The following is a 57,671-nucleotide window of genomic DNA, read 5'->3' as shown; positions in this document are numbered from 1 at the left end:
ACTTCGCAGACGTTGATCTCCAGAAATTTCAGAAAAACAGAAGGTTTGTATCAATACCAATTCATTCGGGGCAAGGAAAGTGATGCTCTACTTGAACGCAATGTCCAATGGCAGAATACCGAAGGAAGTTCTACGAGTATCCAGCAAAATTTCAATGGCAGCTTCCAGATCGGAAATGTTAAGAATAAAATTTTGATCGGGGTAGATTACCTGAACCAGACCTTACGGAATAATAATTCACCTATTGTTGTGTTTGATACCATCAATGCGTTGGATTTAGAAAAAGGTTATTTGCCCATTTCCAATCAACTGGCCTCGCAAAAAATACAACTGTCTACAAGACCACTACAACGTAACTATTCCTCAAGTAACATCTATGGCGCTTATATATCCGATGTACTGTCTCTGACAGATCGTCTAACAACTATTTTGAGCTTACGATTGGATCATTACAATAGCCGTGGTCAATTGAATTTAAATACAAATGTTAGGGAGGCTAATTTTAAGCAAACGGCGCTTTCGCCAAAATTTGGAGTTGTATATCAGGTTCTTAAAGATAAATTGTCGGCTTATGGTAATTACATGAATAGCTTTAGCTATGTGCCACCAATACCAGAGAATCCTGAAGGGCAAAGGGAGATGAAGCCGCAACTGGCCAATCAATGGGAAGCTGGGATCAAAACCAATTTCTGGAATAACCGTTTTAATTTTACGGCATCTTATTACGATATCGTCGTGAATAATATGACTCGTTTGGCTGCCAATGATGGTCCTAAAATAACAATTCAGGATGGGAAACAACGCAGCAAGGGTATCGAGTTGGAACTGATTACCAATCCGATAAGAGGTTTGAATATCCTTACGGGCTATACTTATAATGATAGTAGATTCCAACGGGCAGATTCTACGGTAGAGGGGCGACGTCCTGCTTCTGCGGGTCCGGCACAAGTTTTTAACTCCTGGTTCAGCTATGTTTTACAGACTCCAAAACTACAGGGACTGGGTTTTGGATTTGGTGTTAATCATGTTGGAAAACAGGTTTCTGCTGATAATTCTACAACAGGAAAATTTGTTTTCCCATCCTATACTTTGATCAATGCTTCGATCTCTCTCGAACGTGATTTCTATCGTTTTGGTGTAAAGATGAATAACATCAGTAATGCACATTATTTTTCTGGGCAGGGGGTAGTTGTCGCCCAAATGCCACGGAATTTTGCTGCCGAATTGAGTCTCAAATTCTAACATAATTGCGGTGAAAAATATCATGTAAAGAATGGTGGGAATAGGCAAACAAAAAAGCAGGCGCTTCTAGTGCCTGCTTCATTATATAAAGAGCTGCTAGCATTAATAAATGCTCCTAGCATATGTTTTAAGCTGCTTTTGTAGCGATTTACGTGCCATATGGATACGCGTTTTCACGGTTCCTTCGGGGATTTGCAAGTGTTCGGCAATTTCATAATATTTAAATCCTTCCAAGAATAGAGCAAAAGCATTGTAATAATCCTTCGGTAGATTATTTAGTGCAAGCTGAATATCCGATGCTACAAAGTTATTTTCGCAACGATTGCGGGTCGTCTCATTGACATAACCGGTGCTTATATATTCATTACGGTAATTCTCCAATCTTTTATTGCGAGTATATTGATTAATATAGGTATTTTTCATAATAATGTATAACCATGACATGAGTTTAGGATGCTTTATAAACTTCTCTATAGAAGATAATGATCTGACCATAGTTTCCTGCACCAAGTCTTCTCTTTCATCTGGATCACTTGTAAATTGAGCGGCCAAATATTTTAATGTAGGTCTCTTTTCCTTAAACAGTTGATCGATTGTTGTAGTTTCCATATTATCAATTTTTAAGTGTCTATCAGTGCCAAGATTACTACAATTAGGGTGCTAGAAAAAACGATAAAAACTCATGTTTTTAAATTAGAAACCAACCTGAATAATTTTGTTTCAATTGTAATTGGCTGTAAATCAGTGTGTATTTTGGTTTTTCTGAATGTAATACCGGCAATTGCTAAACTGAAATTAAGGTGTTTTTTACTTTAACAACAAGTGTTTACCTTGTTTAAATTCATTCTTTATCCCGTAGTGGACCGTATTTATACGTAGTACTATAAACTATACAGTATATTTTATCGTTTTATCAATTTTTGAAAACTGTTCGAGTTTGATAATGGTTATTACTCGTAAGTAAGAAAAAGGAGAATACTATGGGGAACGACGACGAAAATTTATACTTAGATCGATCAAAGCGAAACGAAGGGGGGCGGCAGGATCTAAATCTGATTTGGGGTGGGAGCCAAGAAGAATTTTATAAATCCATTATCCGGAGTCAACAAGAAGATTTGGGACGTATTGGACGTTATTTTAGGGATGAACTTGCGCAGGAAGTGTATGGAATGCGCATTTCCCTGCAAAATTTTACCAATAAGCATGGTGATTTTGAAGAGCTGCGCTGCCTGCGTGATTCATTGACTTCTCTTGTGATCGAGCTGCGCAACAAAGCGACACTGCTGTATAACCCAATCTTGAATGATCTTGGGATTTTCCATGCAATTGATGAAGTCGTAGCTTCCTATAAACAGAAGCTGGGTTTTACAATAGATATTATTCTTGATCCCAATTTAAAGGAACTTCAGCGTCATATTCAAGTTCGTCTTTTTAAATTGCTTACTGAACTATTTGAATATCTGAAGGAGGAAATGCCTATTCAGGCAAGTTCGATATCTGTACAGCTTATTGATTTTGCGGTTTTTATTAAGGTGTTGCCTTACTTTAAAGAAAATAATACATTACAAACTCCCATGCACGCGGACAGTCCTTTGCGTTTAAAAAAAATAACGGAGCTTTACAATGCTCAGATTATTAGTGACAGTCCCGAAAAGAGTATGATTCTTAAATTAACTTTTTAAAAAAACGATATGATAAAAATCCTATTGGTAGAAGACCATATGGTGGTGCGTAATGGTATTAAATTACTTTTAGAATCCCAGGACAGTTTTGAGGTTATTGGAGAGGCTTCCAATGGTATGGAGGCCTTAGCATACCTGGAATCGAACCCCGGTTCAATTCCAGATATTATTTTGACGGATATCAGCATGGAGGAAATGGATGGTATTGAGCTCTTGCGGATCTTATATAAACAATATAGCAGTATAAAAGTGGTGATACTGTCAATGTTGAACCAGATCAACTATGTTATTGAAGGGTTTGATTATGGACTTATGGGATATTTGGTAAAAAATATCGGTTATAATGAATTACTTTTTGCACTCAATCATATTGCTGCTGGGGGGCGGTATATGAGTGAAGAAATCTCTATGTTGTTATTGGAACATATTCGTTCGGGGCAACGTTATGCACAGGACTCAATGGGACTGCGAACAGATTTCGAAATTTCTGAACGGGAACGGGAAGTCCTGGAACTAATAGCTGAGGGCTATACCAATATCGAAATTGCAGACAAGATATTTTTGAGTAAACGTACAGTAGAAGGGCACCGTCAAAATCTCATTGATAAAGCGGGTGTAAAAAATACCGCACATTTGGTCAAGTTTGCTTTTGAGAACGGGATATTAAGCTAATAATTGTAAGCTCTTATTTTTTTATCGTTTTTCTTAGCTCGGTTTAGCTGCTATTTTTATCTAGCTTTTTACCTTGCGTCTGGGCATCGACAACTACAAATTATTTAAGCTAACATAGCATGACAGGCAATTGCGCAGCGCTCGCATGCTTTTGCACAGCTTTGGCAATGTTCCTCACGATGTTCGAAGCATTCTTCGGCACAGTTGGAACATATTTCTGCGCAAATTTTAATAAGTTCTTTTGCATAGAAGCTATTTATTGCCAGTAACTGCGCCGTGGTTGAACATATTATAGCACATTCGATATTCAAAGCGATGCATTTGGCTTTCATGGCAATGTCATTCTCTTTTGTACACGCAAGGGTACAATGCTGACAGGCTGTAATGCACTGCCAACAGGCGGCAATACAATTCTGATATTCCTGTTTATCCATGGTTAGTTATCCTTTCCATATTATATTCTAATTAATAGATTTTGAAGCAGCAAAACAGTCCGCCAGATATTTGAGGATGTTATCGTAATCTGACTGTGTTATCTTTCCAGCCTGAAGTTTACGTGCGCTATCATTTTTAATCTTCTGGATCGCATCTTCTTTATCCATAGCTTCCAGCGCTGTTTTGGCGTTGATACGATCCACAACAGTTTTTCCCAGCCTTGTATATAGTGATTTCGCTTCCGTGTTGGAAAGTTGCGGTGGCGGAATTTTGGAGATAGCTTCATTTGCTGCTGCTATATTCGAATAAATGACCGCCTCCGTATTTTTAGCAGCTGCGCTTTCAAATGTAGCCGTCGCGTCCTCGCTAGAAGCCAGGGCTTTATTTTCGGCTTTCTCCATTTGATCGGTAGCTTTTTCTTGCGGCGTTTGATTGTTGCATGCAGATAGAAGTATAGCGCTAGTAGCCAGCGAAACCAAATATAATTTTCCTTTTTTCATCTTTTTTGTTTCAAATTGAATGAGTTTGCCTTTTGCTATTAGAACAGGTGCAAAAAATAAATAGTTTTTTTTAATGTTAATTCAACGAAATGTCGCCGATAAATGTTCATCAAATAGAATCATTTCAAAATTTAAAGGCAATTGTTATGGAGAATAAGAACAACTCGATCAAGAAGGTCAAAGGCAATACAGTCTTAAACAAAAATAATCTCGATAGTAGGGAGTCCACCGAAAATGAGATCAAAGCTGGAAATAGTACACACAATAAAAAAGAAACCAAAAGTGAAAATAGGAAAAAAGACACAGATTGATCTTTCCTTATTATATTATACTGTATGGTAAGAGATGTTGCGCTATACCATACGTAAGCGATGAGATAGCGCTAGTATAAGGCCAGTAGATCGATGTTAATCTTCATTTTCATTCGGTTTAGCCATTTTTTTCGAAATAGGGGACTGGTTTGGTTTTTTATTAATTAGATGCTGCCTGACACCGGAAATGTCGGACTTGTCTCCATCAGTATACTGTGTATCTTCTGTAGTACATATAATTTCCCCGTCAATATCCTGCACTGATGTAGCGGTATTTGAGGGCGGCACGCGATTTTCTGTAAGTAGACATTTACGATACCATCTATTGCTGAAATAATATAGAATAATTAAACCTTGTTTTACTATCGAATGTTGTAATGTTTTTTCCATTGTTTTATAATTGAATATAAGAGCTATGTCCTTTAAACTATTGTTTTATAAATAGAACAATTACAAACGATAATTGGTTTAAACTAATCAGATTCAAACCACCTTGGACTGACAGGAGTTCTCTATATTGGATAAACAACGTAAATTATAATGAGAGTACACCATACTTTAGCGAATGTGTTGATAGCCGTAGTAACGCAACCTGGGCAAACAGAAGCATTAAATACAGGGAATTCAAATGAATGGTATACTGAACCTGGGATTTGGCTTTTTGTTTTCATTTTTATTTTTGTGATGACCATAGTTGTCTATCGAAAGTTAACGAAGAAAAATTAGCGTTAACTTTCGTAAAGTCTCCACCTTCATTTCCTGTAGAAACCATTCCACCGGTATATGGTTAATCATTGAGCATATGTTCGGGAAAAGGAGCTACAATAGGGAAGTATAGGTGAACTGTCGTTCCCGATCCGACCTTGGATTCGATCTCTATAGTACCACCTAGACGTTCCATAACACGCTTAACAAGAGATAAGCCAATGCCAGTGCCCGGAATTCCACCAACATTGTCTGCCCGCGTAAACATTTCATAAATATGTGGTAAATGATCTTCAGGGATGCCTATACCATTATCTTGGATGCGATAATAAGTCATATCATCTTGGTTGGTACTCTCGATTTTAATCGTTGGCTTATCTGATTGAGCGGAATATTTAATTGCATTTACAATGAGGTTTGTGAATATTTGATAAACAGCGCTCTTTTCTCCCCATATGGGCAGCAATTGTCCAAAATGGGACTGACACTCCGTTGCGTCATATAATATTTTATTTTCTTGGAAAATCCGCTGTAATGTGTAAGCCATTGGAAGTGGTTCTTTATTCAGAACACTTGCCCGATTCTGGCTCAATTGAACAATATTGTTAATGATGTCTTCGATATTGGAAACACTTCTGCTGAAATTTTGATACCATTTGTTGGTTTTTGAAAAATCGATGTTGTCGGAGTGCTGTTGTAGAAATTGAATACCCATTTTTAAGATTGATAAAGGATTTTTCAGATCATGTGATAGGGTATAAGTAAACATTTCTAACTCATTATTCAGGCTCAGCAGTTCTTCGTTAAGTAATTGTCTTTCTTTGAGCTTTCTGAATATTGATTCCTTGATAATCTGATTTAAACGCAATACGAAATTGATTTCAGCGTCATTCCATGGCTTTGCAACATCATGACGGACATCTTCCCATAATTCTAAATGATCAGGGTGTTGTAACCGGTTTCGATTCGGTTTGATTTGCATTACGCGACTTTGAGTTGCTTGTCTGAACCATACAAGGTAATAATCGTTTTCGAGCCCAACTTTGAGATACATCAGCCCCGCGAAATTCAATTTTTCTTTAAAATGATGCTGATGATTTAAGCTAAAATTGTAATCCTTGAATAAGGCTTTATCGCTGTGTTGTTGGAGAAATTGAATGATTTTATAAAATAGGTCCTTATGTGGTGTAAAACCATGACTGAATACATCACCCTGATTGAATATCGATAACCCATCAGCATTCACTAATTGCGTTAAGGTATCCATGTGCTGAACTAAGGCACAATTGACCATCTTATTTTCAGATAAGCTTTTTTTGAGTTCAACTTCCGCAGTATTGAGGAGTTCAGTTCGTTCAAGCAGGTTTTGTTTAATATGACTCTCATATTTGTTGGTAGCGGCTTGTATTGCAAACGTACAAAGTTTACGTTGCTGTAGATCAACGACTTTTTCTTCAGCATGCTGAGCGATAACGAGGCCCCAAAATTCATCGTCTATGCAAATCCGGAAAAATAACGCACTCTGAACATGGATTTTTTCCAAAAAAAGACGATGGAGATGCGGAAGCGGACAAAGCAGACTGGAGAGGGTATCAATGCTATCTTCTTTATACACAAAATGTTGATCATTTTTCCTAATATTGGGAACATAACGATATGAATAGCCACTATAATAGTCCATTGCCTCCTGGGGCATGAATTCCCTGGAAAATTCCTTCCCTTTAAAATATGGTTTTCCGTCAGAAGTGTGTTCAGCTATTACTTCACTATAGCCTGTTTCCTGAACTTGCAGAACAAAAACACGATCGTAATTCAATAATTTATTGATGGCTAAACAGACCCGATCCCAATTATTGGGTTGGATCGTATCAAGTAAAAAGTTGAATTCGTTTATTTTTCTTGCGGATATATATTTTTTATGCTGTTGTTCCCATTCAATATAAAAACGATTTTTATGAATCTTAAACTTAAAATAAACCCGTTCACGGAATACTTTAATTGGAAGAATATGACGTGACTGGCCATTTTCGCGTAACTCGCTCAAGGCATTCGCTATTTTTTTTATAGCGTCTCCAAAGACGGTACCAAAACTTTCAAAAAAATCAGTTCCCAATAATGTATTAATCGCTCGGCCAGCTTTTTCAGCTGCAAACTCGCTCAGCGCCAAAATAGTATATTCTTCATCAAGAACGACAAGACTACCAAAATGCTGAAGTTTGATCATATTTTGGTTGTTAGATTGAAAAGCAGTACTCATAGTAACCGAAAAACTCCTTATGATATTACTTAAATGTACGAAAAAATATAATACAAACTGAATGGTTAACTATGGCAAAAAGCATATTTTTAGTTACTGAATTTCAATTTTTGAAATTATTTTCTCCGAAATAAATTTTATTACGCGTGAACCTCACACATTATATTAGCTGTGTTCGCTGCGGATATGGTTGGCAAGGCCTTTGACGAGCAATTTCCATTGTGGATAAGAGGCGCCTACTTTAGCTGCCATTCCGATGATTAAGTTTCTGATATTGTCCCCAAGGTTATGATTTTCTACGTTGATAATTTCGTTTCGTCCGGCATATTGAATTAAAATGCTATTGCGTCGTTGTTCTACGAGAAACGTAGAGGAGGAGACCCCTTCAAAAAAGTGGGCGGTGTCTTTATTTTCTGGATGCCTTGGATCGGGGCAGGGTTTCAAGGTTAAAGCATATAATTTATATTCAGGAGTTGAATCTTGGGTGATATTAACGACATTGACCCAATCATATCCCGCACTACTTGGAAGGCCAGGTCCTGGAATATCCAACCTAATATAGTCATGTAGTGCCAAGGCGCGGTCTATAGGAGAACCATTATGATCTGTTAACTGAAACGTGGTCGCCGGTATGGTCGCTAACTCATACCAGTGATTAACCTGTGAAAGATGGTAGCACGCAGAATCAAAAGCTGTATCCGCTATTACAGTACTCTCAAAGTCCACTGACTCAAAGCAATCCAATTTCTTGCCTTCTTTCTGTTCGGGAATAATATTTTTCATGCCTTTTTTATAGAGAACCCAATTCGATTCAATTTGGTTTGACCAAAATTTTGTGAATTATGCGAGTTCAATTAAATATTGAACATCTAAAAATCCTGGAAATAAGCTTGTTTATCGTTATTAAAGTCAATACAGCAATAATAAGAATGCAGCATATTCGGTTGTACGTTTTAAAAGATAATCCAAAACTTTTTCCTTTCGTGTGTGGTTATAAGTGCATTTGTTGGAGAATTATATGGATCTAAAATCTAATGAACCTTTTTGGTTGGTAAAAAATGGAATTATACAGACTTATCCCTCATTGCATCAGGACAAAACCTGCGATATTTTAATTGTTGGCGGTGGAATTACCGGAGCACTTATTGCCCACCAATGCATATCCATGGGAAAGAGCTGTATACTTATTGACAAGCGGGAGATCGTTAACGGGAGCTCCGCAGCAACAACGTCCATGTTGCAATATGAGATTGATACGCCACTGTATCGATTGAAAAAACTGATCGGTGAGGAGGGGGCTATTGCCAGCTATATAGCCTGTAACAAAGCGATAGACGATATTGGCTCAATTGCTCGGCAGATTAAATCTAAAGCCGGTTTTCGCAGGAAGGATTCACTATATTATGCAGCACGTAAAAAAGATGTTTCATGGCTAAAGGAGGAGTTTATGGCAAGGAAATCCGTAGGTTTTAAGGTTAACTGGTTATCCACTGATGATATTCAAACCGGATACGGTTTAGCCAATACTTATGGGGGGATCCTTTCCAGACACGGTGCCAGTGTGGATGCCTTTTGTTTTGCTCATGAATTATTGAATCATAATACCAAAAAGGGATTGGAAGTGTATGATAAAACTGAACTTATTTCTGTTAAAAAGAATAGGCTTCACAATCTCGTTACAATGTCGACAGGGGCAACGATCCGAACGAAAAAAATTATATATTGTACGGGCTATGAAACTGCCAGTGTTATTCCCGAGAAGTTTGTAGACTTATTAAGTACTTTTGCCATAGTCTCCGAAGTGGATTCGGTATTGTATCAACAGTATAAAGATGTATTGATCTGGAACACTTCTGACCCTTATCTTTATATGCGAACAACTGATGATGGTCGATTTTTGATCGGCGGAGGGGATGAAGAGTTTCGTAATCCCCAAAAGCGAGATGCATTGATTGCTCAAAAGTCAAAAAAGCTGGAAAAGTCTTTCCAAAAGATCATCAATAAACCGTTTTTTACAGATTTTAGCTGGGCTGGAACTTTCGGAGTAACCCGTGATGGCCTGCCGTATATTGGGGAACATAAAGAGTTTGAAAACAGCTATTTTGTTTGTGGCTTTGGAGGCAATGGGATTACATTTTCGGTCGCAGCAATGGAAATGGTTGCCTGTTGGTTGGAAAATAGAAAACATCCCTTGTCCCAATGGTTTAAGTTTGGGCGTTAAGAGATTTGCTCGATTTTAATAAGAAGCGGAATAGCTTGTTTTCTAATTTATTTATTGTAAGTTTTTCCTTAATAAACGGAAATACTCCTTCCAGAAATGTTATTTGTATGGCGGGATGGATATAGTATTTTTGGGAAACTGTTTTGGTGTTGCCAAGCTGCTTGGCTACTGTTTTTATGACTTCATTGAGCTGCTTTTTTCGTGTATTTAAATCGTCACCTTGTTTTATCTTGGATAATAGATTGAAAGCCTCACGGCTGGCTCCCCATACGCGAATATCCTTACAACTGATTCGGCCGGGACAATGTTGCTGTAGATAAGAATTAAAAGTACGACCGCAAAATGTACTTTCCCATTGTGCTTTATCAAGTTGGAATACATTTTTTCCTTTAAATTGGAGCAATTCAGTAAGTAGCTTCGCTTGTTGTTTGTCTTTCCAGGATTTTTTCTGAAAAACTCCTTTTTTCCCTTTATAGGTTAAAGTAATGGTATTGTCCACTATTTTAACATGCCTTTTTTCGAGGGTACTGAGGCCATAGGATTTATTTTCTAATGTGTAACGCTTGTTTCCAATCCTTACCAGTGTACTGTCCATTATTTTAAAAGCAATTGCGCATAATTTTTCCATATTCCAGTCTTGATATTTCAAATGACGGGAGGTTATTTTTCTAAGATCTTGTAGATATTGTCCCATATAGCGGATATTCTTAAATTTTTCTTCCTGCTTTTGCTGAACAAATTTGTGATGATAGATATATTGTTTGCGGGCTTTTTGATCAAAACCATAAGCCTGTAGATCGCTTTTTGCATATTTTGAAATCCAGACATCTTTCCAATTTGGCGGAATAGCCAAAAGATTTATTCTTTCTAATATCTTCTTATCGGTAATCTCATTACCTGCATTATCAAAGTATTTAAAGGTCTGCCTAACTTTTCGTCTTGTATATCCTCTACTATCCTTTGTTTTCATATAGGTCATTTATTGTGTAACAAGCTGTACTAAAAAGATCCTCATTTACTGAGAAATAAGGATCTTAGTTCGTTTGGATAAAAACGAGAAGAATTAAGAAGCATTGTCCCGTAAAGTTTTAATGTATTCGTGAGCTTCAAGTTGTATGGCGAGCTGTTTTTCAATCAGAAGTAGAAGATCATGGGTAATTTCCCAATCTTGATTATCTACCACATCCTTATAGGTCCTTTTAAAGGCATCTTCGCCCTGTTCGCAACTTGATAATAAACTTTTTTCATCGTTTCCTGAAATGGCAGATCTGATATCCATCCATATTCTAAAAAGCTTCCCACTGATCATGGTGCCATCGGTAGCTGCTTTAGCTTGCTGTTCTAGATACGGTTTGAGTTCCTCAATGAACACTTGGGATTGACTCATATATTCAACAAATACGTTATTTAGGTTATCAATATGCAGTCGCTCTGCGATTTCAATAGCTTTTTTATATCCCGCAATACGGTCGTTGTTGATTTGTATCAAATCATTGATTAATGTGCTATCATTGATTGTTATCGTTTCCATTTATTTTTGATTTAAGTGCATATTTTTATCAACTTAAGAACTCATGCTAGCCCTGTTCTGTTTAAAAAAAACGAAGGACAGGTATTTCTACTTTCCTGAAGTGAATAGCAGCTAAAAAGAATTTAGTCTTTTTGACTGCGCAGCAAAAAAGAAGACCACCTTATTTGATTAAAGTGGTCTTCTTTTATTGAAGTGGTTCTTACTTTGATTTGTTAAAAGCAGTTTTTTTTCCCGATTCTGCGTTTTCCGTAGACTGTTTTTTATTTACAGGTGTGGCTGTATTTGATAAAACGGCTGTTTTGTTACCCTTCTTTCCAATGGGACCGCCGCAAATAATCAGCAAGATCGGCAGATAGTACTGATTGAATTTTATAATTTTAGACTCCATAATTATTTTTTTGTGTATTGTTTAATTTTTGTGCAGAACTAGTTTTATGTTAACAGCAAAAATGATCTTTGGTTTTATTTAAGTTGATATACTTTTAACTGCTTTTGTAATTTTTTGCGGGTCATATGTATTCTGGTCTTTATTGTCCCTTCCGGCATGCCAAAATAGGAAGCTATTTCATGGTATTTATACCCCTCCAGAAATAACTGAAAGATCTGGTAATTTTCCTCAGAAAGGCTACACATTGCTTTTTCAATATCATCTGATACGAATTTGTTCTCGCCTTTATTTACTTCTGTTGTATTATAGGATTCGAGACCAATATAGGTTTCATGGATATCGTTAGTTCGCCTGGCCTTGCGGTACTGATTAATGTAAACATTCTTCATAATCACATATAGCCAGGACATTAATTTGGGATGTTTAATAAAGTCATCGATCGACTTCAATGCGCGAATAAGCGTTTCCTGAATCAAGTCCTCCTTTTCGTCTGGATCGGTGGTGAATTTTCCAGCGAAATGTTTTAATAAGCTTCTTTTTTCTTCGACAAGTAAGTTTAAATTGGAATTATTCATGATATCTCTCGTTTATTGAATTGACTGATTTGTTAGCAGAATAGTACAATTAGAGTGCTAATTTTTGCTGTAATAATGCTGTTGAAGCTTGTTTAAACAGGTAAATGCGGAAAATACGTATAGCCGGGTTTTTATGCCTTGTAGCGGAAATACTACAAGTGAAGCAGATTTATACGAGAAATATTCCCCTTAAAAGGATTCACCGTACTTTTTTTGCCGGGAGTGAATAGGGTATTTATTCCCGCAAGAAATGTCTTAACTACGTGGGGACTAGTATGGGCGTGCATCCTGAGAACTGTTCAGCTTTAGGGGCATATCAGACAGTTTTTCATTTTTTTTTGAACTAAAGATTCTTGAACAGGGTTTCTTTAATAAATATTAGTAAACAAAAATAAATCAAATATGAAAGAAGTAAAGACATTAATAACAATCATTGGAATTGCGCTGCTCTGTGGCACATCATTATCTTCCTGTGGAAATTCTTCAAATAGTAAGGAGGGAAGCGGACAGTCGGATAATATTGCTCCGACTGATGCGGATGAGACGAGATATAATTTAAGTGAGCAGCAAAAGATGAGTATGCAAAAGGATACAACCCTAGTGGACTCCACAGGAAAAGACAGTTCAACGGATGTCAGACAGTAGATGGGTTATCAGCGGGACAATAGGAAATCGCTGACCGAAAAACTCCCTTCATCTAAGGGAGTTTTTTGGTTAGGAACGAATCGCTTTGATTAGATTTTCCTTGGTCATTTTATGACGTCCTTTTATCCCGATTTTTTTTGCTTCGGCAAGCAATTCCGTTTTGCTTCTTTCATCCAAATCAGTGCTTTTTCCGCCTTTTTTTCCAGAATCGGGTGTGTTGGCTATACGGGCTGATTTTTTTTTACTATAACCTTCACGACGTAAAGCTTCATATTTCGCGTCGTCTTTGATCTGTTTGCCATGATTTTTGGTCATATCATTTTATTTTAATTCTTGATTATAAGCCTTTTTCCTCGACATCCTCCTCTTGGTCAGTGTCAGGAGAATAGATATCCTCTTCTTCATGATCTGGCCGTCGCGGATGTTTGTCACGATCCTGGTCAATATGGTCCAGATCGTCTCTATCCCGTTGTTCTTCCTCTGTGGGGTCGGGGCCTTCAGCACTTTCGGGATAATAACTATCCGGTATTACTTCTTCCAAGTCAGGAACTTTCGGTGCTTTGCGTACAGGTGTGCCATTATCGGTACCTGGATTATTGCCGATCGGATCTATTTCGCTTAGCAGTATAAAAGCATTTTCAAATGTCATCGGCGTACCACTACGAAATTGAATTGTTGTTCTCATGATTTCCTTTTTACAGGTTGAACAGCTGTCAGCTTCGAATCGTTGACTTTTTTTGTGATAGGTCGGTTATTGGATGAGATAAGATGGTTTCTGTTTTAATAAATAATATTAATCATAAATACAAAACTTTTCAAATGGAGAGCTTGTTATTAATTGAAGTAATTTATTAAAGAAAGATACTATGAGAAAATTTGCACTACTTTTATTGGTTACAGGCGGTATTTGTTTACAGGCGAATGCACAGAAGATCGAAACTACACCCCAGATGTCATCCGATGTTGGGATAGAACCTATCCGTCAAGGCAACTGGATGGTTGGTGGATCAATCGGTAGTTTGGGTTATAGTTTCGAAGGAAAGTCATTTAATGCTGCACTGCAACCACGCGCAGGCTATTTTGTATCAGACGGTTTAGCGATCGGCGCACAGGCTAACCTTGGATTGCGAACACAGAAGGATGCGGATAACGAATGGACCTATGGTATAGCACCTTTTGTTCGCTACTATTTTCCTAGGGGGGGCTCGTCCACAGGACGTTTTTTCGGACAGGGTGACATCGGTATTTCTGGGAGCTCGGTTGGGAAGAGTGCAGCATTGGCATTAGGGGCTAATGTCGGCTATGCACATTTTATTACTAGAACGGTCGCTCTGGAAGCAACTTTTGGATACAACTACAGTAAGGCCAGTATCAATACTGGAAGCGGAGCAAGTGGTTTGGGTGTAGGTCTTGGATTCCAGATCTACTTACCGGGGAAACGATAAAATTTACTCCATGGGAGATCTTTAATATCAAGTACTTTTAATATCAAGTTTCCATTCCATAGCGTTTGGAAACTTTTTTTAATCGAGGATATTTTCCGGAATATTCCGATGAAATTAAGGAATCAGAAGGTTTAGCTAAACCGAAGATACCAGCCTGACCTTTGCGATGACCGATAGCGGGGATAAGTAGTCAAATGATAGGCAGGCGTATAAATACGGTGGGTTTTGAAATTAAACACTTGTTCTGATTTTAGTCATTAAATTTTTGAAACATTTAAGCTTTGACCACTGTTCTATTGACAGAAAGGACGTTGAAAATAATGAAATCAAAAGATATCGGATTGATCCTTAGAGATCGAATGGGAAAATGGTCTTCCTACAATATCCCCGTAATGAAGGAATGTCATTTGAAGGATAAACTTGTGAGAAGCAATGAATTCGAGGGCATATTCGTGCTGGGAAGTATCGGTTCAGGGCAGTATATTTTTTCCCTTTATAAAAACCGCTTTATTGATTTAATGGGTAAAAGTATCGGAATGGAAGAAATATGCGAACATTTCGATGAGTATAAACAAAATTTGATATAAAGAATCTTTAATAATAAATAGTATATCATTTCATTTTTAAACTAAAAAAGAAGTATTATGAGTAATTTAACATGGAAAGGACGTTGGAACGAGCTAAAAGGAAAAGTAAAGCAACAATACGCTGATTTGACTGATGATGATTTGTTATATGCAGAAGGTAAAGAAGACGAATTGTTAGGTAAGTTGCAACAAAAGACGGGTAAGACAAAAGAAGAAGTGGAGGATTGGTTAAATAAAATGTAGGCATTCGATTAAGTTGTAAACTTACATATGAGAGTAAAAGCGGTCAATGATTATTGACCGCTTTTTTTGTGTTATAATGAAAATATTGGTTTGTCTAATTTAATAGCAAGGCGATAGACAGCATTCATTAGTCCGACATGGCTATACGCCTGTGGAAAATTTCCCCATTGGCTACCATTATCTTCTGTGACATCTTCACTGAATAAACCGAGATGATTACCATAAGTCAACAACTTCTCGAGTATTTCTTTTGCTTCTTCCACTCTTCCTACGCAAGCTAAAGCTTCAACATACCAAAATGCACAGACCAAAAAGGTAGATTTTGGTTTACCGAAATCATCTTGATGTTTGTAACGATAAAAGAGTCCGTTTTCACCTTTCAGTTCCTTTTCAAGCATTTCGAGATGATGCCGTGCCCGATCCGATTTGGGGTCCAAATAATCCATAACAATCAATTGTAACGTGCTAGCATCCAAATTGTGGCTATCTAAGGCATTTTGGTAAACTTTTCTTTCTTCGTCATAGCAGGCTTCAATATAGGTGCTTGCTTTTTCGAGTAAGGCAGTGGCTCGCTGCTCCATATCCTGATAACCATTTTGGCGGGCGATAAGCAGGGCTGCCTTGCAGCCAACCCATTGGAAAAGATTAGAATAACAATGGTGGTTGGCAAAATTTCTAAATTCCCAAATGCCGGCATCTTTCTCGTCAATTGTTGCTTCTATTTTCTCCAAGATAAAGTTTACCCAGCCCAGTATATTTTTGTTCTCATGGATTTTAAAACGTTGGTCAGTAAACAGGGGGAGCAAGGCTATCATTGCCTGTCCATATACATCGTTTTGGATATGTTCGAATGCTTGGTTGCCGATGCGAACAGGGCCACTATCCTGATATCCTTTTAAATAGGGAAGGATATGCTCTGTTAATTCCGAGGTCCCCAGTATGCCATATAGGGGTTGAAGTCGGCCGGGATTGTGATGCGTAATACCAGCGACATAGTTAGCAAAACTTTCCATTTCTTCAAACTGGCCGATATGTGCCAATGCGGTCAACACATAATAGCTGTCACGTACCCAGCAATAGCGATAATCCCAATTCCTTCCTGAGCCCGGAAATTCGGGCAAGCTTGTGGTAGATGCAGCGATTATAGCTCCTGTATCTTCATATTGGTGTAGTTTGAGTACCAAGGCCGAACGAATCACTTCTTTTTGGTATATATTGGGGATACTGCATCGTTTAATCCAGCGTTGCCAATAGCTTAATGTTTTATGCAGGAAATCTTCACAAGTGCTGGCAATTGCGGATTCAAAAGCAGCATCATACGTCAATATAAGATATTTATTCTCGCTGATGATTGTCCAGCTGTCCTGTTGAAAAAAATGGGATATCGGCACGTCTGTTGTCAGGCGGATGCGTTCACCGATATCAGCACTGCTATAGAGAATATGGTTGCTTCCCCGTGTAGCTTTTAGCATATTGCGGCCATAATTTCCTGTTGGTTGACATTGGATATTGACACTGGGAGCACCGCGTAGCGGTTCTATTTTCCGAATTAACATCAGTGGTTTGAAATACCGTCCAAATTGTTCAAATCGGGGTGCGAAATCTGTAATGCGATAGGCAAAAGATTCCGTATGGATTTCTGTGCAGAGGATATTTGAGTTTTTGATGTAATATTGTTTCGTTTCCACAACTTCCTCTTCCGGTTTTATGGCAAATTGGCCGCCCTGTGTCTTATCGATCAGACCACCAAAAACAAAACTATCTTCAAAGGAGGGCCAACACAACCAGGAAATATTGCTATTGATGTCTACATGGGCTATATAGGAACAGTTGCCAATGATGCCCGCTTGATACATATGTCTGTTTGCTGTCTTATTTTCCTTCATGATTTATAATAAGTTGATTTAAAAATTGAAGTACATCTTCCTGTTGATCCAAATAGTATTTTGCGGCGGATTTATTGCTACCCACTTTGATGCTTATGGTGGAGCGGGGTAGGTACTTGAAAAGATCTTCATCGGTAACATCATCACCGATAGCCAATAAAAAATCGGCTTTAATATGTCCAGCGATCTCTAATGCAGCTTTTCCTTTATTGACTTCGGTATTTTTTACTTCGATCACAGCATTTCCATCAAGCAGCTGTAATCCATAGTCATTTAACATGGGATTTAAAATTTCTTTTAATTCTGCCGCTTTGAGTTCTCCGAGTCCTTGTTCTACTTTGCGGTAATGCCAGGCCAAGGAATAAGGCTTAACTTCTAGATACGCTCCCGGTGTCTGATCAGCCAACTTCTCCATGATTTTTTTGACTTCAGGTATCCAATGTAATGCTAAGCCCTTTTTATACGCCCAATTAAAGTTAGGGAAATTGGACCAGATGCCGTGTTCTGCGACCAAATAGTAAGAGCGTCCATCAAACCAAGAAGACAGACTTTCCTGGGAGCGCCCACTGATGATTACCAAGGTGTTGAGCGGATCGGCGATAATACTATCCAGAAGATTGTACAAAAGAACGGTTGGGCTGGCCTTTTGGGCGTGATTTTGAAATTTGACCAGTGTGCCGTCATAATCCAAAAAGAACAACCTGTTGTGGCTTTGTTTATAACGTTCGGCTATGCTGTTAAAAACTTTATCCGAAATTCGCCGTGCCCATTCATCACGTTGTATGGCTTTCGTTTCAGCCATGCGATTTAGAAAAAGCCTAACCCAGTGCTGCACATTAAATTTCTGAATAATCTGACGATTAGCTTCTGTACGTTCGCGGATCTCTTCCGGTGGCATTTTAAGTGCATGATAGATACTGTCTGCGGTTTCAGCCCGGTTGTATGGATTGACAATAAGTGCATCTACGAGCTCTTTTGAAGCGCCTGCAAATTCACTCAGTATCAGTACACCATCGGAACTGGTCTTACAGGCAATATACTCCTTACTGACGAGATTCATACCATCTCTCGTAGAGGTTATCATACATATATCAGATGCAATATAGAGTCCTATAAGCTCCTCAAATGGAAGGGATTTATAAAAATAAAGGACAGGAGTCCAGCTTAGATTGCCATAAATCGAATTAATCTCACTTACTTTTCGGTTGATTTCGTCTTTCAGCTTTTTGTACTGTGACACCTTGTCTCTTGAAGGGACGATAAGCATATACAGGACGACTTTTGAATGCCATTCTGGATATTTTTCCAGAAAGGTGAGAAAAGCACGCAGCCTTTCCAATATGCCTTTGCTATAGTCAAGCCGATCGACAGATATTATTATTTTTTGGTCTGGAAAATGACTGCGAAATTGGGTAGCAATGGTATTAACCTCGGGAAGAGAGCTGGTGTGGACAAACTTATCGTAATCTATACCCATCGGGAAAGATTCGACAAATATATGTCTATCTCTATATTTGAGCTGATTGTGACCACAAGGTACATGTAATACTTTCTTGCAGGCATTAAGAAAATTCTGGCTATCTGCAAAGGTGTGAAAACCAATAAGGTCAGCGCCGAGTAAACCTTCAATAAGCTCCTTCCGCTGAGGGATATTCATAAATAGTTCCTCTGATGGAAAGGGGATATGATGAAAATAGCCAATATTGAGTTCCTGATTTTCTTGACGTAATAATTGCGGTAGCAACATGAGCTGATAATCCTGTACCCAGATAAAATCAGAGGAATGTTGTGCCAATAGCGCGGCATCACAAAATTTTTTATTTACAGTAACATAAGTTGACCAGTATTCCCGATCAAAATGGATATAGCTAGGTTGATAATGACATATTGGCCATAGGACTTCATTGGAGTATCCTTCATAGAAGTTGCGGATTTCCTCTTTTGATAAAAAGACGGGGAGCAGATTCATCGGTTCAAGCAGTGCGATGATTTTCTCCCTTTCGAGGTCATCTTTGGGGACGATTCCCGGCCATCCAACCCAGAGGATCTCAGATGTATCAAAGGCTGAATTTAAGCCAGTAGCCAAACCGCCTGCGCTCGGTTTGATGATAAGTTTTTCTTTTTTTCGTTCTATTTGTATCGGCAGTCTATTTGAAATTATTATTTTCTTTTTATTCTTCATAAAAATATTAGATCGATTTATTTGCAGTGTAGAAGAGTTATAATGAATATAACGATGGGTCCGTATCTATGTAGTTGAACAAAACCTGGCGCAAAAACGTTTTGATTAATTCAAATAAAACTTATCGATGATTTTTGTGAGATATAAATAGAAATTTAGTTACCAGCTGGTCCTATTTATATTTAGATGTAAGTGGGGGAAAGCTCTTGCAAAAAAAGGCCTGTAGCGAACACTACAGGCCTTTTTATAAGGTATCCAATCTTCCTACAGACTGGGTACATCTAATTTTTCTTTGACCAGTCGATCACTCATAAATTCATCGAGGATCGTCCCCAGTCGCCCAGAAATTTCACCGAGAATACTTTCCCAATCTTTTACTGTCCCATCACAATTGTCGGAAACAATTTTGATACTGTGAAAAGGTAGATTTTTAAGTAAGCAGAAGTTTGCCAGTGCATAGGATTCCATATCAAAAGCCAAAGGATTCAGGTGTTTGATATCTTGGTAGAAAGCCGTATTCACATTGATAAATCGATCGGACGTTAGTAGGGCCTCATCATAGCTAAACTCTTGAGGAGAGACGGATTCAATTGTTCCTTGCCCTTTCAAGAAAAGCGTATTTTCTAAAAAGAATCCATCCGTATAGGCATCGCCTTGTGCATAGTAGTTTGGATACAGGACATGTCCAATCGGGTAACGTGTACATCCGACCGTACCCACATTTAGGAGAACAGGATGGATATCCAATGCCCTAATGTCTTCATAGAGCGTCGCCAACGACAACAGTGCATTTACTTTTCCAACACCTATTTCATAGACGAAGGTTGATTTGTTTTTGGTAGTAAAAGATAGTTCATTTTTATTTGCTACCAGAATGATTGTTTCAATCTCTTTGTTAAGAATCATTTAATTTTCTTCAATATAAGGGTATTCGAACGCGAGCTCTCCAGCATTGATTAAATGCAAGAAATTGACACAAGCTTGTTTAGATGAAGGGAAATCCATGAACGTGTAGTTACCACAGCTGATCGGGTTTTGGAATGGAACTTCATAGCCTTCGGTCAAAATTGTTTCCAAGACTTCTTTCATTAATTCAGCAACAGCCTGAGGAGTTCTGTCTGTACCAGCTAAAACCACATAAAATCCTGTACAGCATCCCATTGGGCCAACATAGATAACTTCATCACCCAAAATTGTTCGAATTTCTGTCGCAAAACAATGCTCTAAGGTGTGCATTACCTCTGGAGACAACATGCGTTCCGGCGAATTCGGTCTGATCATGCGGATATCGTAGGTAGTATAGCTTTCAATAGCGCTACTATTGGTATTGGAAGCTTTGGCATATATCCCTTGTTTCAATTTGGTATGATCTACCGTGAAACTATTTACTTTTGCTTTTTCTTTTGTATACATCTTATTCTGAACATAGCTGCAAAGTCCAGGACTTTACAAGGGTTAAAAGTTGAATTTGTAATTTCTACAAAGGTAGTAGATATTATTGAGAAAGATGGATGAAAAAACTATTTTAACACTTCATAATGCTCCACTGTGGGGAATGGGTCATAGTAGTGATGCAATAGTTTTTCCCATTCCTTAAATAATTGAGATTCTCTGAAACCTACCGTATGATCCTCTAAGGTTTCCCATTCAACCAATAGAATATACTGATTATCCTTTTCAAGGCATTTACGGAGTGAATGTGTAATATATCCTTTGCTCGCGCTAATATACTGGCAAGCTGTTTTATAATCACGTTCAAAATTAGACTGTTGTCCATCGATAATTTGTAGTACGGCTACTTCTAAAATCATAATTTGTTTTTTAAATATATAGTCAAGTAAATATATCAAATATTTCCGCGATAAAAAAAGCCTAAGTTTCGGTAATTGCAGCATTTAGGCCCTGAGAAGCAATAATATCTAAAACGAAAGGTATCCCTGGATTGCGATTTTCCGCATTCCATACGAGGGACAGGGTCGTTCGTTGTACTAAATCATCCAGCTCAAGAAAACCTACATCAACCTGATAGCCATTTTTCAACGACGCAGGTACAATAGCGACCCCTAATCCCTGAGCCACCATATTAAATATGGTTAATGCATTTACTGTACGGAGCGTAACTTTCGGTGTAAATTGATGATCCTGAAAAATACTCATGACCAAATCATAATAGGAGTGACTGTAATTTTTGGAAAACAGAATAAACGATTCATTCTTCAATTGGTATAGATCAGGTTTCTTCTGTATTAACAAGGGATGATCGTTTGGTAGTACCAGACTGAAATGTTCCGTATGGATAGGAAGGCTATGCAGTCCGATCGGAGTTTCGGTAAGGCGGACAAAACCAAAGTCAAGTTCCTTTTTTTGAATCAGGTCCAATTGGGTTTCATTGGCAAGTTCGTGTAATGACAGTTCGATGTCAGGTTGCTTTTGTTTGAGGGTGACCAACAATTGAGGTAAGATTGTTTGTACTGCCGAGCCGATAAAGCCCAATTTTAGCGTGCTGATTTTTCCGTTGGCCAAACTCTGAAGATGTGTTTCAATCTGATCTAAGTGTCTAAACAGCTCATTAACCTCGTCAAAGAGATAACTTCCGGCCTCTGTCAAGGAGACATTTCTTTTATTGCGCTCAAACAGCGTTACATGATAGTTTTCTTCCAGTTGCTTGATCTGCCTGCTCAGTCCGGGCTGGGCTATAAATAGACGCTCAGCAGCTTTTCTGAAATGGAGTTCTTCGGCTAATACTTTAAAATAAAGAAGATGTCTAAGTTCTATTTGATAATTCATGGTTATCAATTGATGATAAAAATGTTATTTCTGATTATTAAATATAGCGGCTAAATTTGATAAAAGCTTTATAACAATGGAAAAATTTTTATACGGCAGTGGACACTTAACCAGTTCCATTGCTTTGGCAATAGCAAAAGGGGAAGTTAAAGGGGAGATCTCAGCAGAAGTGAAGACCGATATTGATCGGAGTGCAGCCTATGTACGTCGGATTGTCGAACGTGGGCAGGTGGTTTATGGTATCAATACGGGATTTGGTCCGCTTTGTACGACACTGATTGATGCGGATCAGACACAGGTGTTGCAGGAGAATATCCTGAAGAGCCACGCTGTAGGGATGGGCGAGCCCATTGCAAATGATTTAGCCAAAGTGATGCTTATATTGAAAGTTCATGCATTGGCCAAGGGGTTCTCGGGTGTTCAGTACAGTACATTAGAACGTATTATATGGCACATCGAACAGGATATTATTCCCGTTGTTCCCAAACAGGGCTCAGTCGGTGCGTCAGGAGATCTGGCGCCATTGTCTCATCTTTTCTTACCTCTGATCGGTCTTGGCAAAGTGAATATCAACGGAGAGATCTATGCGACGGAGACTATTTTAACGAAACATGGTCTCAAACCTATTCAGTTAGGCGCTAAGGAAGGCTTAGCCTTGATCAACGGGACACAATTTATGGCGGCTCATGGCGTAAAAGCTGTTAGCGAGTTCAACAGAGTGCTTCAGAATGCAGATATTATTGCCGCACTGATGATCGAAGGGCTGAATGGATCCATTAAACCTTTCTTTTCCGAATTACATCAACTGCGCCCACATGCTGGCAATCGCTATGTTGCTTCAAATATCCGTTCTTTGCTTTATGGATCAGCTATTTTAGAAAGCCATAAAGATTGTTCGCGCGTTCAGGATCCATATTCTTTACGTTGTATCCCACAGGTGCATGGGGCTTCACGTAATGCATGGCTTCACTTAAAAGATACTATTGAGATTGAAATCAACTCAGTAACGGATAATCCTGTTGTTATAAACGATGAATTAACGATCAGTGGTGGTAGTTTCCATGGACAGTCCATCGCTTTGCCCTTGGATTATGCTGCGCTTGCGGTGTCGGAGATAGGTAATATATCGGATCGTAGGGTCTATTTATCCCTAGAAGGGCAAACCAATGGAGTGCCTAAGTTGTTGATGAAGTCGACTGGCCTTAATTCGGGATTTATGATTCTTCAATATAGTACAGCTGCTATTGCAAGTGAGAATAAGGGCTTGTGTTTTCCAGCGAGCGCGGATAGTATTCCAACATCACTGGGACAAGAAGATCATGTAAGTATGGGCTCTATTTCCGGTAGAAAGCTGCTTCAAGTCATAGATAACGTAGATAAAATTCTCAGCATTGAATTGCTGTGTGCAGCACAGGCGAAGGATTATCATTACCCACTACAGTCTACTCCGGCATTGGAAGCGGTTCATGAACGCATACGGAAGTTTATTCCACATATTGAATCCGATCAGCCAATGGAGGGTTTATTAACGAAAGCTTTGGAATTGGTTAAATCGGGTGAACTGATTAAACTGCGTCAACAGGCTAATCCACAGCAAGATATTGAAACTGAGCTGGTGGAACGTTTTGATACATTTTAGATTGAGAGGTCATGGAAAGAGAGTTAAAACTTATAGGCCCTTTCAGGCAATTATTGACTATGGATCACATGTCATTGAAAGGTGCTATCAAAGATACCGAATTACAGGTCATTCATCAAGCCGGCATTTTGATTAAAGGTGACATCATTCAAGAAATAGGTGATTTTAACCTTTTGTGTCAACAATGGCGGGAAAAAGCTACCGTCATCCGTCTTGCATGCGATCAGGTCGTTTTACCGGGCTTTGTTGATTGCCATACCCATATCAGTTTTGCAGGACAGCGCGCAAACGACTTTGCGCTTCGTAATGCTGGTTCTACCTATCTGGAAATTGCGGAAGCCGGTGGTGGAATTTGGAGTACGGTCTCCCAGACCAGGGCCAGTACAGAAGATGCATTGGTTCAACTTACCATTGATCGCGCTGATTTTCTATTGCGTCAAGGTATTACAACGGTCGAAGTTAAAAGCGGTTATGGTCTTCAAGTTGAAGAAGAACTTAAAATTCTAAATGCTGTCAAAAGGGCAAATAGGCAAACTGCTGCGGATTTAATTCCGACCTGTTTAGCAGCACATATGTTGCCACGGGATTATAATGGATCGGCGAAAGATTACCTTGATCTGATGGCAGCTACGCTCTTCCCGAAATTGAAAGCACTACAACTGGCTAATCGGGTGGATGCTTTTATTGAAAAAACAGCATTTGACGCCGAAACGATCAGGCCATATTTGCAACGGGCTAAAGAAATGGGCTTCGATTTGACGGTTCATGCGGATCAGTTCAGTACCTCCGGAAGTCAAATTGCAGTGGAATTAGGAGCCCGTTCAGCTGATCACCTTGAAGCGTCCACAGCAGACGAAATTGAACTTTTAGCACAGTCAGATACGGTTGCCGTGGCATTGCCTGCGGCGTCTATTGGTATTGGTTGTGCGTTTACACCAGCACGTAAACTGTTGGATGCCGGTGCAAGTCTAGCAATCGCAAGCGACTGGAATCCCGGTTCTGCCCCGATAGGCCAATTGCTGACCAGTGCCTGTATATTGGCGACAATGGAAAAGCTCAGCAACGCGGAGGTTTTGTCAGCATTGACCTTCCGGGCAGCACATGCCTTGAATTTGCATGATCGTGGTAGGCTGGCAAAGGGAATGCGAGCGGATTTCAGTTTATTTCAGACCGATAATTATCAAAATATCACTTATTATCAAGGAAGTATGCAGCCTTCGGCTGTTTGGAAAGATGGTAAAGAAGTGTTTTCAATTGTACGATGATGGAAAATGTATTTAGTCGTGTAGTCGCAGAAGGCATCCCTTCGCAGCTACCTCCCAAGATAGCGCGTGATCTGACTGTAAGTCATGCACCGCGACGCAAAGATATTCTTTCGAAAAAAGAAGAAAAGCTTGCGCTGAGAAACGCACTGCGCTACTTCCCAAAATCCTGGCATTCCGAACTTGCGACCGAGTTTCTGGAGGAATTGCGTGTCTATGGAAGGATTTATATGTACCGTTTTAGGCCAAGTTATGCCATGTATGCGCGCCCGATAACAGCTTATCCGGCAAAAAGTAAACAAGCAGCGGCTATCATGTTGATGATTCAGAACAATTTGGATCCTGCAGTTGCGCAACATCCCCATGAGCTGATTACGTATGGTGGTAATGGTGCCGTATTTCAGAACTGGGCACAATATCGTTTGACAATGCAGTATCTTTCGCAGATGACGGATGAGCAGACGCTGCATATGTATAGCGGTCATCCAATGGGCTTATTCCCGTCTTCCGAACATGCGCCCCGGGTTGTTGTGAGTAATGGCATGATGATTCCGAATTATTCGAAACCTGACGATTGGGAGCGGTTTAACGCCTTAGGTGTCACCCAATATGGGCAGATGACGGCAGGTTCCTATATGTATATTGGTCCACAAGGTATTGTACACGGAACAACGATTACAGTTATGAATGCCTTCCGTCGGCAACTTACCGCTGGAGAGTCTATCCAGGGAAAAGTGTTTTTGACCTCTGGCCTCGGGGGCATGAGTGGTGCACAGCCCAAGGCAGGTAATATTGCCGGCTGTATTACCGTCTGCGCTGAGGTAAATCCTGCAGCTGCAAAAAAAAGATACGAGCAGGGTTGGGTAGATGTATTGGTGGAAGATATTGCCCAATTGGTGGAGCAGGTTCGCATGGCGATGGATAAAAAGCAGACGATATCTTTTGCTTATATTGGTAATATTGTGGAGGTCTGGGAAGCCTTTGACCACGAGAATATCTTTGTGACTGTCGGATCGGATCAGACTTCACTCCACAATCCTTGGTCCGGCGGATACTATCCGATGGGCCTATCATTTGATGAATCCAATGTGCTGATGGCTGCCGATCCAGATAGATTTAAGCAGCTTGTTCAGGCAACTTTAGTTCGTCATGTAGATGCCATTAATAAGCATGTTGCCAAGGGTACATATTTCTTTGATTATGGCAATGCATTTTTATTGGAAAGCAGTCGCGCAGGAGCTGCAATAATGAGCCCAGATGCAGATAAGTTCCGATATCCATCTTATGTTCAGGATATTTTAGGACCAATGTGCTTTGACTATGGATTTGGCCCATTTCGTTGGGTATGTACCTCCGGCGAGCCATCGGATCTGGAAAAAACAGATCAGCTTGCAATGGATGTACTGACATCGCTTCAAGCGATAGCGCCGGCGGAAATCCAACAGCAAATGTTGGATAATATCCAATGGATCAGAGAGGCCGGAAAAAACAGGTTGGTCGTTGGGTCTCAAGCCCGCATCCTATATGCAGATTCTAATGGACGTATCGCGATTGCCAAAGCATTTAATGAAGCTGTTCGAAACGGAGAACTTGCTGGCCCAGTGGTATTGGGACGTGATCATCATGATGTCAGTGGAACGGATTCCCCTTATCGGGAGACGAGCAATATTTACGACGGAAGCCAGTTTACCGCAGACATGGCTATACATAATGTGATAGGTGATAGTTTTCGGGGTGCGACCTGGGTCTCTATTCACAACGGTGGTGGTGTTGGCTGGGGCGAAGTAATCAATGGCGGTTTTGGAATGTTGCTTGATGGTTCAGCAGCCGCGGATGGCAAACTGGAGAAAATGTTGCATTTTGATGTAAATAATGGTATCGCTAGGCGCGCCTGGGCACGAAACAAGGAGGCAAATCAAGCCTTAGATAGTGCAATGGAAAGTAATCCAACGCTACGGGTTACTCGGGCTCAACTGGTGGACGACCATATTATTGATAAATTGTTTAATGAATAAGGAATGAATCTTTTACTTAACCAGCGGGACTTATATACCAAAGGAGACCAGGTCGTCTGGAAAGGACGAATCGATGGCGAACAACGAGATTGGATGCGCTGGCATCAATTGATGGAATGTACAGACCTGTTGTCCGATCCCGATTTGAAGCAGTCAGTGGTGTTCTTAGGGTTTTGCAGTGACGAAGGTGTCGCCCGCAACCAGGGACGGGTGGGTGCGAAGGATGGACCTGGCGCTATACGAAACGTACTTGCTAATCTGCCAGTTCATTTTTCATCTGAACTAAAAATTAAAGATGCTGGTGATATTTTGCTTAAAGATAGTGATTTAGGGTCCGCTCAATTGACGCTTGGTTATGCATTGTCTTCAATTCTTAAAGCGGGTGGATTTCCTATTGTATTGGGGGGTGGGCACGAGGTGACTTATGGGCATTATCTCGGAATAAAAGATTTTTTGGCTGATGGTGGACATCGGATCGGTATTATCAACCTGGATGCTCATTTGGATATGCGTACACTTACTGGAGGGCAGGGAAATTCAGGTACAGGATTTTTTCAGATCGAAGCAGATCGGAAAGGTATGAAGCAGCCATTTCATTATTTGGCGATTGGTATACAGGAGATCAGCAATACAAGTGGTCTTATCAGCTATGCAAAGTCAAAGGGGACGCAGATTATTGAACGAAAAGACCTGATCTCCGATAAATTTAATGCTATTAAGAAGCAAATTGAAGCATTTGCCAGTGAGGTTGATTATATCTACTTAACTGTTGATCTAGATGTTTTTGCTGCTCCTTATGCGCCAGGTGTAAGTGCACTAGCCTTCAACGGTATTGTTCCTGATGATCTATTTTTTGATTTGTACGATGTGATTACTGGGTTACCTAATTTGAGGTCCATGGATATCGCAGAGTTAAATCCATCTTTTGATATAGATACCCGTACAGCAAAATTGGCGGCAGATCTTATCTTTAAATTTGTAAATAGATTTTAATCATTTGTATTCGGATAAGCCTGGTTGAAATCAGGTTTATCTAAATAATAAAAGCAGGTTAGCTCTGCCTTTGGTAGATTCAACCTGCTTTTTGTATTTCCTCATTGCGCTAAAAAAGCACATCGGCCAACTCCGCTTCTTTGTCAAAAACTGACTTTGCAAAGGGGCATAGGGGGAGGATTTTGAGGTGTTCTTTTCGGGCAAATGCGACTGCAGCCATCAATAGTTGTTTGCCTAATCCCTTGCCTGTATAGTTTTCGCGAACTTCGGTGTGGTCAATGATAAATTTTGTCGGTCCAGCCCAAGTGTATGTCATCTGTGCAGCTGATTTTCCTTGATCCACTGCCTCAAAACTGCCGTGTTTTTCGTCGTTTTTATGTATTACTTCCATTGATGATAATTTGATATATAAAACTCTATCCAAAATAAACAAAATCTAGTCAACATCATCCTCGAATTCCTTATCCTGTCGAATATTGCTGAAAATTGACCAAACCATAGCAGGCTTATCTCGGTAATCCACTGACTAAATACTTTAAGTTCGCCAAATAAATGCTAAAATATATAGATATACTAAATATGTTAGTATATTTGCTTCTGAATGACTAATCGGAGCAAAAAACAAGAGTTTGCCATTGTGGATATAGAAACCACAGGGGGTAATGCAAAATCCAGCCGGATTACTGAAATCGCAATCGTTATACATGACGGTAATCGTGTGCTGCATCGTTGGGAGACTTTGATAAATCCAGGCGTTGAAATTCCAAATTCTATTTTTGCGCTTACCGGTATAGATAATGACATGGTTGCTGATGCACCATTATTTGAGGACGTTGCAGCAGAAATTTATGCATTATTGAAAGATCGGGTTTTTGTTGCACATAACGTCAATTTTGATTATTCCTTCATTCGTTTTCAGCTTCAGGAGGCTGGAATAGACTGGTCTTCCATTAAATTGTGTACCGTACGCTATGCCCGCAAGATTAAACCGGGTCTTTTATCTTATAGTTTGGGCCGTTTATGTGATTACCTTGATATACCCATCGAAAATCGACATCGCGCAGGTGGTGATGCTGATGCAACAGCAATTCTTTTCGCTTATCTTCGCGCCCTCGATACGACGCAGGTATTTCAGGAAATGATCAAACATAAGGCTATCGATCAACGGTTTCCGCCGCATTTGGATTTGAAGGAATTTGAGCAACTGCCCGGTACTGCCGGTGTTTATTATTTTCATGATAGAAATGGAAAGGTGATTTATGTGGGGAAGGCAGTCAATATTAAAAAAAGGGTATTATCCCACTTTACAGGTAATAATATTCAGGCACAGCGGCAAAATTTTTTAAAAGAGATCTATCATATTAGTTATGAATCTTGTGGTACAGAACTAATGTCACTGTTGTTAGAATGTGCGGAGATAAAACGACTTTGGCCAAAATATAACCGAGCGCTTAAACGGTATGAGCCAAAATTCGGTCTGTTTTGCTATGAGGATCAAAATGGTTATCTCCATTTGGCGATAGGTAAAATGAATCGGATCCAAGATTGCATTCAGTTATTTCAACGGGAATATGATGCCATTCAATTATTACAGTCCTTTATGAAAGACGGAGAAATAAGTGCTCAGTTTTGTCATTTTGGCACTGCTAGTTTGGCAGCAAAATCGCTAAGTCGAACTGATTTGCCTGATCAGGCACTGCATAATACGCGCGTGGAGCGTTGTATTGATGAATGGCTGAAGCAAAGGCCTTCTTATGTATTTATCGATAAGGGGCGGAATATAGAAGAAAAGAGCTGTATTGTTATTGAAAATGGCCGGTTTTACGGTATGGGATATATTGAGTTATATGGTCAGTATACTAACTTCGAAGATATCAAATCTCAAGTAAAAGCCTACACAAGCAATCATTATATGATGGAGCTAGTTCGGCAAATGGCTGAGCGCTATCCCAACAAGGTGCATTTCATGAACCAAAATCCTGCAGGGCTTGTTGCTGCTGAACCTGACACTGACTATGACAAAATTGCCAAGGATAACCTCTTTCAATAAGTTAATTATTATTCAATAGTATAGACATTCGACCTAGAAAGAGAGATTCGTCATATCAATCTCAGGAATGTGTTAAGAAAATGTGAAATATTAAATTGATACTCTTTTTGGTCTAATAGTTGAAATATTCCTTCTGTAGAATAATAAAAAAGACTTTTCATAATTTAGGTTAATAATTGGTTAGTTAAGACCTGGGGCTCCCAACCTCAGGTCTTCTTTTTATACATAAATAGCATCTGTCGTTTCTCGTATAGCTGGACAGCGCTTTTGATATGAGAGTGGCCCCTGTTCTTTTTGTTAAAAAATCACTTTTTACTATTTTATTATGTAAATGTAATGGTTTGTATATCAAATTATTGCGATTTGTCCCCCCTTTGTCCCCCTCGTTTTTTTCTCTAAGGGGTTAATTTGACATACATTAGTACATGCATACTGTAATGGCGGAATTAGTAAACAAAGATGGGGCGTTTTCTAAAAGTAGCTACGGTATATCTTATCCATATCTTTATATATAAAAAGGGCTTAGGCCCTTTTTTTTGTCATTATGCGGAAATGTCCATTTTATTTTTCAGTAGCCACGTTAGCCGTTGAGCTGGAGCAGCAGATCTACAAGGAAGGATAGTGGTAGAAGATACCTTTTGCACGGATACATACGCTTCATTATGTTCGATAGTATTAAAATCCTGCTTAGTTATGCCTAAAAAATAGGAAATTAAGTTGTCGGATCCATGGCCAGATAATGCAATGATGCGAGGATAGGCCTGATTTTGATTAGGATGGAAAGCTGTGGATAGATAGCGAGTACATAAAAATACAAAAAAGAGTATCCAAATTGTTTAGATACTCTTTTTTGTCTTATTTAATCTTATAGCGATTAGAAATTCGGTTTCAACAGATACTTATCATAGAAACGGAAAATATGATCTGCTGCTTCTTGTGCTGTATCGACGATCCGGTAAAGCTTGAGATCTTCTTCACTGATATATTTGTTTGATAGCATAGTGTTTTGTACCCAGTCCATGAGGCCTTTCCAGTATTCTGAACCAACCAATACGATTGGGAAGCGCGCAATCTTACCTGTTTGAATCAGGGTAATCGCTTCAAAGAGTTCATCCATTGTTCCGAAGCCACCAGGCATAACGATATAACCTTGGGAGTATTTCATAAACATTACTTTTCGTACAAAAAAGTATTTGAACTCAAGCAGTTTGTCCCGATCAATATATTTGTTGTGAAATTGTTCAAATGGCAGTTCGATATTCAAACCTACAGATTTTCCGCCAGACTCATAAGCGCCTTTATTCGCTGCTTCCATAATCCCCGGGCCACCTCCAGATATAATCCCATAACCGCGTTCAGTTAGTAGCGCAGCGATATCGACAGCCATTTGATAATATTTGTGTTCACGTGGGGTGCGTGCAGAACCAAATATGGATACGCAGGGGCCAATTTTAGCCAATTTTTCAAACCCATCCACAAATTCTGACATGACTTTAAAAATCTGCCATGAATCTTTCACTTTAATTTCCTGCCATGTTTTATTCTCAAAAGCGCGGATAATTTTATCTTCTTTTGTAATGTCCATATATAACGTTATACATTTAATTTCTAAAACCCTTTTTTTTTCAAAAAGGAATACAATATAGCTATTTTTTTAATACTAGCTACTTTTTACGATTATTCTTACATTTGCATTATGAATTTTTCTTCTAAACTTCTTGAGAACGCAGTTGCGGAATTTGGTAAATTACCGGGTGTAGGACAAAAGACGGCATTAAGGCTAGTCTTACATCTATTGAAGCAATCTGATTCTGAAGTGGCTCGTTTTACGGCGTCTATTGACCGTTTGAAAGAAGATATCCAATATTGTCAGGAGTGTTTTAATATTTCGGATCAGGCGACCTGCGAAATATGTGGATCCTTTAAACGCGAAAAGAGTTTAATCTGTGTAGTGGAAGATACGCGCGATGTTATGGCCATCGAAAATACAAACTCTTACCAAGGTGTTTACCATGTACTGGGAGGGCTGATTTCACCAATGGACGGAATAGGTCCTGCTGACCTTAAAATTGAAGGATTGCTCAATCGTATTCAACGTGGTGATGTTGAGGAGGTAATTTTGGCGCTTTCAGCGACGATGGAAGGGGATACCACCATTTTTTATCTGTACCGAAAATTGCGCGAGTTTAATGTTAAGATTACAACCATCGCGCGTGGTATCGCATTTGGAGGTGAACTGGAATACGTCGATGAGCTAACCTTGGGCCGGTCGATCGCTACCAGGGTGCCCTATGAGCGTCATGTTGGGTAGTTGTATGTCAAATAGATCTGCTTGACTCCCTCATGGACTTTTCGGCCTTTCCGTATTTGTTGCTGCCTGACCTCATCCTTTAGGATCTGGCTATTATCCTTTTTGTTTTTAAGAATGTTAAAGTAAGCAATCTTACCAATCGTTGTCTTTTCCAGTCCCAATAGACTACAGGAGTAATTCCCCAGTAGATAGTTATTATAGTACAAATGTACCTCCCGCATTAATTTTCTGCCAAACTTGTTTCTTGGATAAGCTGCATGTATCGGTTCTTCCATAAGGGCTTGGGCTAATGCAATACTGTCCTGATCGCCCTCTTTTTGGGTCATGGTCCAATAATATAACGCTTTGATAGCCTCTTCCTCAATGTCTGGAAGCAGATCCAAAGGAATACCCAATAAGCTTCCGATATACTTCCAAAGATGTATAATACCACTTATTTCATTTTCTATTAATTTGAATTTCATTAGTTTAAGGCCAATTAAGTAAACTAATGAAAAACCTAAGTTGGTTGCTAACATATCCCATGTATTTAAAGGGATACCCCATTTGTCAGTGTTCCAATCGCCATGTTTCAATATACTCAAGCGTGCGAAGGAATGGATGCATCGTGTCAATAGAATGGCTTCAAAACCAATGCCCCCTCTTCGTAATGCATGGTCACCTGTTATGTCAACCCAAAATGTAACTGTTTCGGTTAAGCGTTTAACGGCGCCTTTTTTAAGCGCCCCAGTAAAAATCAAGGGCTTGTTGATCGCGCTGGATTCATAACCACCCATGAGGCAATAATCGCGTAATACAATGAGCCCAGTCAATCCTGAGCGCTGACTGAGCGCAATTCCCTGTTCTATCTTTTTCCAATCGAGCCACTGAGGCTCTATTGACAAGGTATTCATAAAATCCGAAATCAGTTTATCGTAAACGCTTTCGATGGCTTTGCCCTGGAGATAATCCCGAATCAGTTGCTGCCCTTTTGCAAAGCCGATTTTTAGATGTAAATGTTCAACCAGTCGGTCGCAGGCCTCATCGTACTGATATAACAACGGAATATATTGATCCGCATCTGCAAGATTTGGTTTATTGGGCAACTTATCAAGCAACTTAGCACCGATACCTTTTGTCCAATAATAGGAAAACGAACTCGTGTTAATTTTATAGCGCTCCGGAATTTTCATGTTTAAATGCGTATACCTAAGTTGAATTCAATTGATCTGTCATCGATTTTAAACGGGTACGTTTATTGAATTGTCCAAATAATATAACTTCCTGTTGCATAGATCTTTTTATCTTCTTTTGTAAAGCTAAAATCAATGTAGTCTGTCTGGCAGGAAGAGATATCGCTACAGCAGAATTGTCGGGAAATTTTAAAATGAAGGCGAAAAGAACCCTTTAGCGTCGTGCGATCAAAGAGAATATTGCTGATGCTAAAATCTGTCAGTGTTGGTGCACCATCTTGATCATTGAGCTGATCAACAACATGATCATCAATCAGCCGCTGCTGTTCAATATCTAATAATTTTGAGAATTGTGTTGGATCGTTTAGCAGCAACTCAAAATTGCTGTCTTCTGTTATTGCTAATTGTACACTGATGTCTGCCATGTTTTAATATACATTAAATGCTCTCCAGTTGGGGATGTACACGTTATAGATCGCTTCTGATTCTTTCTTGTTTTTTTTGGAAAATTTACAAAATGCTGCTAAAACAATCAGATTAATCTGTTCTTTCTCAAAATCAATCAATCGGGACGAAAAATAGATTTCATTGCCCTTGATTTTATAATTCGTGGTAGAAAGCTTGCCGATACGAATTGCCGTAACGGCATAGTTGTCGAGCTGTTCTTCCCAATAGGCTATCCTATTGATCAGTTCATTGTAGAGCAATTCCAGGCTCCAGGCTTTGAGCAACTTGAGTGTATTGACAGTCTTTCGTTGGTGAACACAGATACTGCTTGATGTAAGTTCAATAACAGGTGCTGCTGAGGTTGTAAAAACCTTAACCAGGTAGGGTTTTGTAAATAAATGATAGGGATTTTCCAAGTAGGAATAGGACTGATGATGGCCAGAAGATGCCGGCGGATTTAGTCTAATATATTGCTTGAGAGAGGCAATATCATAAAAAGGTGGTGCATACACACGAAAGGGCGAGCCTGTACCTTGAATTTGGATATAACCTTTGTCCCAACTTACTATTTCATAAAAATTGTGATCGATTTCAATCTGCATATTACGAAAGTGGTGTTTTATAAAACGAGTTCAAAGTAACTATATTTTTGTATTAAACACAGGATAAAGAGAAAATTCATGCAGATATAATAATTTAAGCGTAGCCATAATATTTACAAATGTTGTGATAATATCTACAAAGCGAAAAGAGACTAAATAGCTTAGCTTTGAAAAAAATGATATTGTCATGAATAAATTCAATCAGCATAACGAACAGTATACATTGGAAAATGTACGACTGGAAACAGGCTTTCTTTATAATGAAGGGGAAATTGTTGGAACTGATACGGCACTTTTTACGGTAACAATAGCGGACGGAAAGATAAAAGAAATTCGACCGGGTCAAACTTTAGCTGGTTCCGGAGGATTTGATGCGAAGGGAAAATTGGCATTACCCGCCTTCAGGGATATGCATATCCATTTGGATAAAACCCTTTATGGTCTGCCTTGGAAAGCTGTATTCCCCAAAAATAGAACTGTGAAGGATATGATTGCCCGCGAGCAGGAAATTATTCCTGAGTTGCTTAAGACTTCGGTGGAAAGGGCTGAAAAGCTGATCATGTTGCTACAGGGCTATGGAACTAATTTTGCAAGAACACATTTTAATGTCGATCCAACCTCTGGTTCCAAATCATTGTCAAATCTATTACGGGCATTGGAACATGTAAAAGATTCCTTTGGAGCAGAATTAGTTGCTTTCCCCCAGCATGGCTTATATTATACGGATTCTGTGGGGTTGATGAAAGATATTGCCACTTGGGATAAGGTTGATTTTATAGGTGGTCTAGATCCTTATAGTATCGATGGAAGTATTGAAAAACCCATAGACTTGACTGTTCAGTTAGCGTTGGATAACAACAAGGGTATCGATATCCATCTGCATGAGGGGGGCGAATCAGGTGTAAAAACCATTCATTACTTAATAGACAAAGTACTTGAGAATCCCGCATTGCAGGGACGGACATTTATCAGTCATGCTTTTGCATTGGGATATATGTCTCAAAAGTATCTTCAATATACAGCTGAACGCCTGGCTTCCGCTAAGGTTGGTATCGCGACTTCGGTCCCATTCCGTAATATGCTGATGCCATTGCCTCAACTGCAGAAAGCAGGAGTGGAGGTGCTTACCGGAAATGATAATGTGCAGGATCACTGGGGGACGTTTGGTAGTGGAAATATGTTGCAAAAAGCAAACCTTACTGCGCAACTCTATGGTTATGAGACGGAATTTGATCTGTCCCGTTGTCTGCGTTATGCGACAAATGGAAAATTACCTCTGGACGATAGTGGTACACGCGTCTGGCCAAAGGTGGGTGACGAAGCGAGTTTTCTATTGGTGGATGCCAGCTGCTCTGCTGAAGCTGTATCGCGTATCTCAGCTGTTGATGGGCTGCTGCACAAAGGGAATATCGTTAAATGGAGCAATTCGTCTCCTATTTAATCGCTTACATGCCCCATTTATTGTTTTATTATATGGCCACTTTTTATCCATTAGTGATATAAAGTGGCTTTTTTTCGAATTGTCTGTTTTTTATTGATTCGTATTTTTTCATTCATTTATCTATCCGCTCGTCACAGGCGGTTTATTGGTCAAAAAGAACGTTTCGTTGATTAGTCTAGCTGTGGTGCGGAAAGTTCTAAGATTTTATTGTACAAAGCTTGTCCTGCAATAATCAATTTTATAGTTACCATTTTCGAGAACCAGCCGTACCTCGTTTTGCGTTTTTATATTGTCACCATAATTTATAAATACGCTGTACTTGTCTGTGCTTAGCTTCTTGATCTCGACGGTATTAATTGCCAGGGCATCATCATTACCTCGGCCGAATAACCACATTTCCTGCGTGTAGAGGGGATAAATTTCTCCCCACTTCGCTTTATATCGCGCTTCCGCCCCCGGTAATTCTGCGTCCGTTAGATTTGAAGGACCATAGATTTCGTTAGCATCCGTTAGGAACTCCATAAAACGCGCCGTACAGAGGGCTTCTTCCTTGTCCAGATAATAACAATACTTCCCTGATTGATCATCATTGCAGTGAAAAATTCGCTCCAGCCATACTTTGCCTGGATCAAGTTCTGTTGTTGACTTTACCTGATCGCTGGCTTTCGTAGTATCAGCCCTACTTTTTGTTGTTAGGCTGTCCCCAGCGGGCTCTACAGTATTATTTTTGGGATTTGAACCCGTACAACCAGTGGTGACAAAATAGATAGCCAGTAGAACCAATAATGTTTTTGCTCTCATTAGTAAATTCCAGTTAATTATAACGGTGTAAAAATAGCACTTCTATCCGATAGCTTTCTCATGGTAATCAGTGATATTTATGCTTATCTCATGATCATGTTGGCACATCTCTCGTCTAGTCTCTGTAGATATGCGCAATATAATTGCGTAGTTAGGGTTCTAATTTTTAATACTAACATTTGTTTTTGAATTTTTACATCTAATTATCAGTGTGTTGTGTTTATTTTTGTTGTTTTCTTTGTGTTTTATTTTATTGCGCAAATGGTCTGCACGTTAATAGAGTGATCTTTGTAATGTCAGCAATGATACAGGTTCTTTGATGAAAATTATAGCAAAATGCTTTTAAGATATGTACTTCTTTTTTGGAGAAGTGTAAAAAGACTCGCATTCTTTGATTTGCATCCTAGTCTCCTGTTTCTGTATAGCAGGATAGTATTGTTCCCAATGGGACTCAATGTACTGATAAGAAGAGGAGAATGGGAGAAGGTTGCCAGGGTTGAAGGTTCGAATCCTTCCCTCGAAAGAGGTAGCTCAAGGGTAGAGCACGGCAGTTCCGTTGTAGGTCGCAGGTTCGACTCCTGCTCCTGAGCAATCAGGATAGTTCACCTTGGTTAGAACAACAACTCAATCGTGTGGGTTCGAATCCCACTTCCATTTTCGGATGGAATAGCATAAGGGTATTGCACAGAATTTAGGTTCTGGTTTTGAAAGTTATACCTTCTTTAAAAAGGTGATTTAAATAAAGCTTGCTATAGTCTGTCCGGCGGGGAGGAGAACTTCGTTTTTCTTCATCGCAGTCGGTGGGGAGCCCGTGATCGGGAACATCTCATACAGAGACGATACAGGAAGAGTGTTGTTGTGAATCGCTCAGGCGGCCATTTCGAACGCTTCTACGGTAAAGCTCCGTATGGGCTCTTTTTGATCCCGCTCGGCATCGATAGACAGCTCATAGCAAGTTTTGTCATTAGAAAATAGTATAAACAATAAATACGATGAAAAGAGTACAAGTAAATGTCAATGAAATTGGAATGGTGGTTAAAAATAACCAAGTTATCCGTGTATTGGAAGCCGGTAAGTACTGGTTGGGTTTCGGTGAAAAACTGGAGACATACAATAGGGCAAATTCGTTTCCGTCTAACCATAACATTGATGTGCTCTTACAGGTGGAGGGCTTTCGTGAGCTGGTGGATATTGTCGAAGTGGCGGACACGGAAATTGCGCTGGTTTTCTTAAACAATAATTTTGAGAAGACCTTGGCAGCAGGTAGACATGTGTTCTGGAAAGGTTTGCAAGTGCGCAAATTTCAGCTGGAGGATATTTCGGAGATCGAAATACCGGCTTCTGTCAACCGTCAATTGTTTGAAAAGCAAACGTTGGCTTATTATATCCGTCAATACAAAGTTGAACCAAATGAGAAAGCATTACTTTTTGTTGATGGTGTGTTTACAGAGATTTTGGATCCAGGAACGTATTGCTGGTGGAAGAACGCAAAAACTATTGCAGTGTCAAAAGCAGATATGCGTGTGTTAACTTTGGATGTGGTGGGTCAGGAGATTCTATCGCGGGACAAAGCGCAAATACGGATCAATTTCACTTTACAATATCAAATCGTTGATATCGTCAAAGCGCTGTTGGATAATAAGGAATATGAGAAGCAATTGTATGCCGTGATGCAATTAAATCTCCGGACCTATATTGGTCAGATGACGCTGGATGAACTGATGGACAAGAAGGCGGAGATAAGTACTTATATTTTACAAAATACGATGGAATATATTGCTGGATTAGGCTTACGTCTGTTAACTTGCGGAGTCAAAGATATTATTTTGCCAGGGGATGTCCGCGATATCATGAACCAGGTGTTAATCGCGGAAAAGCGCGCTCAGGCAAATATTATTATGCGCCGCGAAGAAACTGCTTCAACCAGAAGTTTGCTGAATACGGCAAAACTTATGGAGGAGAATGCGATGTTGTTTAAATTGAAGGAAATGGAGTATGTAGAGAAAATTGCCGAAAGGATCAATAACATTTCTATTTCGGGCAATGGGCAGATTGTAGATCAATTAAAGCAGTTGTTTGTAAAGTAGCGACAAAGAGAATTTAATAAAATTGAGAACAAAAGAGGTGCGGGTAGCAATTGTAAAGAGGTATTGCTACCTGCTTGGGATTGGAAAGATCCCCTCGTAAAAAAGATAACAATGGAAAATAAAAGAATTAATGGCAATGATCTGATTGCATTAGGATATAAACAGAACCATACATTGGGTGCTGCGTTGAAAATCAACAGCAAGCGGCATGGTTTTACGCGAGCAGAAATGTTAGCCAAATTTAAATCTGTGCTGGAAAACCCAACAGCATATACTGAGGATACTATTTTCAGTGTACTGGCGCAGGCCATATTGGGACAGGATATTGTTGATGCCTCATTAATTGCGTTGAATGAAAATCCTGCGGAATATACAATTTATGGTGCGTCTGGAATAGAAGCGGGAGCTAAAGAACAGATGAAAGTAGCCATGAAGCTGCCAGTTACGGTTGCTGGCGCTTTGATGCCTGATGCCCATCAAGGATACGGACTTCCGATTGGTGGTGTATTGGCTACTGATAATGCTGTGATTCCTTACGGAGTAGGCGTTGATATTGGTTGCCGAATGGCTTTGTCCATTTTTGATCTGCCAGCATCCTTATTGGATACGGATACAGCAACATTAAAAGAGACTATTCTGAAACATACGCGATTCGGTGCCGGCAATGGCTATCTGAAGCATGAACGTGTGGATCATGCGGTACTGGACAATAAATTGTTTGCAGAAAATGATCTGCTTAGATCCTTAAAAGACAAGGCATGGACGCAGTTAGGATCATCGGGTGGGGGGAATCACTTTGTGGAATTTGGGATTGTGGAGTTTGTTGAAAAGGACGAGGTGCTGAACATTGAGAAAGGACTTTACCTGGGTTTGCTGACACATTCCGGATCCCGAGGCCTAGGTGCAACCGTTGCTGCTCACTATACCAAATTGGCGAAGACTTTATGTAACTTGCCTTATCAAGCTCAAAATCTGGCTTACCTGGATTTAAATACAATGGAAGGACAAGAATATTGGTTGGCAATGAATCTGGCTGGCGACTATGCTTCAGCCTGCCATGAAGTTATTCATGACAAGATAAAAGGTGCTTTGGGCGCTGAGCTGCTAGCGAAGATTGAAAACCATCATAATTTTGCATGGAAAGAGACCTGGAATGACCGGGAGGTTGTGGTACACCGCAAAGGAGCTACTCCTGCGGCGAAAGGTGTGATGGGAATTATCCCAGGTTCCATGGCTACTCCTGGATTTCTGGTGCGCGGAAAAGGAGAGATGGCTGCTATTCAATCAGCATCTCATGGTGCAGGACGATTGATGAGCCGTACACAAGCAATCAAGACGCTCGCTGCTACTGAGTTGAAAGATATGCTTGCTGATCGGGGGATTACGCTTTTGGGAGCCGGTATGGATGAAGCACCCATGGCCTACAAAGACATCCATACCGTCATGGCCTCGCAAGAGGAATTGGTGGACGTCGTTGCAAAGTTCTCACCAAAAATCGTTCGCATGGCTGATGATGGTAGTCGCGAAGATTAGTTGTATTTTAAAGCTTCATTAAATCAAATAAAAAAGGATCAAATTCTTAATGATTTTGATCCTTTTTCTTATCTGTTGGTATTGGCTATCCCTCAGATTTTAACTCCGATTTGCCGTTACAATTTTCAATTTGGAGACAGCCCCTTTAAGCTAATGCTGGTTGCTAGTTATGGGCGACTTCCTTGTAGGTATATACATTATAAGGATAGATCCTTTTGGCAAGTATTTTAGCGATGACACTGACTACCAATAAGGGTGCAAATAGTAGATAACCTGAAGGGACGATGCTGGCAATAATGAAAATTGCGGTAAATGGTGCATGGATGGCAGCGGAAAGCATCGCTGCGGCACCAAATAGCGCAAAGTTAATGACAATAAGATGTGTGCCCAGATAATGATTGCAAAGTTGTGCAAAAAGTACACCTAACAGTGCGCCTGTTACAATACTTGGGGCAAAGACACCACCATCACCACCAGCCCCTAAGGTAAGTGCTGCAGCAAGAGGTTTTAACAGGACAAGTAGGAGCAATGGAAGGAAGTAGAGCCAATTGATGGATTCATGCAAACTATCTTCCAGAATTTCTCCAAGACCATAATAGCTGTCGCCATATAGGGCAGGCAAAAAGAAGATCAAGATTCCTACAGTAATGGCACCCAAATTGACCCGGATGAAGTTATTCTTTATTCCCGCAAAGAAAGATTTTGCATAGATCACAATTTTAGTGAAATATAAGGCTAAAAGACCAGCGATCAGGCCTAGTAAGATGATAAAAGGAACGGCTTGCCATTGCCATTGCTTCGCTGCAAAGTTGAACAAAGGACTGGCATCCATATAGTGTACGAATAGCGAGGCGACCAGCATGGAGCTGATGCCACTGATCAATAGTGTTTTGTTGTATTTTCTGGCGATAACTTCAAAGGCAAATAATAAGCCACCAAGCGCACTGCCAAACAATAGTGTTACACCGGCAATCACACCAGCGCAGATCAGTTCTGTTTTATAAGCCCAAGCCGGATGAAGACGCTTATAGGCCTGGTTTCCCACAGTCGCTGTGGCTACTACAGTAGAAACTTCAATACCGGTTGATCCGCCAAAAATAACTGTCAAAAAACCGTTTATATAGTGAGACGGTATCTTGAAGAAGGGTAAATGATCCTTTCGTGTTTCCAGCGTGGTATAAATCTCCTTGATTCCTTTGTTTTTCCGGTTTTGAAAAGCATACTTTCGTAGAAAATAGATCGCTGTAATGCCCACACTTGGGAAGAGGATAAATAGTCTAGGATCCCAGTTTAAAACGCCCTCAGCTATTTTTTCCTGTACATATCCAGTCATATGTTTCAGACTGTAAGCGAGTAGGCAACAGATCAGGCTTACGAAAACTGAACTTCCGATTAATTTTATGTAGCTGTATCGCAAGATTTTCCTACGGCGGGCTGTGGTGTCCTGCATGTTAGTTTATTTTAAATCGGCACAAAGGTAAAAGATATTTTGGCTAAAATAAATACAAGAGAGGTCTAACATACGTTTTGTTACATTCACCAGTAAATATATAAAAAATTGTCAGGGCTTTAACCGGCTTGACAGTTGTTACCCTGACGAATGATCTTAAGAATTATTGGCTATTGGAGTGCAATAAAAATATCAACCTTTGCCTGTTCTGGGTTTTGTGCTTTCTCACCGTATATTTCAAAATCTGCTGAAAATGCTCTCGGAAGATCGGCTTCCCAGATGTTTAACCAGGCATCGTAAACAATACCTGATGCCAGATTACCTTCAGCCTCGACATGATGATATAGACTTTCTTCAATGCGTATGCCATCCATATCTTCCGGGAGATCATCGAGATGGGCAACCTTACAACCTAATAAGGTTGTGTAGGGCAAGGTATGATCCTTTTCGTATTCTGTATAAACACAATAGAGCTCATTGGATAGTTTATTTGGAATCCGGTTCATAATGTCATTTTCGAAAAATCTGGCCCATAGTTCAGGAATATCTTTGGCGGCTTGATTGTTCTGATTGCTTGTACGTATCGCAATTCCAATAATATTAAAAGAAGGGATAGATCTATTTTCCATGCGTTTTTATATTTTTCCCAAAAATAGATCTGACAGCTGACAGCGGTTTGTCATTAGGAAATGCTGGATTGAAAAAAATAGACCCTTACCGATGAATACTAAATCTTATGTATGGTAGTAAATCAATGTTCTTTTTTCCATATTTTTTCAGAAAATGGTAGGTATTCGGGTAATGCTGCCGAGCCGTACCAAGAATAGTATAAGGGCTCCAAAAGACCATTTTTAATTGCGGGATCTGTCTGAAGTATTTCTTTGGCCTGTTCAATTGTTGCGACCTTATTGAGGATAAAAAGGCCTCGAAAGCTACTGTCATTTTTTCCAAATGGACCAGCTACAATCAATTGCCCATTCTTTACCAAACGGCTAATATTTTCCATATGTCCTTTAAAACTTTCGCTGATCAATTGTTTATCTGTGGTTTTATTTTGGCCAGTTTTTAGCAACACGAAAATATAACTTTTCATCCCATAATCATCAGCGTCTAACTTGGCTGCCAAGTTGCGGTCATAATTGGGGTTTACACCGAGGCTATCGTTTTTTATTTTGTGAACATAAAAAGAATGTGTTTTCCCGGATTTCCCTTCAACTGAAATATGAAGACGTTCTCCTGTAAGCTGTTTATAACGAATTTGGGTGGGAAAATCGTGACGCTCATTGATAAAGGAATAGGTACTGTCCTTATAAGTCAATTCAAAGTCTATTTCTTTTCCGTTATTTTGACCGATTACCAAAGCGGTGTAAATAACCTTGTCGCCAATTTTTTTGACTTTAAGATATTCACTCACGATTTTCTGTCCATTTTTAATGCCGTAAGAGACGCCCTTTAATTCACTGTCATTGATGCGGTCCCAGTGTTCATAGCGTTCTTTATCGGTAACCTTCCAGGTGCCCTGGAGAAATGCAGGAAAGGAGGCCTGTGCGAATACTGACTGCGAAAACAAGATGCAGATGAGGCAAAGCCATAAGAGGATAGACTGTTTCATTTTGGTGTAATCTATTTGGATTAGCTTGTTATTCCCTTTTTGTTAAATGTATAATATTGCCCGAAAACCGCGAGCGGCATAGTAGGAGATAGCGCCATTGTGGTAGGTGAAAACATGGTCATAGCGGCGGTCACAGAATAGGGCGCCTCCGAGTTTACGGATATTGGCGGGTGTCTGTATCCAGCTTGATGTTTTCAGGTCAAATTGCCCCAGCGTTTGTAACTGTCGATATTGTTCCTCCGTTAGCAACTCGACGCCCATCTGTTTAGCCGTTTCCATGGCACTTCCTACCGGTTTATTTTCTTTTCTGGAATCCAATGCGGCTTGGTCGAAACACAGACTTCTTCTTCCTTTTGGGGTTTCCTCGGCGCAGTCGACAAATAAATAAGCACCATTAACTGGATCGATTCCGATAACGTCCGGTTCGCCACCACTCTGTTCCATTTGATGTAAGCTCCAGACCTTGGCCGGATTTTCTTCCAGTTTATGTTGTATCTGTTCCCAGGCAAAGTCTTGATGTCTGTTCATATTGGTCTCAAATCGCTGCTTTAATACTTCGTATAATACGGCCTGATCGGTAGCTGAAAGTGATTTTTTCATATTTGGTATAATTTGAATCTAAAATACACAATTAAAATAAATCTGTTTATAGTCTATTATTGTTATTCAATTAAATTACTTACTTGGGAATTGAATTAAATTTATATTTTTACGTTCAAATTTTTAAAGAATATATGGCTTCAGGAATATTTGCAATCTTAGATGATATTGCGGCTTTAATGGATGATGTTGCAGTTGCTAGTAAAATAGCAACAAAAAAAACCGCTGGAATTTTAGGGGACGATCTAGCAGTGAACGCGGAGAAAGCGACCGGATTCTTAGCATCCCGGGAATTACCCGTTTTATGGGCTATTACAAAAGGTTCACTTATCAATAAATTGATTATTGTCCCGATCGCATTATTATTAAACGTCTTTTTTCCGATAGCTATCAAATATATCTTGATCTTGGGTGGATTTTATCTGGCTTTTGAAGGAGTCGAAAAGATTATTGAGTATTTATTTCACCGTAAACACCGGGAAGGTGAAACCACAGGGGAAGAGGTGATCGAAGAGAATACGGTAGATGCAGAAAAATCAAAAATTAAAGCGGCGATCACAACTGATTTTATCCTCTCGGTAGAGATCGTTATTATTGCGTTAGGCACAGTATTGGATAAAAGTCTGACTTTGCAGATCATTACAGTTTGTGTGGTTGCTTTTCTTGCCACTGTAGGCGTATATGGCATCGTAGCATTAATTGTCCGTATGGACGACGCTGGCTATAAATTAATCAAAAATGCAAAGGAAAAAGGGCCATTGGCCAGTTTAGGGAGATTGCTTGTTCGCGCTTTGCCTTTTATTATCAAATTATTGGCTGTCGTTGGTACGATTGCCTTGATTTTGGTCTCGGGAGGTATCTTTTCCCATTATATAGATTTTCTACACCATGCATTACCTAATTTTCCAGGAATGATTAAAGAGCTTCTGTTCGGTTTAGGGGGCGGTATTATTGCCGTTCTACTTTTTACGGTAGGTAAGAAGATTTTTGGTAAAAAGAAGACTGTAATTACAAATTAACAGGGGCAAATAGTAAAGAAAATAAGGGCTGGTGACCATTACCAGCCCTTATTTTTTGAATGCACTGTTATGCCTTAAATTTCTTCGGCTGCCGCTTCAGCTGCTGCATCCATTTCTACCTGTTCACCTTTTGTATTGATTAAAATTACATCATCTGAATCATCTTTTGTGACGGATGCTATGCCATCGCTAAATGCTGTAGCACCACTGTAGATAAATGGAATGGCAATTTTTCCCAGGCCATTTAAAAAGCCGTATTTGCCATTTTTACTTGCGAGGAAAAGATCGGGTTCTTCGGTTACGGAAATAAAATCATAAGCTTGAGCTATTATTTTGTTTGTTTTAATATCAACGAGACTGTATTTGTCATTATCAACGCTAATAAAATGGGTACCATTGTTTTCAGAAATGAAGCTATAGCTCGCCGGTACAATGATTTTTCCGGCCTGATTTAGAATGCCATATTTTTCATTTTGTTGAAAAACAGCATAGCCGCCATTGATAAAGGAGATCATATCGTAGTTTGCGGGAATAAGTATTTTACCTGCCTTGTCTAGTAAGCCATATTTTTCATCTAGACCGAATAGAAATTGCCCCGAATTATCATCATAGCTTAAATACTCGTATTGAAAGGGAATAATGGCTTTCCCTGAAAGATTGATTGCGCCGTATTTCTCATTTTTAAATTGGACGACACTGATTTCGCCTACAAATGGTGTAATGTAATGATATTGGGCAGGTACGATGATTTGTTGCGCATTATCTTGTAATCCCATAAGACCTGATGTGCTGTCTTCAAATAGGTAAAGATTTTCTGCCATTTGATTGCTTTCCTCACCATCTTGGCCTTCTTCATAGATAGATTCCACTTGATCATAGTCTTCGGGAACGATAAAATCGTTGTCATTTAACTGACTGTCTGCGACATTTTGCGCGACAATATCTACGCCAAGCGGTGTGGTTACCTGAAGCACAGCGCCTGGAATTTTTTTGAAGATATCAAATCCTTCCCAATAGATAACAGGTAGCTTCTCGCTATACCAGATGGACAAGTTGGTATTGCCTTCAATATCTTCGATATTGGGGAGCTCAATCTGTGCCAGTTTGCAAGCATAACCCGCAATGGTTTTAGTTTGACCAGGAATCAATTTTATAGAGAAGGAAGTTGCTTCATCTTCGTGCACGGTGTATTTCAATAGCGACGGATAAAGGATAGTTGATTTATCTTCATTCTTTTTCGCAAGAAAAATGGACTCCTGTCCCTCCGTTGAAGAAATAACTTTTATCTTGTCGTTACTGACATAGGCTTCATACAGGGAAACAGGAGGTTCTTGCTCCGTACCTTCACTGTTGTTTGCGAATACAATGGCATAATTAATTTTAAATGCTTTATTGACCTGCCCGAAGGATATCGCACTAGTAGCCATTAAAATTGCGAATGATAAGAATGTTTTTTTCATCTATATAAATTTGCTTTTTAGTGGTGAGGAAGCGATCATGAGCTCATATACGTAAGATTACTTCGCGATTATAGGGGCATGATATTTTCGTCTACCAAAAATTGATAGGCAAATATGATGATTTAGAATAGGCACTTTTATCCCTGAAATCCGTTATTTCGTGATTTATCACTAGCGATTTCTTCTGGAGCCTGATGATATAAAATCTTATCAGTCGATCAGCAATTGATATTTGGCGAGCAAACCGGGCAATTGTTCTGATCCAAATTTACTATTTTTCATACGATTGGTTTCTGGATCCAACTGAATATTAATGGAGGTACGAAAGTCACAGCCTTCCAGGTTGCATTGTTCAAATCGGGCAAGTAGAAAATCGCAATCTTTAAAGATCACTTGTTGAAGGTTAGCTTTTTCAAAATCGACATGTTGTAGCGAACATTGGTCAAATTTGAATTTCTTCATATTTCGTTCAAAAAAAGAAGCATAATCGAGCATACTATTTTTCGCTTCGATATGGAAAGAGAATGAGCTACATTCGTTGAATTGAATGCCCAACATCTTACAGTCCTGAAAAAGGATATGATCCAATTGGGTTCCCTTGAGCTTAATGTTGGATAAATTACAGGATTGAAATTCACAGTCTATAAAGGTCAGATCTACCAATGCGGCATTTTGGAAATCGCAATATTCAAAAGTGCATTTATAAAATTCTTTAATTCGCTGCAATTCACTATTGAAGCTTACTTTGGAAATCGTCTGTTCTACCAATTCATCCATAATTTCTCTTTCTACGTGAATATTGTGATCGATTGCCTGCGAAAATACATTTTTAGGCTCGATAATGGAAGTATAGTTCACATGTGCTCTTTATATCGCAAAAAAATACCTGACTTCAGGGAGAAAAAACTGCTATTATAGGGTGTAACTTTGGAGCAGTTGCCAAATGCCACCGCATATTGGCCAGCAATATTTTACATTGAAACTCTGGTAGGTTTTATATAGGTTGTGGAAAGGGGCACAGTTTATCGTGCCCCTTTTTATCTGTAATATGCGCTGCCAATTGGATTTGGTATTAATTATTTTTTAGATATTGCCTTAATACATATTGTAAAATGCCATCATTTTTAAAGTATTCGATTTCGATCGCCGAATCCAGTCTTGCCCTAACTTGAAATGTTGTTGTCTTCCCATTATGATGTACGGCTTTTACATCTAAAAGTTTATGCGGTATTAGCTCTTGGGCTAAGCCGGTGATGGTATAGACTTCAGTACCATCAAGTCCAAGTGTCTCTGCATTTTCCCCATTAATAAAGACTAGAGGTGCAATACCCATTCCGACAAGATTACTTCGATGTATGCGTTCAAAACTTTCGGCAATTACGGCACGTACACCAAGGAGAAAAGTCCCTTTGGCTGCCCAGTCACGGGATGAGCCCGATCCATATTCTTTTCCCGCTAAGACAATCAAAGGTGTACCTGTTTTGCGATATTCCATTGCTGTATCGTATACTGTTTTTACCTCATTCGTCGGGAAATACCTACTAAAACCCCCTTCCCGGTCGGTAATTTTATTTTTAATGCGCACGTTGGCGAAAGTGCCACGCATCATGACTTCATGATTACCGCGTCTGGAACCATAGGAGTTGAAGTCTTCTTTATTGACCTGGTGAGACTTGAGATATTTTCCAGCGGCAGTATCTTCTTTAAAAGATCCGGCAGGAGAAATATGGTCCGTTGTGACCGAGTCTCCCAAATAAAGTAGGACCCTTGCCTCTTGGATATCTTCAATAGGCTTTGGAACTGCCTTTATATTCTCAAAAAATGGAGATTCTTTGATATATGTCGATGTTTTATCCCATTGATAGTTCTGATCAAGATTGACTTCGAGATCTTGCCAATCTGTTGAGCCGTCAAAGATAATGTCGTATACCTCTTGGAAATCAGATTGTTTGACACATTCGTTGACTGTTTTCGTAATTTCTTCACGACTTGGCCAGATATCCTTCAAATAAACGGGTTGTCCATTCGGGTCATAATCCAGGGGATCTTCCATTAAATTAATATCCACGCGACCAACAAGGGCATAAGCAACAACCAGCATCGGTGACATTAGGAAATTCATTTTTACCTGTGGATGGACTCGTGCTTCGAAGTTTCTATTCCCTGACAATACTGAGGCGACAATCAATTCACCTTTCTCCACTGCTTCCGCAATTTGTGGTGGGAGTGGGCCTGAATTACCGATACAGGAGGTACATCCATAGCCTACTGTATGGAACCTGAGTGCGTCAAGATCTGCGCTCAGTCCCGATCGCTCAAGGTACTGTGTGACTACTTTTGAACCGGGTGCTAAGGAGGTCTTTACCCAGGACTTCGTTCGTAATCCGCGTTCGATCGCATTTCTGGCCAATAGACCAGCGCCTATCATAACTGTTGGGTTTGAGGTATTCGTACAGCTTGTAATTGCAGCAATAGCAATACTACCGTCACTAACAATATATTCCTTGTTATTGTGTTTTATTCTTACTGCGTGTATGGACTCTGAAATAACCTGATTTGGTGAGGCGTGTTCAACAGGCACTTTCCCAAAAGTAAATTCGGTGCCTGATCCGCCATCTGCCAACCAGGCCGATTCGGAACGTTGTGGTATCGGGATGTATTGTCTATGGTGTTCACTATCGAGTAGTTGCGAAAACTTGCTGTTTAAATCCCTAACCAAAATTTTGTCTTGTGGACGTTTGGGGCCTGAAACTGTGGGCTCAAGTGTGCTTAGATTGAATTCAACCACGGAGGAATATAAGATCTGTTCTTTTCCTGTCCGCCAGAGTAGATTTTGTTTACAGTACTCTTCTACAATTTTGATTTCCTGTTCGGTCCTATTGGTGCTATGCATGTATTCCAGTGTGCGGTCGTCTATTGGAAAATAGGTGACCGTACAGCCGAATTCAGGCGACATATTGGAGATGGTGGCCCGATCTGTGACCGATAGTGTATCTAGTCCGTCTCCAAAGACTTCAACAAATTTTCCAACTACACCTGTATCTCTTAGAATTTTTGTGATGGAAAGAACCATATCCGTAGCTGTACACATCTCGGGAATACTACCCGTGAGCTTAAGTCCGATAACCTCCGGACAAGTAAAGAAGATGGGTTGTCCCAGCATCGCTGCTTCAGCTTCGATACCGCCAACGCCCCAACCCAGGACACCGATACCATTGACCATTGGGGTGTGGGAGTCCGTGCCCACTAAGGTATCTGGAAATAACCAGTTGTCGCGAGAAATTACACCTTTAGCGAGATATTCTAGATTTACCTGATGGCAAATCCCCATTCCGGGAGGTACAACAGTGAAATTTTTTAAACCTTTTTGGGCCCATTTTAGAAGCTCATACCGTTCACGGTTGCGCTCATATTCCAATGTTACATTTTTGTCGTACGAATATTCGGTACCAAAATAATCTACCTGTACGGAATGGTCAATAACCAGATCAACTGGGATCGCTGGGTTAATTTTTTGACCATCCTTACCATGTCGAACAAACTCGGCCCGTAGAGAGGCCATATCAACCACTGCAGGGACACCGGTAAAGTCCTGCATGAGGATACGTGCTGGTTTAAATGGAATATCCTTATCTGCAGGCTGAGGAGACCAGTTGATTAGTGTGCTGATATGCTCATCCGTGATACTAAATCCATCATGATTACGTAATACATTTTCGAGAAGAATTCGGATACTGAATGGTAGGTGTTTGATATCACCCTCCGGTAGATTGTTGAGGGAACTATACTGATAAACTTTTCCATCGATCTCGATTTCCTGAATTGATTTTTCCTTGCTCATATTGATGTGCTTATTATATAGTATATAATAAGCTTATTTGTTAATTTGTTTGTAATAACTTTTACATAATTATTTCTTGGAGCGTAGAGCTTCTAAACTATTTGGTCCAAAGTTGAATTGTTTATCGTTGTATATTGGACTTTTACCATGCTAAGGTTTGATTTTGAGAATAAAGGACGGATTAGCATATGGCGCACGATAGGGTAGTTGATCAATCACATATAAAGTTATTGTGTTAATGGGCTACAAAGGCCCAATTTTATTTTGGTCTACATACGACTGAGTACAATGAAACGGCACAAAGAACGTTTAAGGTAAAGTTAAGTTATAAAGAGAGTCCAATGTTTAAAATAAAATCATCCAGAATTACGACCTTAAGTTTACTCAGTACTTTACTAATTACTTGTTCGTGTTTAGCTTATGTACATGCTAATGAACAGAAGGGAAAGGGATTCTTGTTGCTTAAGAATGAGCCCGCCATTTCCGTTGAAGATGTCAGTTTTAGGGATAGCAAAGGGGAAGTTGTTTCGTTACGACAGCTCAAAGGTAAAGTTGTTTTGATCAATTTTTGGGCGACATGGTGTTCACCTTGTTTAGCGGAAATGCCATCTTTGGACAAACTATATAAAGATTTCCGCGGGAATAGCCGCATAATATTTTTGTCAGTGGACGTCGATGGTAACTTGAAGTCTTCGGAGAAGTTTTTAAAGAAAAGAAAATATAGCCTTCCGGTTTATCAGTTAAACTCCACACTTCCAAAAGATCTTCGTACGACGAGTATCCCCACAACCATCATTATTGATAAAGGAGGCAAATTGGTCAATAAGCACGTGGGCGGGATGAATTTTGGTTCGGCGAAGTTTCAAAAGGCCCTAAGGCAATTAACGGAAGAATAATCTGCAGGCAAAAAGCTACGATTTGGTTCAAACTTAAATTTGCGGATTCATTTAGTATTCTGCCATTTTCTTGTTAATTTTGCATGCTAATTGTATAAGGAGAAATTTATATATGCCAGTCAAACTTCCTAATAACCTACCTGCGATAGAGCTTTTAAAAAAGGAGAATATCTTTGTCATGAGTGATCTACGAGCGAATGAGCAGGATATTAGACCATTACGTGTTTTGGTTCTCAATTTGATGCCACTTAAGATTACGACAGAGACCGATTTTATCCGCTTACTTTCCAATAATCCTTTGCAAGTGGAGATGGAGTTTCTTCGATTGGAAACGCATGTTTCAAAAAATACGCCCGAGGAACACTTAGAGATGTTTTATAAAAGTCTAAGTGAGGTGAAGGAAAACTTTTATGATGGTATGATCATCACAGGAGCTCCTGTCGAAATGGTCAGATTTGAAGAAGTGACTTATTGGAATGAAATCCAGACAATCTTTGACTGGGCAAGAACGCATGTAACCTCAAGTTTGTATATCTGTTGGGCGTCACAAGCCGCATTATATCATTTTTATGATGTAGAGAAAAAGCCTCTGGATGAAAAGCTTTTTGGTGTATTCAAACATACGGCTCTCGACAAAAGGCATCCGTTGTTTCGTGGATTTGACGATGAGTTTTTTATTCCCCATAGTCGGCATACAACCATTGAGAAAGACGATCTGCTTGCTAAAAATGAGGTAGAAATTCTTTCGGAATCTCCTGAGGCGGGTATTGCCATCGCGTCCTCCCGCGGTGGTCGTGAATTTTACCTGACTGGCCATTCTGAGTACGCTCCATTTACCCTGGATGAAGAATATAAGAGGGATTTAGAGAAAGGTCAGGCCATTCGTATGCCAGCGAACTACTATAGAGATGACAATCCAGAAAATCAACCTTTGGTGCGTTGGACGAGCCATGCTAACTTGTTATTTAATAATTGGCTCAACTATTTTGTGTATCAAGAAACACCTTTTGATCTAAAAGATGTCGTTCATCTGGGCGAGATTAGGCAAAAAGACTGAATACAAATTTTATCTTAAGCAAACAAAATATGCTGGCGGAGAATTCTATCTATATAAAGTAGATCATATGAAAAGAATGTTTTTACTGTTTTGTTTGCTGTTTTCCATAATTAAACTTCATGCAGAATTGCCGATTGAGGAAAATCAAAAGCTCAAGGAGGCTAACGGCACGTTGTGGTATGCCAACCCCTGGATTTGGCTGGGTGGAGTGGCACTCTTCCTAGTGATTTTTATTCTTCTGCTCCGTAAATCAACTCAAAACAAAACGCAGGATAGCTAGTATATCATATTTTGGTTGTCTGCGAAACTATGTTTTGTATGAGGCACAATAACAAAACTTTTCTTAAGTTTGTGTCGATACGAAACAAACTAAATTTATATGAAGAGAAATATACTTTTGGCTGCCTTGTTAGCATGTGGTTCTTTGGCTGGGCATGCGCAAAATAATGCAATCAATGTAAATTACATGGATAAAAGTGTTCGTCCGCAGGATGATTTCTACAATTTTGTGAATGGTCAATGGATGAAAACGGTTAAAATTCCGTCTGATAAGGCGCGCTGGGGCTCTTTTGATGAGTTGCGTGAAAACACAGACGTTGCTACGCTAAAAGTGTTGCAGGAATCGTTATCAGGCCAGTTTACAAAAGGAACAGATAACCAGAAAATAGGGGATTTATACCGGTCTTATGTAGATATGAAGACGCGCGATAAATTAGGATTAGAGCCCGTTCAACCCTATTTGACAAAAATTAATGCGATAAAGAATTTTGACGACCTTTATAAATACCTAGTAGAGGTAGCGCCTATCGGAGGAAACCCTTTCTTTGGTGGGTATGTATATGCGCATCTCAAAAATTCTAATATCAATACGGTTTATTTGGGTGGTGGGAGTCTGGGCTTAGGCCGTTCTTATTACCAAGTGAAGGATCAAAAGAATGAAGAGACATTAAAGGATTATTCAAATTATATTTCTGCTCTCTATGCCAAATCGGGACAACGTACAAGAGATCTAAAAGGTCCTAAAATTGTTGCATTTGAAAAAGAATTGGCCGCTAATCTAAAAACTGTCGAACAGTCGCGTGATGCAAACGGTCGCTATAATCCGGTTGCAGTTGCTGATTTGAAAAAGATGGTAAAAAACGTCGACATTGCTAAATATCTAAGCGATGTAGGATTCAAAGCAGATACTGTTATTGTTCCAGAATTAAAATACTATGAAAATTTAGATAAAATCTTCAATCCGGCGAATCTTCCGATTATTAAAGATATCTTGACATTTCATCTATTAAATACCGCTGCCTCGTATACAACTCAGGAATTAAATGACCTTTCTTTTGATTTCTGGGGACGGAAATTAAAAGGGCAAAAGGAACAGCGTGCATTGGATAAGCGAGGGGTGGAATTCGTCAACTCTATAGCCGGAGAACTTCTCGGTAAGTTATATGTAAAAGAGAATTTTCCACCAAAGGCCAAAGCTGATGCTGAAGAGCTGGTAAGTTACCTTGTAAAAGCATTTGGGCAGCATATCAATGGTCTAACATGGATGTCGGCAGATACCAAAGTGAAGGCGCTTGAAAAGTTGTCGAAGTTTAAAGTGAAGATCGGTTATCCAGACAAATGGAAGGATTATAGTAAACTCGATATCGGAACATCACTTTACGCAAATGTTCTATCATCTAGCAAGTGGGCTTTCTATGAGAACCTCGCAAAACAGGGTAAACCGGTTGATAAATCTGAGTGGGGAATGACACCACAGACTGTCAATGCCTATTATAGTCCGTTGTTTAACGAAATTGTATTCCCTGCAGCGATTCTTCAGCCACCATTCTATGATTATAAAGCAGATGCAGCCGTTAATTTTGGTGGAATAGGTGCAGTTATCGGGCATGAGTTATCTCATGGATTTGATGATCAGGGCGCAAAATACGATGGAAATGGAAATTTGAACAATTGGTGGACGGATAATGACAAGGCTAAATTTGAAGCGGCAGCGGATGCACTGGTCAAACAATTTGAAGCTTATGAACCTGTTCCGGGAGTTTTTGTAAATGGTCGTTTCACTCTAGGGGAGAATATCGGTGATTTGGGTGGTTCCTCGGTCGCCTTTGATGCACTACAACTGTACTTAAAAGACAAAGGAAATCCGGGTTTAATCGATGGATTTACACAGAATCAACGATTCTTCCTTTCTTGGGCGACTATTTGGAGAACAAAAACAACAGATGAGTTTGTTGTAAATCAGGTAAAAACGGATCCGCATTCACCGGCGCAATACCGAGCTTTTGCTCCAATTATCAATTTGGATGCATTCCATGCTGCTTGGGAAACGAAAGATGGTGATAAAATGTTTATCCCCACAGATAAACGTATTAAGATCTGGTAGGAAAATCCACCGATCTTATCTAAACAATAAAAGGGATATTTCAAACGAAATATCCCTTTTATTGTTTAACGCATCCATTTCAGCACAAGGTAAAAGCCGAGTCCAGTGAAGGACAATGTAATCGCTGTTGCCCACCAAAGTGTGGTAAAACCAAAGGAGTCAACAATGGACGTTCCGAGCAGTGGCGAAAATATATTTGCGGCCGAAAATGCCAGTGAGTTAAAGCCCATATAAGCACCTTGCGTTTTTGGGGTCGAACGATTGACAGATACGGTCGCCATAAAGGGCAATGTCAACATTTCACCGAGACCAAAAATAAAAAAAGTGAAATATAGCCAGCCAAGTCCACCAATGTAATTTAACATGGCATATGAAAGGGCGCATAAAATGGTGCCAAATACCAATGTACTGATCAGAGAGAACCTCTTTTCGGCGATATGGACGACAAACATCTCCAATAGAACGATCACAAAACCACTCCAACCTAGTAGAAATCCAATCTGATGGTCATCCAGGTGGTGTACTTCACGATAAAATATCGGTAAGGTTGTAATGAGCTGAAAAAAACAAAACGAGAAAATGCAGCAGAATATATTGAATAATACAAAGGGAATATCGGTATAAGGATTGCGACTTTGTGTTACGATCAAATTACTGTCTGCCAATGTTTCTTTTTTTGCTTTTACATCTGTTCTTTTTTGCCTTTTGTTAAAAAAAACAAAGAATATTACTGCAGCGCACATTACCGCAAAGGAATTCCCATAGAATATCCAGTTAAAAGAGATCGTTGCCAGAAAACCTGCAACAGCGGGACCGATTGAAAATCCCAGATTAATCGCTAAACGGTTAAGTGAAAATGCCCGGGTAATATTCTCTGGTTTGGCGTAACTGGCAACTGAAACTGAATTAGCAGGTCTAAATGTGTCAAAAATTAGACTCAGTGTAAAGATCATAATAGACAGCGATTGAACCTCCTTAAAAAAGGGGATCAATAAAAATAGAGGTGAAGCCAATACTAAACTACCAAATTGTACCTTGAAGCTACCGATCCGATCTGTCAACCACCCTCCGATATAGGAGCCGCAAACTGAACCTATGCCATAGCTCATTAGGACAATTCCAACCTGTTTGATGTCAAAATGGAGGACCTGTGTCATATAGAGCCCCAGGAATGGAATGACCATACTTCCCATTCTGTTGATCAACATAACAACTGCCAAGAGCCATGCGGCCTGTGAAAGGCCTTTGAAGGAATCCAAGTATATGGATATGATTTTTTTCATGCAAATAATTTGCTTTTTAAAAGCTGGTCATTTATTATGAGCATTACCATTTTTCCACTATGGGTTGGTTTCGCTCACAAAAACTTCAACGGATTCTGTCAAAAAAATGCCAAATTGATGTGGTCAATTTGGCATTCTATTATAAATAGATAATATTATGCCAGATGCGATTCTGCTATTAAAGGGTTGACCTGATAGGTGCTTGCTACCATCTGTTTTTTGTCTGATCCTGGTTCCATAATGAAATCAATACGACCAAGATTAATGCCTGCAAAACCAACTTGGTTGACCACAGTTTTCGTCCCTTTTAAATTTGTGACCAAAGTTGGTTCATTCAGAAATGTATGGGTATGTCCGCCAATGATCAGGTCGATATCTGATGTTTTGGCTGCTAGAACCAGATCTGAAACTTTGTCATTCTCATATTGATAGCCGAGATGTGAAAGGCAGATAACAAGGTCGCATTTGTGTTTTTCTTTCAGGATTTTAACAATTTTGTTAGATATCTTGATTGGGTCTAGATACTTCATTCCCTTATAATTGTTGGGATCCACCAAACCTTCGATATCAACCCCCAGTCCAAATACACCTACTTTGATCCCTCCTTTATGAAATATCGTATAATCTTGGGTTTTCCCTTCAAGCACAGTACCTTTAAAATCATAGTTAGCAGTCAGAAATGGAAATCTGGCGTGATCTAAATATTTCACTAGTCCATCCAAGCCATTATCGAACTCATGGTTACCAAATGTACCGGCGTCATATCCTAATTTGGTCATCAGGTCTAATTCCAATTTTCCGCCAAAAAGATTGAAATAGGGAGTTCCCTGAAACATATCCCCTGCGTCCAATAAGAGTAGATTATTTTCTTCACTACGGATCTTATTGATCAGTGTGCTCCGGCGAGCTACACCACCCAAACCCTGATATTTACCCCCATCCATCGGAAAGGGCTCGATACGACTATGCACATCATTGGTATGTAAAATGGTCAATTTGATCTTTTTGCTTTTTGCAGCAGCTTGAAAAGGTAGTGAACCTAACGCAAATGCTGCAGAAAACCCACCGGCTTGCTTGATAAAGGTTCTCCGATTAATTGATTTTAATTCTTCCATCTAATTCTGCATTTACTTGTTTGCCTGCTTTTGTTAATTCACTTACATATGCTATTAAACCTTCGCGCATCCGTTGGGGATAGTTGGTTCTAGTGATCGATTGTGTCAATAGAGCGAGATTATCACCACCATTGGCCAGATAATCATAGGTAACGAGTTTGTAAGCTTTATTGTCATCTATTGTTTGTCCTTTGACTTTGATATCCTGTACCTTATTGCCTGTTATGGTTAAAGTCATACCTGCAATAGGCTGGCCATGGGTTGTCACGATATAGTCTGCAAGCTGGCGTATTTGGCTGCCTTTTAAT

Annotated in this window: 55 protein-coding genes and 1 tRNA gene (2 of these 56 cut by a window edge); 24 read left to right on the top strand and 32 right to left on the bottom strand. The window is 39.6% G+C overall.

Annotation, left to right across the window (positions count from 1 at the left end):
- A protein-coding gene (locus ABDW32_RS21115) for a TonB-dependent receptor (RefSeq protein ID WP_343565818.1) crosses the window boundary here: on the top strand, positions 1-1,242 show its 3' portion. Its footprint begins 1,152 nt before the window's first position; the window shows 1,242 of its 2,394 coding nt (coding positions 1,153-2,394); its start codon lies beyond the left edge, outside the window; the stop codon is at positions 1,240-1,242.
- 102 nt (positions 1,243-1,344) lie between these two features.
- Here ABDW32_RS21115 and ABDW32_RS21110 read toward each other — a convergent pair whose 3' ends face one another.
- Positions 1,345-1,851 carry an RNA polymerase sigma factor gene (locus tag ABDW32_RS21110; protein WP_343565817.1) on the bottom strand — a complete coding sequence of 169 codons (507 nt, stop codon included), beginning with the start codon at positions 1,849-1,851 and terminating at the stop codon, positions 1,345-1,347.
- 371 nt (positions 1,852-2,222) lie between these two features.
- Here ABDW32_RS21110 and ABDW32_RS21105 point away from each other — a divergent pair, with 371 nt between their 5' ends.
- A complete protein-coding gene (locus tag ABDW32_RS21105) occupies positions 2,223-2,924 on the top strand; it encodes a hypothetical protein (RefSeq protein ID WP_343565816.1) in 702 nt (233 codons plus the stop codon).
- 9 nt (positions 2,925-2,933) lie between these two features.
- Positions 2,934-3,596: a response regulator transcription factor gene (locus tag ABDW32_RS21100; protein ID WP_343565815.1), complete on the top strand. Its 663-nt coding sequence runs from the start codon at positions 2,934-2,936 to the stop codon at positions 3,594-3,596.
- Between the two features lie 461 nt (positions 3,597-4,057).
- Here the strand turns inward: ABDW32_RS21100 and ABDW32_RS21095 are convergent, their stop codons facing one another.
- Positions 4,058-4,531: a hypothetical protein gene (locus ABDW32_RS21095; protein WP_343565814.1), complete on the bottom strand. Its 474-nt coding sequence runs from the start codon at positions 4,529-4,531 to the stop codon at positions 4,058-4,060.
- A gap of 146 nt (positions 4,532-4,677) precedes the next feature.
- Between ABDW32_RS21095 and ABDW32_RS21090 the strand changes: the two genes are divergently transcribed.
- Positions 4,678-4,842, top strand: a complete 165-nt coding sequence (locus tag ABDW32_RS21090) for a hypothetical protein (protein ID WP_343565813.1) — start codon at positions 4,678-4,680, stop codon at positions 4,840-4,842.
- A gap of 96 nt (positions 4,843-4,938) precedes the next feature.
- Here the strand turns inward: ABDW32_RS21090 and ABDW32_RS21085 are convergent, their stop codons facing one another.
- From ABDW32_RS21085 to ABDW32_RS21075, 3 genes are all read right to left on the bottom strand, one after another.
- Entirely contained in the window at positions 4,939-5,232 is a 294-nt protein-coding gene (locus tag ABDW32_RS21085; protein WP_343565812.1) for a hypothetical protein, read from the bottom strand.
- A gap of 397 nt (positions 5,233-5,629) precedes the next feature.
- Positions 5,630-7,771, bottom strand: coding sequence for an ATP-binding protein (locus tag ABDW32_RS21080; protein ID WP_343565811.1), 2,142 nt, complete (start codon positions 7,769-7,771; stop codon positions 5,630-5,632).
- Positions 7,772-7,969: 198 nt separating this feature from the next.
- Entirely contained in the window at positions 7,970-8,587 is a 618-nt protein-coding gene (locus ABDW32_RS21075; protein ID WP_343565810.1) for a hypothetical protein, read from the bottom strand.
- Between the two features lie 235 nt (positions 8,588-8,822).
- On the opposite strand from ABDW32_RS21075, the gene ABDW32_RS21070 reads away from it, so the two are divergent.
- Entirely contained in the window at positions 8,823-10,025 is a 1,203-nt protein-coding gene (locus ABDW32_RS21070; protein ID WP_343565809.1) for an FAD-binding oxidoreductase, read from the top strand.
- Here ABDW32_RS21070 and ABDW32_RS21065 read toward each other — a convergent pair.
- From ABDW32_RS21065 to ABDW32_RS21055, 3 genes are all read right to left on the bottom strand, one after another.
- On the bottom strand, positions 10,009-10,995 hold the full coding sequence (locus tag ABDW32_RS21065; protein WP_343565808.1) for a hypothetical protein: 987 nt from the start codon (positions 10,993-10,995) through the stop codon (positions 10,009-10,011). The two genes, ABDW32_RS21070 and ABDW32_RS21065, sit on opposite strands and share 17 nt — an antisense overlap.
- A gap of 93 nt (positions 10,996-11,088) precedes the next feature.
- Positions 11,089-11,556, bottom strand: a complete 468-nt coding sequence (locus tag ABDW32_RS21060) for a PA2169 family four-helix-bundle protein (RefSeq protein WP_343565807.1) — start codon at positions 11,554-11,556, stop codon at positions 11,089-11,091.
- Positions 11,557-12,018: 462 nt separating this feature from the next.
- On the bottom strand, positions 12,019-12,519 hold the full coding sequence (locus ABDW32_RS21055; protein WP_343565806.1) for an RNA polymerase sigma factor: 501 nt from the start codon (positions 12,517-12,519) through the stop codon (positions 12,019-12,021).
- A gap of 402 nt (positions 12,520-12,921) precedes the next feature.
- Between ABDW32_RS21055 and ABDW32_RS21050 the strand changes: the two genes are divergently transcribed.
- Complete coding sequence (locus ABDW32_RS21050; protein WP_343565805.1) at positions 12,922-13,164, top strand: hypothetical protein; 243 nt, start codon at positions 12,922-12,924, stop codon at positions 13,162-13,164.
- Between the two features lie 69 nt (positions 13,165-13,233).
- Here ABDW32_RS21050 and ABDW32_RS21045 read toward each other — a convergent pair whose 3' ends face one another.
- Together ABDW32_RS21045 and ABDW32_RS21040 are read right to left on the bottom strand one after the other, a co-directional pair.
- On the bottom strand, positions 13,234-13,479 hold the full coding sequence (locus tag ABDW32_RS21045; RefSeq protein WP_343565804.1) for a Rho termination factor: 246 nt from the start codon (positions 13,477-13,479) through the stop codon (positions 13,234-13,236).
- Between the two features lie 22 nt (positions 13,480-13,501).
- A complete protein-coding gene (locus ABDW32_RS21040) occupies positions 13,502-13,849 on the bottom strand; it encodes a hypothetical protein (protein ID WP_343565803.1) in 348 nt (115 codons plus the stop codon).
- A gap of 181 nt (positions 13,850-14,030) precedes the next feature.
- Here ABDW32_RS21040 and ABDW32_RS21035 point away from each other — a divergent pair, with 181 nt between their 5' ends.
- The 3 genes from ABDW32_RS21035 (at position 14,031) to ABDW32_RS21025 (ending at position 15,439) form a co-directional block, all read left to right on the top strand.
- Positions 14,031-14,609, top strand: coding sequence for a hypothetical protein (locus ABDW32_RS21035; RefSeq protein ID WP_343565802.1), 579 nt, complete (start codon positions 14,031-14,033; stop codon positions 14,607-14,609).
- A 320-nt stretch (positions 14,610-14,929) separates the two neighbouring features.
- Positions 14,930-15,196, top strand: a complete 267-nt coding sequence (locus ABDW32_RS21030; protein ID WP_343565801.1) for a hypothetical protein — start codon at positions 14,930-14,932, stop codon at positions 15,194-15,196.
- 57 nt (positions 15,197-15,253) lie between these two features.
- Positions 15,254-15,439, top strand: coding sequence for a CsbD family protein (locus tag ABDW32_RS21025; RefSeq protein WP_077434089.1), 186 nt, complete (start codon positions 15,254-15,256; stop codon positions 15,437-15,439).
- A gap of 71 nt (positions 15,440-15,510) precedes the next feature.
- Here the strand turns inward: ABDW32_RS21025 and ABDW32_RS21020 are convergent, their stop codons facing one another.
- From ABDW32_RS21020 to ABDW32_RS20995, 6 genes are all read right to left on the bottom strand, one after another.
- On the bottom strand, positions 15,511-17,325 hold the full coding sequence (locus tag ABDW32_RS21020; protein WP_343565800.1) for a glycoside hydrolase family 15 protein: 1,815 nt from the start codon (positions 17,323-17,325) through the stop codon (positions 15,511-15,513).
- A complete protein-coding gene (locus tag ABDW32_RS21015; protein ID WP_343565799.1) occupies positions 17,312-19,507 on the bottom strand; it encodes a bifunctional alpha,alpha-trehalose-phosphate synthase (UDP-forming)/trehalose-phosphatase in 2,196 nt (731 codons plus the stop codon). The genes ABDW32_RS21020 and ABDW32_RS21015 overlap by 14 nt, the downstream gene beginning before the upstream one ends.
- Before the next feature lie 264 nt (positions 19,508-19,771).
- Positions 19,772-20,413, bottom strand: coding sequence for a hypothetical protein (locus ABDW32_RS21010; protein WP_343565798.1), 642 nt, complete (start codon positions 20,411-20,413; stop codon positions 19,772-19,774).
- Positions 20,414-20,920 carry an S-ribosylhomocysteine lyase gene (locus ABDW32_RS21005; protein ID WP_343565797.1) on the bottom strand — a complete coding sequence of 169 codons (507 nt, stop codon included), beginning with the start codon at positions 20,918-20,920 and terminating at the stop codon, positions 20,414-20,416. It abuts the gene before it with no gap.
- Positions 20,921-21,027: 107 nt separating this feature from the next.
- The gene (locus ABDW32_RS21000; protein ID WP_343565796.1) at positions 21,028-21,318 is read right to left on the bottom strand and encodes an antibiotic biosynthesis monooxygenase; all 291 of its coding nucleotides are present in this window, start codon (positions 21,316-21,318) and stop codon (positions 21,028-21,030) included.
- A 61-nt stretch (positions 21,319-21,379) separates the two neighbouring features.
- On the bottom strand, positions 21,380-22,294 hold the full coding sequence (locus ABDW32_RS20995) for a LysR family transcriptional regulator (protein WP_343565795.1): 915 nt from the start codon (positions 22,292-22,294) through the stop codon (positions 21,380-21,382).
- Between the two features lie 76 nt (positions 22,295-22,370).
- Between ABDW32_RS20995 and hutH the strand changes: the two genes are divergently transcribed.
- From hutH to hutG, 4 genes are read left to right on the top strand one after another with little or no spacing between them, the layout of a single operon-like run.
- Positions 22,371-23,933, top strand: coding sequence for a histidine ammonia-lyase (gene hutH / locus ABDW32_RS20990; RefSeq protein WP_343565794.1), 1,563 nt, complete (start codon positions 22,371-22,373; stop codon positions 23,931-23,933).
- Positions 23,934-23,944: 11 nt separating this feature from the next.
- The gene (hutI, locus tag ABDW32_RS20985) at positions 23,945-25,198 is read left to right on the top strand and encodes an imidazolonepropionase (RefSeq protein WP_343565793.1); all 1,254 of its coding nucleotides are present in this window, start codon (positions 23,945-23,947) and stop codon (positions 25,196-25,198) included.
- On the top strand, positions 25,195-27,210 hold the full coding sequence (locus ABDW32_RS20980; RefSeq protein ID WP_343565792.1) for a urocanate hydratase: 2,016 nt from the start codon (positions 25,195-25,197) through the stop codon (positions 27,208-27,210). The genes hutI and ABDW32_RS20980 overlap by 4 nt, the downstream gene beginning before the upstream one ends.
- Positions 27,211-27,213: 3 nt before the next feature.
- The gene (gene hutG, locus ABDW32_RS20975; RefSeq protein WP_343565791.1) at positions 27,214-28,203 is read left to right on the top strand and encodes a formimidoylglutamase; all 990 of its coding nucleotides are present in this window, start codon (positions 27,214-27,216) and stop codon (positions 28,201-28,203) included.
- Between the two features lie 109 nt (positions 28,204-28,312).
- On the opposite strand, the gene ABDW32_RS20970 is transcribed toward hutG, so the two are convergent.
- A complete protein-coding gene (locus tag ABDW32_RS20970; RefSeq protein ID WP_343565790.1) occupies positions 28,313-28,594 on the bottom strand; it encodes a GNAT family N-acetyltransferase in 282 nt (93 codons plus the stop codon).
- Between the two features lie 210 nt (positions 28,595-28,804).
- Between ABDW32_RS20970 and ABDW32_RS20965 the strand changes: the two genes are divergently transcribed.
- Complete coding sequence (locus ABDW32_RS20965; RefSeq protein ID WP_343565789.1) at positions 28,805-30,253, top strand: exonuclease domain-containing protein; 1,449 nt, start codon at positions 28,805-28,807, stop codon at positions 30,251-30,253.
- 874 nt (positions 30,254-31,127) lie between these two features.
- Here the strand turns inward: ABDW32_RS20965 and ABDW32_RS20960 are convergent.
- Complete coding sequence (locus ABDW32_RS20960) at positions 31,128-31,832, bottom strand: TIGR00730 family Rossman fold protein (RefSeq protein ID WP_343565910.1); 705 nt, start codon at positions 31,830-31,832, stop codon at positions 31,128-31,130.
- Positions 31,833-31,949: 117 nt separating this feature from the next.
- Between ABDW32_RS20960 and recR the strand changes: the two genes are divergently transcribed.
- Entirely contained in the window at positions 31,950-32,564 is a 615-nt protein-coding gene (recR, locus tag ABDW32_RS20955) for a recombination mediator RecR (protein WP_343565788.1), read from the top strand.
- On the opposite strand, the gene ABDW32_RS20950 is transcribed toward recR, so the two are convergent.
- The 3 genes from ABDW32_RS20950 to ABDW32_RS20940 form a co-directional block, all read right to left on the bottom strand.
- Positions 32,552-33,736, bottom strand: a complete 1,185-nt coding sequence (locus ABDW32_RS20950) for an oxygenase MpaB family protein (protein ID WP_343565787.1) — start codon at positions 33,734-33,736, stop codon at positions 32,552-32,554. The genes recR and ABDW32_RS20950 overlap by 13 nt on opposite strands.
- Before the next feature lie 62 nt (positions 33,737-33,798).
- The gene (locus tag ABDW32_RS20945) at positions 33,799-34,161 is read right to left on the bottom strand and encodes a hypothetical protein (protein WP_343565786.1); all 363 of its coding nucleotides are present in this window, start codon (positions 34,159-34,161) and stop codon (positions 33,799-33,801) included.
- 3 nt (positions 34,162-34,164) lie between these two features.
- A complete protein-coding gene (locus ABDW32_RS20940; protein WP_343565785.1) occupies positions 34,165-34,785 on the bottom strand; it encodes a hypothetical protein in 621 nt (206 codons plus the stop codon).
- Positions 34,786-34,972: 187 nt separating this feature from the next.
- Between ABDW32_RS20940 and ABDW32_RS20935 the strand changes: the two genes are divergently transcribed.
- Positions 34,973-36,226 carry an amidohydrolase gene (locus ABDW32_RS20935; protein ID WP_343565784.1) on the top strand — a complete coding sequence of 418 codons (1,254 nt, stop codon included), beginning with the start codon at positions 34,973-34,975 and terminating at the stop codon, positions 36,224-36,226.
- A gap of 204 nt (positions 36,227-36,430) precedes the next feature.
- Here the strand turns inward: ABDW32_RS20935 and ABDW32_RS20930 are convergent, their stop codons facing one another.
- Positions 36,431-37,027, bottom strand: coding sequence for a hypothetical protein (locus ABDW32_RS20930; RefSeq protein WP_343565783.1), 597 nt, complete (start codon positions 37,025-37,027; stop codon positions 36,431-36,433).
- A gap of 525 nt (positions 37,028-37,552) precedes the next feature.
- On the opposite strand from ABDW32_RS20930, the gene ABDW32_RS20925 reads away from it, so the two are divergent.
- The 3 genes from ABDW32_RS20925 (at position 37,553) to ABDW32_RS20915 (ending at position 40,647) form a co-directional block, all read left to right on the top strand.
- Positions 37,553-37,615 (top strand) — tRNA-Thr (locus ABDW32_RS20925).
- A gap of 404 nt (positions 37,616-38,019) precedes the next feature.
- Entirely contained in the window at positions 38,020-39,114 is a 1,095-nt protein-coding gene (locus tag ABDW32_RS20920; protein ID WP_343565782.1) for a slipin family protein, read from the top strand.
- A 111-nt stretch (positions 39,115-39,225) separates the two neighbouring features.
- Positions 39,226-40,647: an RtcB family protein gene (locus tag ABDW32_RS20915; RefSeq protein WP_343565781.1), complete on the top strand. Its 1,422-nt coding sequence runs from the start codon at positions 39,226-39,228 to the stop codon at positions 40,645-40,647.
- A gap of 163 nt (positions 40,648-40,810) precedes the next feature.
- Here the strand turns inward: ABDW32_RS20915 and ABDW32_RS20910 are convergent, their stop codons facing one another.
- From ABDW32_RS20910 to ABDW32_RS20895, 4 genes are all read right to left on the bottom strand, one after another.
- Positions 40,811-42,097, bottom strand: coding sequence for a chloride channel protein (locus tag ABDW32_RS20910; RefSeq protein WP_343565780.1), 1,287 nt, complete (start codon positions 42,095-42,097; stop codon positions 40,811-40,813).
- Positions 42,098-42,267: 170 nt separating this feature from the next.
- A complete protein-coding gene (locus tag ABDW32_RS20905) occupies positions 42,268-42,726 on the bottom strand; it encodes an effector binding domain-containing protein (RefSeq protein ID WP_343565779.1) in 459 nt (152 codons plus the stop codon).
- A gap of 122 nt (positions 42,727-42,848) precedes the next feature.
- Positions 42,849-43,709 (bottom strand): DUF6265 family protein, encoded by an 861-nt coding sequence (locus ABDW32_RS20900; RefSeq protein ID WP_343565778.1) that lies wholly within the window; start codon positions 43,707-43,709, stop codon positions 42,849-42,851.
- A gap of 42 nt (positions 43,710-43,751) precedes the next feature.
- Positions 43,752-44,309, bottom strand: coding sequence for a DUF4256 domain-containing protein (locus ABDW32_RS20895; RefSeq protein ID WP_343565777.1), 558 nt, complete (start codon positions 44,307-44,309; stop codon positions 43,752-43,754).
- Between the two features lie 134 nt (positions 44,310-44,443).
- Here ABDW32_RS20895 and ABDW32_RS20890 point away from each other — a divergent pair, with 134 nt between their 5' ends.
- Positions 44,444-45,328 carry a DUF808 domain-containing protein gene (locus ABDW32_RS20890; protein ID WP_343565776.1) on the top strand — a complete coding sequence of 295 codons (885 nt, stop codon included), beginning with the start codon at positions 44,444-44,446 and terminating at the stop codon, positions 45,326-45,328.
- Between the two features lie 74 nt (positions 45,329-45,402).
- On the opposite strand, the gene ABDW32_RS20885 is transcribed toward ABDW32_RS20890, so the two are convergent.
- The 3 genes from ABDW32_RS20885 to acnA all read right to left on the bottom strand — a co-directional run bounded on the left by ABDW32_RS20885 (position 45,403) and on the right by acnA (position 50,629).
- Positions 45,403-46,788 carry a WG repeat-containing protein gene (locus tag ABDW32_RS20885; protein WP_343565775.1) on the bottom strand — a complete coding sequence of 462 codons (1,386 nt, stop codon included), beginning with the start codon at positions 46,786-46,788 and terminating at the stop codon, positions 45,403-45,405.
- A 210-nt stretch (positions 46,789-46,998) separates the two neighbouring features.
- Positions 46,999-47,646, bottom strand: a complete 648-nt coding sequence (locus ABDW32_RS20880) for a pentapeptide repeat-containing protein (RefSeq protein WP_343565774.1) — start codon at positions 47,644-47,646, stop codon at positions 46,999-47,001.
- Positions 47,647-47,860: 214 nt separating this feature from the next.
- Complete coding sequence (gene acnA / locus ABDW32_RS20875; protein WP_343565773.1) at positions 47,861-50,629, bottom strand: aconitate hydratase AcnA; 2,769 nt, start codon at positions 50,627-50,629, stop codon at positions 47,861-47,863.
- 341 nt (positions 50,630-50,970) lie between these two features.
- Here acnA and ABDW32_RS20870 point away from each other — a divergent pair, with 341 nt between their 5' ends.
- The 4 genes from ABDW32_RS20870 (at position 50,971) to ABDW32_RS20855 (ending at position 54,965) form a co-directional block, all read left to right on the top strand.
- Positions 50,971-51,525 (top strand): TlpA disulfide reductase family protein, encoded by a 555-nt coding sequence (locus ABDW32_RS20870; RefSeq protein ID WP_343565772.1) that lies wholly within the window; start codon positions 50,971-50,973, stop codon positions 51,523-51,525.
- Between the two features lie 112 nt (positions 51,526-51,637).
- Complete coding sequence (gene metA / locus ABDW32_RS20865) at positions 51,638-52,582, top strand: homoserine O-succinyltransferase (protein WP_343565771.1); 945 nt, start codon at positions 51,638-51,640, stop codon at positions 52,580-52,582.
- 67 nt (positions 52,583-52,649) lie between these two features.
- Positions 52,650-52,862 carry a hypothetical protein gene (locus ABDW32_RS20860; RefSeq protein ID WP_343565770.1) on the top strand — a complete coding sequence of 71 codons (213 nt, stop codon included), beginning with the start codon at positions 52,650-52,652 and terminating at the stop codon, positions 52,860-52,862.
- Positions 52,863-52,961: 99 nt separating this feature from the next.
- Positions 52,962-54,965, top strand: coding sequence for a M13 family metallopeptidase (locus ABDW32_RS20855; protein ID WP_343565769.1), 2,004 nt, complete (start codon positions 52,962-52,964; stop codon positions 54,963-54,965).
- 65 nt (positions 54,966-55,030) lie between these two features.
- Here ABDW32_RS20855 and ABDW32_RS20850 read toward each other — a convergent pair whose 3' ends face one another.
- From ABDW32_RS20850 to ABDW32_RS20840, 3 genes are all read right to left on the bottom strand, one after another.
- On the bottom strand, positions 55,031-56,248 hold the full coding sequence (locus ABDW32_RS20850) for an MFS transporter (RefSeq protein ID WP_343565768.1): 1,218 nt from the start codon (positions 56,246-56,248) through the stop codon (positions 55,031-55,033).
- A gap of 155 nt (positions 56,249-56,403) precedes the next feature.
- On the bottom strand, positions 56,404-57,363 hold the full coding sequence (locus tag ABDW32_RS20845) for a metallophosphatase (protein ID WP_343565767.1): 960 nt from the start codon (positions 57,361-57,363) through the stop codon (positions 56,404-56,406).
- Positions 57,341-57,671, bottom strand: the end of a protein-coding gene (locus ABDW32_RS20840; protein ID WP_343565766.1) for a 5'-nucleotidase. The gene runs 431 nt beyond the window's last position; only the last 331 of its 762 coding nucleotides appear in the window; its start codon lies beyond the right edge, outside the window; the stop codon is at positions 57,341-57,343. The genes ABDW32_RS20845 and ABDW32_RS20840 overlap by 23 nt, the downstream gene beginning before the upstream one ends.

The organism is Sphingobacterium sp. (assembly GCF_039596235.1).
Classification (GTDB): domain Bacteria; phylum Bacteroidota; class Bacteroidia; order Sphingobacteriales; family Sphingobacteriaceae; genus Sphingobacterium.
Note: the sequence above shows the minus strand (reverse complement) of the source record. Positions and strands in the feature narration are given on the sequence as shown.

Excerpts from the sequence above, each read along its gene's own strand:
- ABDW32_RS21110 (WP_343565817.1), bottom strand. The coding sequence starts at position 1,851 with ATGGAAACTACAACAATCGATCAACTGTTTAAGGAAAAGAGACCTACA.
- ABDW32_RS21105 (WP_343565816.1), top strand. The coding sequence starts at position 2,223 with ATGGGGAACGACGACGAAAATTTATACTTAGATCGATCAAAGCGAAAC.
- ABDW32_RS21100 (WP_343565815.1), top strand. The coding sequence starts at position 2,934 with ATGATAAAAATCCTATTGGTAGAAGACCATATGGTGGTGCGTAATGGT.
- ABDW32_RS21095 (WP_343565814.1), bottom strand. The coding sequence starts at position 4,531 with ATGAAAAAAGGAAAATTATATTTGGTTTCGCTGGCTACTAGCGCTATA.
- ABDW32_RS21090 (WP_343565813.1), top strand. The coding sequence starts at position 4,678 with ATGGAGAATAAGAACAACTCGATCAAGAAGGTCAAAGGCAATACAGTC.
- ABDW32_RS21085 (WP_343565812.1), bottom strand. The coding sequence starts at position 5,232 with ATGGAAAAAACATTACAACATTCGATAGTAAAACAAGGTTTAATTATT.
- ABDW32_RS21080 (WP_343565811.1), bottom strand. The coding sequence starts at position 7,771 with ATGATCAAACTTCAGCATTTTGGTAGTCTTGTCGTTCTTGATGAAGAA.
- ABDW32_RS21075 (WP_343565810.1), bottom strand. The coding sequence starts at position 8,587 with ATGAAAAATATTATTCCCGAACAGAAAGAAGGCAAGAAATTGGATTGC.
- ABDW32_RS21070 (WP_343565809.1), top strand. The coding sequence starts at position 8,823 with ATGGATCTAAAATCTAATGAACCTTTTTGGTTGGTAAAAAATGGAATT.
- ABDW32_RS21065 (WP_343565808.1), bottom strand. The coding sequence starts at position 10,995 with ATGAAAACAAAGGATAGTAGAGGATATACAAGACGAAAAGTTAGGCAG.
- ABDW32_RS21060 (WP_343565807.1), bottom strand. The coding sequence starts at position 11,556 with ATGGAAACGATAACAATCAATGATAGCACATTAATCAATGATTTGATA.
- ABDW32_RS21055 (WP_343565806.1), bottom strand. The coding sequence starts at position 12,519 with ATGAATAATTCCAATTTAAACTTACTTGTCGAAGAAAAAAGAAGCTTA.
- ABDW32_RS21050 (WP_343565805.1), top strand. The coding sequence starts at position 12,922 with ATGAAAGAAGTAAAGACATTAATAACAATCATTGGAATTGCGCTGCTC.
- ABDW32_RS21045 (WP_343565804.1), bottom strand. The coding sequence starts at position 13,479 with ATGACCAAAAATCATGGCAAACAGATCAAAGACGACGCGAAATATGAA.
- ABDW32_RS21040 (WP_343565803.1), bottom strand. The coding sequence starts at position 13,849 with ATGAGAACAACAATTCAATTTCGTAGTGGTACGCCGATGACATTTGAA.
- ABDW32_RS21035 (WP_343565802.1), top strand. The coding sequence starts at position 14,031 with ATGAGAAAATTTGCACTACTTTTATTGGTTACAGGCGGTATTTGTTTA.
- ABDW32_RS21030 (WP_343565801.1), top strand. The coding sequence starts at position 14,930 with ATGAAATCAAAAGATATCGGATTGATCCTTAGAGATCGAATGGGAAAA.
- ABDW32_RS21025 (WP_077434089.1), top strand. The coding sequence starts at position 15,254 with ATGAGTAATTTAACATGGAAAGGACGTTGGAACGAGCTAAAAGGAAAA.
- ABDW32_RS21020 (WP_343565800.1), bottom strand. The coding sequence starts at position 17,325 with ATGAAGGAAAATAAGACAGCAAACAGACATATGTATCAAGCGGGCATC.
- ABDW32_RS21015 (WP_343565799.1), bottom strand. The coding sequence starts at position 19,507 with ATGAAGAATAAAAAGAAAATAATAATTTCAAATAGACTGCCGATACAA.
- ABDW32_RS21010 (WP_343565798.1), bottom strand. The coding sequence starts at position 20,413 with ATGATTCTTAACAAAGAGATTGAAACAATCATTCTGGTAGCAAATAAA.
- ABDW32_RS21005 (WP_343565797.1), bottom strand. The coding sequence starts at position 20,920 with ATGTATACAAAAGAAAAAGCAAAAGTAAATAGTTTCACGGTAGATCAT.
- ABDW32_RS21000 (WP_343565796.1), bottom strand. The coding sequence starts at position 21,318 with ATGATTTTAGAAGTAGCCGTACTACAAATTATCGATGGACAACAGTCT.
- ABDW32_RS20995 (WP_343565795.1), bottom strand. The coding sequence starts at position 22,294 with ATGAATTATCAAATAGAACTTAGACATCTTCTTTATTTTAAAGTATTA.
- hutH (WP_343565794.1), top strand. The coding sequence starts at position 22,371 with ATGGAAAAATTTTTATACGGCAGTGGACACTTAACCAGTTCCATTGCT.
- hutI (WP_343565793.1), top strand. The coding sequence starts at position 23,945 with ATGGAAAGAGAGTTAAAACTTATAGGCCCTTTCAGGCAATTATTGACT.
- ABDW32_RS20980 (WP_343565792.1), top strand. The coding sequence starts at position 25,195 with ATGATGGAAAATGTATTTAGTCGTGTAGTCGCAGAAGGCATCCCTTCG.
- hutG (WP_343565791.1), top strand. The coding sequence starts at position 27,214 with ATGAATCTTTTACTTAACCAGCGGGACTTATATACCAAAGGAGACCAG.
- ABDW32_RS20970 (WP_343565790.1), bottom strand. The coding sequence starts at position 28,594 with ATGGAAGTAATACATAAAAACGACGAAAAACACGGCAGTTTTGAGGCA.
- ABDW32_RS20965 (WP_343565789.1), top strand. The coding sequence starts at position 28,805 with ATGACTAATCGGAGCAAAAAACAAGAGTTTGCCATTGTGGATATAGAA.
- recR (WP_343565788.1), top strand. The coding sequence starts at position 31,950 with ATGAATTTTTCTTCTAAACTTCTTGAGAACGCAGTTGCGGAATTTGGT.
- ABDW32_RS20950 (WP_343565787.1), bottom strand. The coding sequence starts at position 33,736 with ATGAAAATTCCGGAGCGCTATAAAATTAACACGAGTTCGTTTTCCTAT.
- ABDW32_RS20945 (WP_343565786.1), bottom strand. The coding sequence starts at position 34,161 with ATGGCAGACATCAGTGTACAATTAGCAATAACAGAAGACAGCAATTTT.
- ABDW32_RS20940 (WP_343565785.1), bottom strand. The coding sequence starts at position 34,785 with ATGCAGATTGAAATCGATCACAATTTTTATGAAATAGTAAGTTGGGAC.
- ABDW32_RS20935 (WP_343565784.1), top strand. The coding sequence starts at position 34,973 with ATGAATAAATTCAATCAGCATAACGAACAGTATACATTGGAAAATGTA.
- ABDW32_RS20930 (WP_343565783.1), bottom strand. The coding sequence starts at position 37,027 with ATGAGAGCAAAAACATTATTGGTTCTACTGGCTATCTATTTTGTCACC.
- ABDW32_RS20920 (WP_343565782.1), top strand. The coding sequence starts at position 38,020 with ATGAAAAGAGTACAAGTAAATGTCAATGAAATTGGAATGGTGGTTAAA.
- ABDW32_RS20915 (WP_343565781.1), top strand. The coding sequence starts at position 39,226 with ATGGAAAATAAAAGAATTAATGGCAATGATCTGATTGCATTAGGATAT.
- ABDW32_RS20910 (WP_343565780.1), bottom strand. The coding sequence starts at position 42,097 with ATGCAGGACACCACAGCCCGCCGTAGGAAAATCTTGCGATACAGCTAC.
- ABDW32_RS20905 (WP_343565779.1), bottom strand. The coding sequence starts at position 42,726 with ATGGAAAATAGATCTATCCCTTCTTTTAATATTATTGGAATTGCGATA.
- ABDW32_RS20900 (WP_343565778.1), bottom strand. The coding sequence starts at position 43,709 with ATGAAACAGTCTATCCTCTTATGGCTTTGCCTCATCTGCATCTTGTTT.
- ABDW32_RS20895 (WP_343565777.1), bottom strand. The coding sequence starts at position 44,309 with ATGAAAAAATCACTTTCAGCTACCGATCAGGCCGTATTATACGAAGTA.
- ABDW32_RS20890 (WP_343565776.1), top strand. The coding sequence starts at position 44,444 with ATGGCTTCAGGAATATTTGCAATCTTAGATGATATTGCGGCTTTAATG.
- ABDW32_RS20885 (WP_343565775.1), bottom strand. The coding sequence starts at position 46,788 with ATGAAAAAAACATTCTTATCATTCGCAATTTTAATGGCTACTAGTGCG.
- acnA (WP_343565773.1), bottom strand. The coding sequence starts at position 50,629 with ATGAGCAAGGAAAAATCAATTCAGGAAATCGAGATCGATGGAAAAGTT.
- ABDW32_RS20870 (WP_343565772.1), top strand. The coding sequence starts at position 50,971 with ATGTTTAAAATAAAATCATCCAGAATTACGACCTTAAGTTTACTCAGT.
- metA (WP_343565771.1), top strand. The coding sequence starts at position 51,638 with ATGCCAGTCAAACTTCCTAATAACCTACCTGCGATAGAGCTTTTAAAA.
- ABDW32_RS20860 (WP_343565770.1), top strand. The coding sequence starts at position 52,650 with ATGAAAAGAATGTTTTTACTGTTTTGTTTGCTGTTTTCCATAATTAAA.
- ABDW32_RS20855 (WP_343565769.1), top strand. The coding sequence starts at position 52,962 with ATGAAGAGAAATATACTTTTGGCTGCCTTGTTAGCATGTGGTTCTTTG.
- ABDW32_RS20850 (WP_343565768.1), bottom strand. The coding sequence starts at position 56,248 with ATGAAAAAAATCATATCCATATACTTGGATTCCTTCAAAGGCCTTTCA.
- ABDW32_RS20845 (WP_343565767.1), bottom strand. The coding sequence starts at position 57,363 with ATGGAAGAATTAAAATCAATTAATCGGAGAACCTTTATCAAGCAAGCC.